This window comes from Synechococcus sp. OH20, assembly GCF_047502685.1.
Classification (GTDB): Bacteria; Cyanobacteriota; Cyanobacteriia; order Thermostichales; family Thermostichaceae; genus Thermostichus.
Genome location: NZ_JANSIQ010000021.1, coordinates 1 through 56,623, shown reverse-complemented (window position 1 = coordinate 56,623; position 56,623 = coordinate 1). Strand labels below are relative to the sequence as shown.

General features: G+C 60.1%; 53 protein-coding genes and 1 tRNA gene (1 of these 54 cut by a window edge). 22 read left to right on the top strand and 32 right to left on the bottom strand.

Going from position 1 to position 56,623, the window contains the following annotated elements; all coding sequences use genetic code 11:
- From NW826_RS04880 to NW826_RS04870, 3 genes are all read right to left on the bottom strand, one after another.
- A protein-coding gene (locus NW826_RS04880) for a hypothetical protein (RefSeq protein ID WP_414509580.1) crosses the window boundary here: on the bottom strand, positions 1 to 174 show its start. Its footprint begins 840 nt before the window's first position; the window shows 174 of its 1,014 coding nt (coding positions 1-174); its start codon is at positions 172 to 174; its stop codon lies beyond the left edge, outside the window.
- Entirely contained in the window at positions 165 to 767 is a 603-nt protein-coding gene (locus NW826_RS04875) for a DnaJ domain-containing protein (RefSeq protein ID WP_414333913.1), read from the bottom strand. The genes NW826_RS04880 and NW826_RS04875 overlap by 10 nt, the downstream gene beginning before the upstream one ends.
- A gap of 315 nt (positions 768 to 1,082) precedes the next feature.
- A complete protein-coding gene (locus NW826_RS04870) occupies positions 1,083 to 1,508 on the bottom strand; it encodes a hypothetical protein (RefSeq protein WP_414366887.1) in 426 nt (141 codons plus the stop codon).
- 98 nt (positions 1,509 to 1,606) lie between these two features.
- On the opposite strand from NW826_RS04870, the gene NW826_RS04865 reads away from it, so the two are divergent.
- Positions 1,607 to 2,242, top strand: a complete 636-nt coding sequence (locus tag NW826_RS04865; RefSeq protein WP_414338292.1) for an exopolysaccharide biosynthesis protein — start codon at positions 1,607 to 1,609, stop codon at positions 2,240 to 2,242.
- A 128-nt stretch (positions 2,243 to 2,370) separates the two neighbouring features.
- On the opposite strand, the gene NW826_RS04860 is transcribed toward NW826_RS04865, so the two are convergent.
- From NW826_RS04860 to sufB, 4 genes are all read right to left on the bottom strand, one after another.
- Positions 2,371 to 3,591 carry an S-layer homology domain-containing protein gene (locus tag NW826_RS04860; protein WP_414509579.1) on the bottom strand — a complete coding sequence of 407 codons (1,221 nt, stop codon included), beginning with the start codon at positions 3,589 to 3,591 and terminating at the stop codon, positions 2,371 to 2,373.
- 383 nt (positions 3,592 to 3,974) lie between these two features.
- Positions 3,975 to 5,282, bottom strand: coding sequence for a Fe-S cluster assembly protein SufD (gene sufD / locus NW826_RS04855; RefSeq protein WP_414509578.1), 1,308 nt, complete (start codon positions 5,280 to 5,282; stop codon positions 3,975 to 3,977).
- Entirely contained in the window at positions 5,279 to 6,052 is a 774-nt protein-coding gene (sufC, locus tag NW826_RS04850; protein ID WP_414333920.1) for a Fe-S cluster assembly ATPase SufC, read from the bottom strand. Before sufC ends, sufD begins: the two co-directional genes overlap by 4 nt.
- Positions 6,053 to 6,175: 123 nt before the next feature.
- Complete coding sequence (gene sufB / locus NW826_RS04845; RefSeq protein ID WP_414372335.1) at positions 6,176 to 7,612, bottom strand: Fe-S cluster assembly protein SufB; 1,437 nt, start codon at positions 7,610 to 7,612, stop codon at positions 6,176 to 6,178.
- A gap of 162 nt (positions 7,613 to 7,774) precedes the next feature.
- Here sufB and sufR point away from each other — a divergent pair, with 162 nt between their 5' ends.
- From sufR to NW826_RS04795, 10 genes are all read left to right on the top strand, one after another.
- A complete protein-coding gene (gene sufR, locus NW826_RS04840) occupies positions 7,775 to 8,503 on the top strand; it encodes an iron-sulfur cluster biosynthesis transcriptional regulator SufR (RefSeq protein ID WP_414509577.1) in 729 nt (242 codons plus the stop codon).
- A 122-nt stretch (positions 8,504 to 8,625) separates the two neighbouring features.
- Positions 8,626 to 11,847: an efflux RND transporter permease subunit gene (locus tag NW826_RS04835; RefSeq protein ID WP_414509576.1), complete on the top strand. Its 3,222-nt coding sequence runs from the start codon at positions 8,626 to 8,628 to the stop codon at positions 11,845 to 11,847.
- A gap of 42 nt (positions 11,848 to 11,889) precedes the next feature.
- On the top strand, positions 11,890 to 12,480 hold the full coding sequence (locus tag NW826_RS04830; protein WP_414509575.1) for a DUF3365 domain-containing protein: 591 nt from the start codon (positions 11,890 to 11,892) through the stop codon (positions 12,478 to 12,480).
- Between the two features lie 111 nt (positions 12,481 to 12,591).
- Complete coding sequence (gene petC, locus NW826_RS04825) at positions 12,592 to 13,128, top strand: cytochrome b6-f complex iron-sulfur subunit (RefSeq protein WP_414377748.1); 537 nt, start codon at positions 12,592 to 12,594, stop codon at positions 13,126 to 13,128.
- A 76-nt stretch (positions 13,129 to 13,204) separates the two neighbouring features.
- A complete protein-coding gene (locus NW826_RS04820) occupies positions 13,205 to 14,497 on the top strand; it encodes an NAD(P)/FAD-dependent oxidoreductase (protein WP_414364003.1) in 1,293 nt (430 codons plus the stop codon).
- Positions 14,498 to 14,547: 50 nt separating this feature from the next.
- Positions 14,548 to 15,909: an efflux RND transporter periplasmic adaptor subunit gene (locus NW826_RS04815; RefSeq protein WP_414368569.1), complete on the top strand. Its 1,362-nt coding sequence runs from the start codon at positions 14,548 to 14,550 to the stop codon at positions 15,907 to 15,909.
- 556 nt (positions 15,910 to 16,465) lie between these two features.
- Entirely contained in the window at positions 16,466 to 17,536 is a 1,071-nt protein-coding gene (locus NW826_RS04810) for a 3-deoxy-7-phosphoheptulonate synthase (RefSeq protein ID WP_414509574.1), read from the top strand.
- A gap of 286 nt (positions 17,537 to 17,822) precedes the next feature.
- Positions 17,823 to 18,428 (top strand): tRNA-(ms[2]io[6]A)-hydroxylase, encoded by a 606-nt coding sequence (locus NW826_RS04805; RefSeq protein WP_414334102.1) that lies wholly within the window; start codon positions 17,823 to 17,825, stop codon positions 18,426 to 18,428.
- Positions 18,429 to 18,452: 24 nt separating this feature from the next.
- Positions 18,453 to 19,787, top strand: coding sequence for a sensor histidine kinase (locus NW826_RS04800; RefSeq protein WP_414509573.1), 1,335 nt, complete (start codon positions 18,453 to 18,455; stop codon positions 19,785 to 19,787).
- Positions 19,788 to 20,116: 329 nt separating this feature from the next.
- Positions 20,117 to 22,414, top strand: coding sequence for a DUF1796 family putative cysteine peptidase (locus NW826_RS04795; protein ID WP_414509572.1), 2,298 nt, complete (start codon positions 20,117 to 20,119; stop codon positions 22,412 to 22,414).
- Between the two features lie 66 nt (positions 22,415 to 22,480).
- Here NW826_RS04795 and NW826_RS04790 read toward each other — a convergent pair.
- Positions 22,481 to 22,553, bottom strand: a tRNA-Thr gene (locus NW826_RS04790).
- An 82-nt stretch (positions 22,554 to 22,635) separates the two neighbouring features.
- On the bottom strand, positions 22,636 to 24,213 hold the full coding sequence (gene lnt / locus NW826_RS04785) for an apolipoprotein N-acyltransferase (RefSeq protein ID WP_414509571.1): 1,578 nt from the start codon (positions 24,211 to 24,213) through the stop codon (positions 22,636 to 22,638).
- Positions 24,214 to 24,316: 103 nt separating this feature from the next.
- Here lnt and NW826_RS04780 point away from each other — a divergent pair, with 103 nt between their 5' ends.
- Positions 24,317 to 24,850 carry an HNH endonuclease gene (locus NW826_RS04780; RefSeq protein WP_414334103.1) on the top strand — a complete coding sequence of 178 codons (534 nt, stop codon included), beginning with the start codon at positions 24,317 to 24,319 and terminating at the stop codon, positions 24,848 to 24,850.
- Here NW826_RS04780 and NW826_RS04775 read toward each other — a convergent pair.
- Positions 24,847 to 25,782, bottom strand: coding sequence for an alpha/beta fold hydrolase (locus NW826_RS04775; protein ID WP_414509570.1), 936 nt, complete (start codon positions 25,780 to 25,782; stop codon positions 24,847 to 24,849). The two genes, NW826_RS04780 and NW826_RS04775, sit on opposite strands and share 4 nt — an antisense overlap.
- A 108-nt stretch (positions 25,783 to 25,890) precedes the next feature.
- Between NW826_RS04775 and ruvA the strand changes: the two genes are divergently transcribed.
- Positions 25,891 to 26,505 (top strand): Holliday junction branch migration protein RuvA, encoded by a 615-nt coding sequence (ruvA, locus tag NW826_RS04770; protein ID WP_414334069.1) that lies wholly within the window; start codon positions 25,891 to 25,893, stop codon positions 26,503 to 26,505.
- Positions 26,502 to 27,164, top strand: coding sequence for a nicotinate-nucleotide adenylyltransferase (nadD, locus tag NW826_RS04765; RefSeq protein ID WP_414334070.1), 663 nt, complete (start codon positions 26,502 to 26,504; stop codon positions 27,162 to 27,164). Before ruvA ends, nadD begins: the two co-directional genes overlap by 4 nt.
- Positions 27,165 to 27,180: 16 nt before the next feature.
- Here nadD and psaC read toward each other — a convergent pair whose 3' ends face one another.
- Entirely contained in the window at positions 27,181 to 27,429 is a 249-nt protein-coding gene (gene psaC, locus NW826_RS04760; RefSeq protein ID WP_244348937.1) for a photosystem I iron-sulfur center protein PsaC, read from the bottom strand.
- Positions 27,430 to 27,673: 244 nt separating this feature from the next.
- Here psaC and NW826_RS04755 point away from each other — a divergent pair, with 244 nt between their 5' ends.
- Positions 27,674 to 28,063: a hypothetical protein gene (locus tag NW826_RS04755; RefSeq protein WP_414334072.1), complete on the top strand. Its 390-nt coding sequence runs from the start codon at positions 27,674 to 27,676 to the stop codon at positions 28,061 to 28,063.
- Between the two features lie 7 nt (positions 28,064 to 28,070).
- On the opposite strand, the gene NW826_RS04750 is transcribed toward NW826_RS04755, so the two are convergent.
- The 7 genes from NW826_RS04750 to NW826_RS04720 form a co-directional block, all read right to left on the bottom strand.
- Complete coding sequence (locus NW826_RS04750; RefSeq protein WP_414334074.1) at positions 28,071 to 28,403, bottom strand: DUF3493 domain-containing protein; 333 nt, start codon at positions 28,401 to 28,403, stop codon at positions 28,071 to 28,073.
- 3 nt (positions 28,404 to 28,406) lie between these two features.
- Entirely contained in the window at positions 28,407 to 29,048 is a 642-nt protein-coding gene (locus NW826_RS04745) for a hypothetical protein (RefSeq protein WP_414334076.1), read from the bottom strand.
- Positions 29,049 to 29,178: 130 nt separating this feature from the next.
- Complete coding sequence (locus NW826_RS04740) at positions 29,179 to 30,480, bottom strand: gamma-glutamyl phosphate reductase (RefSeq protein WP_414509569.1); 1,302 nt, start codon at positions 30,478 to 30,480, stop codon at positions 29,179 to 29,181.
- A gap of 136 nt (positions 30,481 to 30,616) precedes the next feature.
- Positions 30,617 to 31,069, bottom strand: a complete 453-nt coding sequence (locus tag NW826_RS04735; RefSeq protein WP_414509568.1) for a hypothetical protein — start codon at positions 31,067 to 31,069, stop codon at positions 30,617 to 30,619.
- Positions 31,070 to 31,126: 57 nt separating this feature from the next.
- Positions 31,127 to 32,404: a hypothetical protein gene (locus NW826_RS04730; RefSeq protein ID WP_414509567.1), complete on the bottom strand. Its 1,278-nt coding sequence runs from the start codon at positions 32,402 to 32,404 to the stop codon at positions 31,127 to 31,129.
- Between the two features lie 22 nt (positions 32,405 to 32,426).
- Complete coding sequence (locus NW826_RS04725; RefSeq protein WP_414509566.1) at positions 32,427 to 33,707, bottom strand: hypothetical protein; 1,281 nt, start codon at positions 33,705 to 33,707, stop codon at positions 32,427 to 32,429.
- Positions 33,704 to 35,143, bottom strand: coding sequence for an NAD(P)/FAD-dependent oxidoreductase (locus NW826_RS04720; RefSeq protein ID WP_414509565.1), 1,440 nt, complete (start codon positions 35,141 to 35,143; stop codon positions 33,704 to 33,706). The genes NW826_RS04725 and NW826_RS04720 overlap by 4 nt, the downstream gene beginning before the upstream one ends.
- Before the next feature lie 114 nt (positions 35,144 to 35,257).
- On the opposite strand from NW826_RS04720, the gene gshA reads away from it, so the two are divergent.
- Positions 35,258 to 36,394: a glutamate--cysteine ligase gene (gene gshA, locus NW826_RS04715; RefSeq protein WP_414509564.1), complete on the top strand. Its 1,137-nt coding sequence runs from the start codon at positions 35,258 to 35,260 to the stop codon at positions 36,392 to 36,394.
- Positions 36,395 to 36,463: 69 nt separating this feature from the next.
- Here gshA and NW826_RS04710 read toward each other — a convergent pair whose 3' ends face one another.
- Positions 36,464 to 37,129 (bottom strand): TVP38/TMEM64 family protein, encoded by a 666-nt coding sequence (locus NW826_RS04710; RefSeq protein WP_414509563.1) that lies wholly within the window; start codon positions 37,127 to 37,129, stop codon positions 36,464 to 36,466.
- Between the two features lie 158 nt (positions 37,130 to 37,287).
- On the bottom strand, positions 37,288 to 37,638 hold the full coding sequence (locus NW826_RS04705; protein ID WP_414361033.1) for a phenylpyruvate tautomerase MIF-related protein: 351 nt from the start codon (positions 37,636 to 37,638) through the stop codon (positions 37,288 to 37,290).
- Between the two features lie 140 nt (positions 37,639 to 37,778).
- Here NW826_RS04705 and NW826_RS04700 point away from each other — a divergent pair, with 140 nt between their 5' ends.
- Complete coding sequence (locus NW826_RS04700) at positions 37,779 to 38,195, top strand: RidA family protein (RefSeq protein WP_414334105.1); 417 nt, start codon at positions 37,779 to 37,781, stop codon at positions 38,193 to 38,195.
- Between the two features lie 70 nt (positions 38,196 to 38,265).
- Here the strand turns inward: NW826_RS04700 and yidD are convergent, their stop codons facing one another.
- Positions 38,266 to 38,544, bottom strand: a complete 279-nt coding sequence (gene yidD / locus NW826_RS04695) for a membrane protein insertion efficiency factor YidD (RefSeq protein ID WP_414334091.1) — start codon at positions 38,542 to 38,544, stop codon at positions 38,266 to 38,268.
- 193 nt (positions 38,545 to 38,737) lie between these two features.
- Between yidD and NW826_RS04690 the strand changes: the two genes are divergently transcribed.
- Positions 38,738 to 40,027, top strand: a complete 1,290-nt coding sequence (locus tag NW826_RS04690; protein ID WP_414509562.1) for an MFS transporter — start codon at positions 38,738 to 38,740, stop codon at positions 40,025 to 40,027.
- A gap of 50 nt (positions 40,028 to 40,077) precedes the next feature.
- Positions 40,078 to 40,947, top strand: a complete 870-nt coding sequence (locus NW826_RS04685) for a SpoIID/LytB domain-containing protein (protein WP_414334095.1) — start codon at positions 40,078 to 40,080, stop codon at positions 40,945 to 40,947.
- Positions 40,948 to 41,409: 462 nt separating this feature from the next.
- Here NW826_RS04685 and ubiE read toward each other — a convergent pair whose 3' ends face one another.
- The 3 genes from ubiE to NW826_RS04670 all read right to left on the bottom strand — a co-directional run bounded on the left by ubiE (position 41,410) and on the right by NW826_RS04670 (position 43,344).
- Positions 41,410 to 42,153 carry a bifunctional demethylmenaquinone methyltransferase/2-methoxy-6-polyprenyl-1,4-benzoquinol methylase UbiE gene (gene ubiE / locus NW826_RS04680; RefSeq protein WP_414509634.1) on the bottom strand — a complete coding sequence of 248 codons (744 nt, stop codon included), beginning with the start codon at positions 42,151 to 42,153 and terminating at the stop codon, positions 41,410 to 41,412.
- Between the two features lie 89 nt (positions 42,154 to 42,242).
- Positions 42,243 to 42,968 (bottom strand): hypothetical protein, encoded by a 726-nt coding sequence (locus NW826_RS04675; RefSeq protein ID WP_414334099.1) that lies wholly within the window; start codon positions 42,966 to 42,968, stop codon positions 42,243 to 42,245.
- Positions 42,969 to 43,089: 121 nt separating this feature from the next.
- Positions 43,090 to 43,344, bottom strand: coding sequence for a hypothetical protein (locus NW826_RS04670; protein WP_414334100.1), 255 nt, complete (start codon positions 43,342 to 43,344; stop codon positions 43,090 to 43,092).
- 202 nt (positions 43,345 to 43,546) lie between these two features.
- Here NW826_RS04670 and NW826_RS04665 point away from each other — a divergent pair, with 202 nt between their 5' ends.
- Complete coding sequence (locus NW826_RS04665) at positions 43,547 to 45,094, top strand: TolC family protein (RefSeq protein WP_414341788.1); 1,548 nt, start codon at positions 43,547 to 43,549, stop codon at positions 45,092 to 45,094.
- A gap of 77 nt (positions 45,095 to 45,171) precedes the next feature.
- Here NW826_RS04665 and rpsD read toward each other — a convergent pair whose 3' ends face one another.
- The 3 genes from rpsD to NW826_RS04650 form a co-directional block, all read right to left on the bottom strand.
- Positions 45,172 to 45,783: a 30S ribosomal protein S4 gene (gene rpsD / locus NW826_RS04660; RefSeq protein WP_414335255.1), complete on the bottom strand. Its 612-nt coding sequence runs from the start codon at positions 45,781 to 45,783 to the stop codon at positions 45,172 to 45,174.
- Between the two features lie 158 nt (positions 45,784 to 45,941).
- Entirely contained in the window at positions 45,942 to 47,078 is a 1,137-nt protein-coding gene (gene gmd / locus NW826_RS04655) for a GDP-mannose 4,6-dehydratase (RefSeq protein WP_414335254.1), read from the bottom strand.
- Positions 47,079 to 47,203: 125 nt separating this feature from the next.
- A complete protein-coding gene (locus NW826_RS04650) occupies positions 47,204 to 48,571 on the bottom strand; it encodes a nicotinate phosphoribosyltransferase (protein WP_414335252.1) in 1,368 nt (455 codons plus the stop codon).
- A gap of 304 nt (positions 48,572 to 48,875) precedes the next feature.
- Here NW826_RS04650 and NW826_RS04645 point away from each other — a divergent pair, with 304 nt between their 5' ends.
- Both NW826_RS04645 and NW826_RS04640 read left to right on the top strand, forming a co-directional pair.
- Positions 48,876 to 49,946, top strand: coding sequence for an isochorismatase (locus NW826_RS04645; protein WP_414509561.1), 1,071 nt, complete (start codon positions 48,876 to 48,878; stop codon positions 49,944 to 49,946).
- A 15-nt stretch (positions 49,947 to 49,961) separates the two neighbouring features.
- Complete coding sequence (locus NW826_RS04640; RefSeq protein WP_414509560.1) at positions 49,962 to 51,221, top strand: ATP phosphoribosyltransferase regulatory subunit; 1,260 nt, start codon at positions 49,962 to 49,964, stop codon at positions 51,219 to 51,221.
- Here the strand turns inward: NW826_RS04640 and NW826_RS04635 are convergent.
- The 5 genes from NW826_RS04635 to tsaB form a co-directional block, all read right to left on the bottom strand.
- Positions 51,205 to 52,260, bottom strand: a complete 1,056-nt coding sequence (locus NW826_RS04635; protein ID WP_414509559.1) for a DNA polymerase III subunit delta' — start codon at positions 52,258 to 52,260, stop codon at positions 51,205 to 51,207. The genes NW826_RS04640 and NW826_RS04635 overlap by 17 nt on opposite strands.
- 20 nt (positions 52,261 to 52,280) lie before the next feature.
- Positions 52,281 to 54,590, bottom strand: a complete 2,310-nt coding sequence (locus tag NW826_RS04630) for a hypothetical protein (RefSeq protein ID WP_414509558.1) — start codon at positions 54,588 to 54,590, stop codon at positions 52,281 to 52,283.
- A 94-nt stretch (positions 54,591 to 54,684) separates the two neighbouring features.
- Complete coding sequence (accB, locus tag NW826_RS04625) at positions 54,685 to 55,146, bottom strand: acetyl-CoA carboxylase biotin carboxyl carrier protein (RefSeq protein WP_414509557.1); 462 nt, start codon at positions 55,144 to 55,146, stop codon at positions 54,685 to 54,687.
- Positions 55,147 to 55,209: 63 nt separating this feature from the next.
- A complete protein-coding gene (gene efp / locus NW826_RS04620) occupies positions 55,210 to 55,767 on the bottom strand; it encodes an elongation factor P (RefSeq protein WP_414509556.1) in 558 nt (185 codons plus the stop codon).
- Positions 55,768 to 55,812: 45 nt separating this feature from the next.
- Complete coding sequence (gene tsaB / locus NW826_RS04615; RefSeq protein ID WP_414509555.1) at positions 55,813 to 56,487, bottom strand: tRNA (adenosine(37)-N6)-threonylcarbamoyltransferase complex dimerization subunit type 1 TsaB; 675 nt, start codon at positions 56,485 to 56,487, stop codon at positions 55,813 to 55,815.
- Between the last annotated feature and the right edge of the window lie 136 nt (positions 56,488 to 56,623).

The window sequence follows — 56,623 nt, the reverse complement described above, 5'->3', positions numbered from 1 at the left end:
CGTGTATTCCCTTAGCCCAGAACTTTTGTTGATAACACGATAGTCTTTACCTTCCACCAGTTCCCACTCATCATCGGGGATCCTGTCAAAGTGAGCTTCAATCTGCCTGAGTTCCTCAAGGCTGATACCCAAGAAATCGGCGAGCTTGTTTGAGGAAACATAGACTATAGCCATTGCTCGAACTTCTCCGTAAGGCTTTTGTAGAAAAGAGTCAATCGCTGGAAAATTTTGTCATCTCCCGTCGGAGAATCGGGATGGTAAATCTTGCTCAGGCGGTAGAAAGCAGCTTTGATGTCTTCATCGGTAGCTCGGTCAGGGTCAAGCCCAAAAACCCGCCAAGGCAAGTCGTACTTGAAGATGTTGATCCCATTGATGCAGCCATACCCCTCTTCCCCCTCTTCGTTGGGAAGGATCCCGATGTGCTGACGATAAATGCGCTCCAAATCGTCTATTTTGGATAAGTTCAGTTTGCCCATACCACTGGTTGCCAGTCTGAAGCTGGCTGATTTTCTCAGCTCGGCTGCGTTTTTAACGCCAAAGTGGTTGTAAATGGCTTTCTGCAGCTCTTTGACAGACAGCCGGGGCGGTGGCTGTAGCTGCCTGACTACAAACCGGGCAAAATTCTCTAGGAGTTCCTTAGAAATGCCATAAGTATCCGAAAGACGCTGGATTTCTGCGGCAATCGCCACCTGCGGGTCGGGCCCAGCTCCTTCTTTTGAGGTTGTCCTGGTTGCTTTCGGTTTTGTGCTGGTGGCTTTTCTGGGCACGGTTTCTCCTCAAGTCAGCAATGCCAAGTGCAAATCTGCACAAAACTCATAGGCTACCTATGAACTTATCTGCCCGATGAAGCAGAGAATCTCAAATTAGCGTAACAATGTTGTCGGTAGCCGTAAAGCCCTGCACCACATAGGATGCACCATGGCGATGCCTAGTTGGATAGCTTGGTGTGGGGAGCGGATCCGCACGGGCGATCCCCTAGGCAAATCGCGCCCACATTCGGTCGTTAGAGCACCCTCCCCCTAGAGCAAGCGTATTTTTCGGATACTTTTCAACCCAAGGTCTGGGGCCGCCTTTGTTTTCCTTCAGCTTTTGGGGATCAGCCGCTTGGGACAGGCGGCGCGGATGTGGGATTCGCTCAGATCGGGCATGAGGGCCAGGGCCCGTTGGGCATCGATTTGCGCTTCGCACACCGCCTCCAGCACCTGCTCGGCCATCAAGGAAAGGGGCATATCGGCGGTTTGCTCAGGATCGGTATCCTCTCTAATTTGTCGCACTCCCACCGGTGGGGGTGGCAACACCGGCGGAGCCGACTGGGGGGGCAAGGTGGTGGAGGTACCCACCTCCAACTGCGCTTCGGCCAGGGCCACACCGTGCCCTGCCACCAACAGGGATCCCAGCAGCAGGGATCCCCCCAACCTACCCATTTCTTTGCTGAGCGGGGCGCGCTTCTTTAGACCTTCTCCAAGGCCACCGCTGCCCAACCTCTTGCCCAGCGCTTCGCCACTCATCTTACCTCTCCAAAACCACCCCTTCGCTCAAGATATCCAACAAACCTTGGATTTGCAGTAGGCTATCGTTGGCTCCCAAACCGTTTGCAGACCCCCCTATGGCTCGTCTATCCCAAGAGCTAGCCCGATTTGCCTGCCTTCCCGCCAACCCAGAGCAGCCTGAGGGATCCCCACCCGTGGCGATCTGCATTGAAGAGATTCTCAAACTGGCGGGCGAGCGCAGCTTTGGCTTGTTTTTGGCAGTGCTGTCTTTTCCCTCGGCTTTGCCTCTGCCGGCCCCTGGCTATTCCACTCCCTTTGGCGTGGTCATCCTACTGCTGGCCCTGCAAATGCTGGCAGGGCGAACCACTCCCTGGTTGCCGCCATGGGTGCTGCAGACATCCATTGAACGGAAGCAATTGCAAAAGTGGGTGCAGGCCGGGATCCCATGGTTGCAGCGCATTGAAAAAGTTGCCTGCCCCCGTTGGCAACGAGTCTGCACCAGCCGCCTGGGCCAGGTCTGGCTGGGCACTTGGATTGGTTTGATGGGCATTTCCATGATCATTCCCGTGCCCGGCACCAACACCCTGCCGGCGATGGGGATCTTCGTCACCGCCTTCGGTCTCCTGGAAGAAGATGGGCTCCTCTGCAGCCTGGGATCCCTGATCTGTGTGGCAGGGGGGCTACTGACCACTTCCATTTTGGTGGGCCTGTGGCTGGGGGGAACGACTCTGTTGGATTGGCTGAGAAGATAGCGCCCTAGCAGCCCCTCTCCCGGAGGGAGAGGGGAGTTGGGGATCGAGACAACGCCCAGCTTCACCGATGGAAAGACAGTGAGAAGTTGTATCGCCTGCGTCTCGTTGCAACAGACACCCCCGCGCCGCTAGCGGGATTGAGGAACTAGCGCCAGATCCTGGGTGAGGCGCAGCTCGATCACCTGGTTGGGATCCAACACAACCACCTGCGGCGCTGTCACGTTGCCGATCACCGCTCCGGCCACCCCTGCCCCCAGCACTTCTTCTGTGGCAATGGCATTATCGCCGGTTACCAAGCCGAGAACGGCGCCTGCTGCCGCACCGATGGCCGCATCTTGGATGATCTTGCCTGTGGTGGTGTAGCGGGGATCCTTGACATCGCGGATTACATCCGATTGAGCGGCCAAGGGGAACAGTTGGTTGTTGACGATGATGCTTTCCGCCACAAAGCCCGTGCCGCCCGGCACCGGCTCAAAGCGGCCATCCACCCGTGAGCCAAAAGGCACCAGGATGTCCCCCTGGCCGTTGCGAATTGGGTTGCAAACGATCAAGGACATAGGGCGAGTTTCGTTGGGGGCGATGAAGAGGCGCTCGTTGAAGGGGGTGGTGGTCTGTATCAGAGTGCCCGCCGCCAGCGTGGAAAGGCGCAGGTCAAAGCCGGGCTGAGGGGTGGAGAGCCAATTGCCTGGGTTCTGGGCCACCAGGGATCCCCGACTGAGCAGGGCCTGGTGGCTAAAAGCAGCCACCTCAGCACGGGTGGCAGGACGGTTGGGCTCCAAGAGCATGGGATCTGGGTAATTCACGATCAGGCCGGCGCGGTTGGCGGCTGCAATTGGCGCCAGGGCCCAGTTGGGAATGGCTGCCGCGTCACGGTAGCGGCTGAACAGCTCGCTCGGCTGGGCCGCGGGGATGGCACTTGTGTTGCCAAGGGCGTTGGTCAGGATCACCAGCGCCTCGGTGCGGGTAACGGGCTGTTCGGGTCGGAAGGTGCCGTCCGGGAAGCCGGCCACCAAGTTGTTGGCTGCCGCCGTGGAGATGGCGCTGGCCGCCCAGTGGTTGGAGGGCACATCCCGAAAGCCGATGAAGGCACCAGAGGTGTTGCGGAGGCGAAAGGCAGTGGTGACGAGGGTGGCAAACTGAGCACGGGTCACCGGCTCGTTGGGACGGAAGGTGCCATCCGGGAAGCCGTTCAACACCCCTTGAGCGGAGAGAGCCTCAATGTAGGTTTGGGCCCAGTGACCAAAAGTGTCGCGAAAAGGGGCGGCCATAGCCGCCTGGCAATGAATGCCCAATACCGCCCCGGATAGGAGTAGGCCGGCTGTGCGTGGGGTCAACAGAGAGGGAAACATCGTGCATTCACCAAGTTGTCGTAGCGCCCATTGCTGGGTCAATAGCTACTCTTATTCTGGCTATTTCCTCAGTGGTGACAATGGCTGAAACCCTCTCTGTATAGCAGTTTGAGCGTTTCCAACCTAAGATTTGCAAGAAAACGCAACCATAGAAGATCGATAAGGAAACTCCCGAATCTATTTCGCGTCAAGCCATTACGCCTAAGCCCGGTCACTCTTGAGGATAATGGCCATTTCGGGAGCAGCCAACAACTACAGCTTTTTCCGGCGTTATCTACTACAGCCAATGTAGATCGATCTCTTGCGTAGGAAGGATCTCGCTTGGCTACAGAACTCCCATGAAGTCGGAAAAAGCTGTAACCAGAAACCGAATTGATCGCAAATTAATCGGATCCCAACCGGCAGGCCACCTGGGAAGGAAGCTGGGCCAAAGGGATCCCTTCGAGGATCTCGGCTGCAAAAGCATAGGTGAGGAGTTGCCTGGCCTGGGCCTGGGGAATGCCGCGGCTTTGCAAATAGAAGATTTCTTCGGCCTCCAGTTGGCTGACGGTGGCCCCGTGGGCACATTTGACGTTGTCGGCAAAGATCTCCAACTGCGGCTGCGTATCCACCCGCGCCTTGGGGCTCAACAGCAGATTGCGGTTGGTCTGGGCGGCGTCTGTCAGTTGAGCTGCTTGGCTCACCAAAATGCGCCCGCTGAAGACCGCACGGGCCGCCTCGTCCACGATGCACTTGTGCAATTGGCGGCTGCTGCCGTGGGGCGCTTGATGCACCAGGCGGGAGTGGGTGTCGCTGTGCTGGGATCCCTTCAGCAGGGTCAGTCCCTGCAGGTGGGTGTGGGCCTGGGGTTCTACCTGGACAAGCTCCAGGTTGTGGCGGGAAAATTGGGATCCCCACTGGATGGCCTGCAGCCGGTAGTGGCTGTGGCGGCCCTGGCGCACAGCAGTTTGGTTGATGTGAAAAGCCTGGGATCCCTGCCGCTGCAAGATCACATGGTGTAGACGGGATCCTTCGGCCAGGGCAATCTCGGCGACGGCGTTGCCAAAGGGGATCCCGGCCCCCCAGGAGAGGTGATCTTCAATCAGGGTGAGGGAGCTGTGGGCCTGCAAAGCCACCAGACAGCGGGGCTGGGCCAGAACGGCTTCTCTCTCTGGGGCCACCGTCACCCAGAGCAGGTGCAAGGGCGGCAAAACCTCCTGCTGGGGCGGCAGCTCAATCTGGATCCCATCGCCTAGATGGGCGGTGTTGAGGGCGCTGAAGACATCGAGCTTGACGATGGTTTGCAACCATCCAGGAGCCGACTGGCTTAGGGGAGCAATTCGCAGGGCCGAGGGCAGGCCGCTCAAGTCAGAAAGGTGGGGAGCAAAGTAGCCGTTGACGAACACCGCATAGCTGTGACGGCTCTCCGGCCACAGCCAGGGATCCAGCACGGCCTTCTCTAGCGTTGCCTGTCCAGGGCCGGCCAGGCGAAAGGTGTGGGCCACCAGCGGCGAGAGGTCGCTGTATTTCCAGTCTTCTTCGCGGGGGGTGGGGATCCCCAGTTCCGCCAGTTGGGCGCGGGCCTGCTGTCTCAGGGTGGTATGGGGATCTTCCACCTCTGGGATTTGGCGGAGGATGTGCTCCAGAAAGGGACGGCCAAAACCGCTGGCGTCGCTTTCTCGAACCGAGGACTTGGGCACCGCAGCGCTCATCCCACCTCCTCCTTGAGCCAGTCGTAGCCCCGCTCTTCCAGCTCCAGCGCCAAAGTCTTATCGCCGCTGAGGACGATGCGCCCCCCTTCCATCACATGCACATAGTCGGGGGTTACATACTCCAGCAGGCGCTGGTAGTGGGTAATGAGGAGCATGGCCTTCTCAGGGCTGGCCAGTTGGTTAATGCCCTGGGCAACGACGCGCAGCGCGTCGATATCCAGGCCAGAATCCGTCTCGTCTAAGATAGCCAGCGTCGGCTCCAGCACCGCCATCTGCAGGATCTCGTTGCGCTTTTTCTCGCCGCCGGAAAACCCTTCGTTGACGGAGCGCTCCAAAAAAGCGGGATCCATCTTGACAATGCTCAGTTTTTCCCGCACCAAGTCGTCAAAATCGAGGGGATCCATTTCCGGCTGATCCCGATATTTCTGCCGGGCGTTGTAGGCGGCGCGCAAGAAATCCAAGTTGCTCACCCCCGGAATCTCGATGGGGTATTGAAAGGCCAAGAAGATCCCGGCCCAGGCCCGCTCCTCCGGCTCCATTGCCAAGAGATCCTTGCCCAAATAGAGGATCTCACCTCCTGTTACCCGGTAGTCGGGGTGGCCGGCCAAGATCTTGGAGAAGGTGCTTTTCCCGGAGCCATTGGGCCCCATGATGGCGTGGATCTCGCCGGCCCGGATTTCCAGGTTCACCCCTTTGAGGATAGGGGTACCGTCGATCTCAGCCGTGAGATCGCGGACAGATAAAATGACAGGGCTGTTTTCCCGGATCATGTCAGCAGTTCGTCTTGGGTCGAAGTATTGGCGGACAGACCTACCCCTTCAGCGCCGCCCCCAAGGTGGAGCTGCGCCAGGCTGCTCGGCAATTGGCAACGAGCATAGCCGCTCGCCAGGGATCTAGCCAACGGATCCCTCTAGCTTCAGGCTCAGCAGCCGATCCGCCTCGACGGCAAACTCCATCGGCAATTGGTTGAACACCTCTCGGCAGAAGCCGCTGATGATCATGGAGACGGCGTCTTCTACAGAAATGCCGCGCGACTGGAAGTAGAACAGTTGCTCTTCTCCGATTTTGGAAGTGGAAGCTTCGTGCTCTACTTTGGCAGTGTTGTTTTGCACTTCAATGTAGGGGAAGGTGTTGGCGCTGCACTGATCCCCAATCAACATGGAATCACACTGGGAAAAGTTGCGGGCGCCTTCTGCCTTGGGCCCAATTTTCACCAGGCCGCGATAGCTGTTTTTGGAATGCCCCGCCGAGATGCCTTTGGAGATAATTCTGCTGCGGGTGTTGCGGCCTATGTGGATCATCTTGGTGCCGGTATCGGCCTGCTGGTAGTGGTTGGTCAGGGCCACTGAGTAGAACTCGCCCACCGAGTTTTCCCCCACCAGCACGCAGCTCGGATATTTCCAGGTGATGGCCGAGCCGGTCTCCACCTGCGTCCAGGAGATCTTGGAGTTGGCCCCCTGACAGAGGCCGCGTTTGGTCACGAAGTTGTAGATGCCGCCCTTGCCGTTTTCGTCGCCGGCATACCAGTTCTGCACCGTCGAGTACTTGATCTCGGCATTGTCCAGGGCAATCAGCTCCACCACCGCCGCGTGCAGTTGGTTGGTGTCGAACATGGGGGCCGTGCAGCCTTCCAGGTAGCTGACGTAGGATCCCTCGTCAGCAATGATCAGGGTGCGCTCAAACTGGCCCGACTCGCCGTTGTTAATGCGGAAATAGGTGGACAGCTCCATCGGGCAGCGCACCCCTTTGGGCACATAGACAAAGGAGCCATCGCTAAACACTGCCGAGTTCAGCGCCGCGTAGTAGTTGTCGGCAATGGGTACCACCGTGCCCAGGTACTTGCGCACCAAGTCTGGGTACTCCCGCAGCGCCTCCGACATGGAGCAGAAAATGATCCCTTCCTTGGCCAGCTTTTCCCGGAAGGTGGTGGCCACCGAGACGCTGTCGAAAATGGCGTCCACCGCCACATTGGCCAGCCGCTTCTGCTCCGACAGAGGGATCCCCAGCTTCTCAAAGGTTTCCAGCAGCACGGGATCCACTTCGTCGAGGCTCTTTTTCTTCTCCTTTACCTTGGGAGCGGAGTAGTAAACGATGTTCTGGTAGTCGATGGGCGGGTAGGTCACATTCGGCCAGGTGGGCTCGCTCATCTTCAGCCACTGGCGGTAGGCCCGCAGCCGGAACTCCAGCATAAAGTCCGGCTCCCCCTTCTTGGCCCAGATTTGCCGAATGATGTCCTCATTTAAGCCTTTGCCGATGGACTCAGAGGCGATGTCGGTAACAAAGCCGTACTTGTAGGGCTGGCTAATTAGGGTGCGGACGCTCGTAGACATGGATGGCTCTCGGTTAGGGACAGGGGCAAAACAGATGGCCAATTAAAACAACATGGTTGTTGCTTAACTAATCCTCAGGTTACTTTAGCAATGATCCCCTTGTCAAAGTAGCGGTGCTGGCAGCGGCAGCCGAGTAAACCCAGTCTAACCAGGAGGGCGAGGGTGGAGAGCGCGCGCAAGATCACCGATCCGTTCACGCAACCCGTTTCCAGCAAGCAGGCTATCTTGATCTACCTACGCAAGACGGGGCAGGCCACCGCCCAGACTCTGGCAGAGCACTTGGGCATTTCTCCCCAGGCCATTCGCCGCCACCTCAAGGATCTGGAGGCAGAGGGGCTGATCCACCATGTCGCTCAAGCTAGCGGTTTGGGCCGCCCCCAGCACCTCTATCAGCTCAGCCCCCAAGGAGAAGCGCAATTCCCCACCGGCTACGACGAGTTTGCCCTCGGTCTGCTCAATACGCTGGCTGAAACCCTGGGATCCGAACAGATGGGATCCCTGCTCCAGCAGCAGTGGCAGCGCAAAGCCCAGGAGTACCAAGCCCAGATGGGCTCCGGATCCCTGGCCGAGCGGCTGGAGCGCCTGGTGCAGTTGCGCCAGGCAGAGGGCTACATGGCGGAGTACTACCCCTATCCCAACCACCTGGCTGCCCCGATTGCAGCAGAAGGCTCTGAGCAGTATGTCGAGCAATATGTCTTGGTGGAGCACCACTGCGCCATCGCCCAGATTGCCCAGCGTTTTCCCAGCGTCTGCGGCCACGAGCTGGAGATGTTTGCCGCCGCCCTGCCCGATTGTCGGGTGGAGCGCCTCACCTGGCAGGTGAACGGAGAACACCAGTGCGGCTACTGGATTGCCAAGACGGGATCCCCCCCTAGACCCAGCCACGAGTAGCAGTTCGTCCTTTGCTGGGCCTACCTCAGGTGACAGCTTCGGAAGACGGGCAAGAGCAGCTATGGATGCATAAAAGTATAGCTATATGGTAGTATAAGCATGAACCAATCTGGATTTTTCCCATGTCAGAGCTGGAGAAGCCGCGCCAAGGGGTGGGGCAGGTTACCGCTTACTTTATCAACAACGCCCAGCTTACTTCCTTGATTATTGTGGGCCTGGCCATCTTTGGTCTGCTGGCAGCGACCTTGACCCCCAAGGAAGAAAACCCGCAAATTGTCGTCCCGGCAGCGGATGTAGTTTTGCGGTATCCGGGGGCCAGTGCCGAGGTCGTGGAGAAGACGCTGATCACCCCTGTGGAAGCGAAGCTACGGGAGCTGACAGGGATCGACCACATCTACTCGGTGGCCCAGGCCTCTGGCGGCTTGATCACGGTGCAGTATGAGGTGGGGGAAAACTGGGAAGACAGCCTGTTCAAGCTGCAAAACCATCTATTTAGCCACCCGGAGCTATTCCCCCCTGGCGCCAGCTATCAGGTGCAGCCGGTCATCATTGACGATGTTCCCATCGTTACCCTGACCTTGACAGGGGCCGACTACACCGACAATCAGCTACGGCGGGTGGGAGAGCGGCTGCTGGAGGATCTGCGCAGCCTTCCCAACACGGCCCACCTGACGCTGGTGGGGGGGCATCCCCGCACCATCCGGGTGGATTTGGATCCGGAGCGGCTGGCCAGCTATGGTCTTTCCCCGACCCAGGTGGCCCAACAGATTGCCGCCGAAAACTTGCAACTGCCGGCGGGAGAAGTGGAGGTGGGATCCCAGCAGATCCGCCTGGAGGGAGGGCAGCGGCTGGCTTCCGCTGAGGACGTGGCCGCCATTCAGGTCAAGCCAGAGGTCTATCTCAGAGATGTAGCCAGCGTGCGGGATGAGTTTGCCGAGCGCACCTCCCTGACCCGCATCCACTTCCGCAGCGACGAGCCCATCACAGAGCCCTATCCGGATCCGCGCCGCCGCTCGACGGGAGAGTGGATCACCCAGCCGGCGGTCACCATCGGCATTGCTAAGAAGCCGGGAACCAACGCGGTCACCGTAGCCAAGGCCATTTTTCGGCGGCTGGAAGAGTTGCGGCCGCAGTTGCCTCCCGGGATCCAGGTTGCCATCACCCGCAACGACGGGCGGACGGCCTCAAAAGCGGTTGGGAACCTCTACAACAGCCTCTTCCAGGCCATCGGCATTGTGGTGGGCCTGTTGTTGATCTTCCTGGGCTGGCGGGAGGCGGCCATTGTGGCTTTTGTAATCCCGTTAACTTTGGCCGGCACGCTGGGCGTGGGCTGGGTTGCCGGCCAAACGATTAACCGCATCACCCTCTTTGCCCTGATCCTGGCCCTGGGCACCTTGGTGGACGACGCCATCGCCGTTACGGAGAATATCCACCGTCGCTTTGAGCTGCGCCCCGGCATGAACTTTCGCGAGAAGGTGGAGGAGGCGATTGCCGCGGTGGAGGAATTGGGTGTGCCGGTTATTCTCTCCACCATCACGGTCATTTTGGCCTTCCTGCCCATGCGCTTTGTCACGGGGATGATGGGGCCCTACATGGGGCCGATCCCTTTTAATGTGCCGGTGGCGATGATCATCAGCACAACGCTGGCCCTGACGGTTACCCCCTTTCTGGCGGCCCGCTGGATTCGCCTCAAGCCCTCCACCGAGGCCTCTCCACCCCAGCTTGCTCTGGAAGAAACGCGCCTGTATCGGCTCTACCGCCGCCTGATGCAGCCGCTGCTGGAGTCGGCCTTCCGGCGGCGTCTGCTGATTGGGGTGGTCACTGGCCTGTTCTTGGCCAGCTTTCTCCTACCCCTGACCCAGGTGGTAAAGTTTCGCATGCTGCCCAAGGCGGACAAGGACACCTTCCTAGTGCAGTTGGATATGCCGCGGGGGACGGAGCTGGCCGCTACCGACGCTGTAGCCCGCGAGCTGGAGGAGGTGCTCAAGCAGGATGCCGAGGTGTTTAGCTTTGAAACCTACGTCGGTACGGGGGCGCCGGTGGACTTCAACGGCCTGCTGCGGGGATCCTACCGCCGCGAGGGCGAGGATGTGGCCGACATCCGCGTCCACCTCAGCCAGCCGGAAGCCCGTCGGATCGACTCGGAAGGGATCGTGCTGCGCCTACGGCCTGCTATGCAAGAGGTGGCGGAGCGGCACAACGCCATCGTCAAGCTGGTGGAAGATCCACCTGGGCCGCCCGTGCGGTCTACCCTGCTGGCAGAAATCTATGGCCCCGACTACGCCCAACTGCGGCAGTTGGCCAAGCAGGTGCGCCAGGTGTTTGGCGAGACGGAGGGCGTGGTGGACATCGACGACTCGGTGAAAAACCCCATTCCCCAGTTGACCCTGAAGGTGGATCCGGAGCGGGCCAACCGCGTCGGCCTGACCACGGCGGAGGTCTCCCAGACCTTGAGCTTGGCCCTGCGGGGATCCACCGTCAGCATCCTGCAACTGCCCGGGGAGCTGACACCCGTGGGGATCCATGTCCGCCTCGAGCCGTCGGCCCGGCAAAGCCTGGAGGATCTCAACCGCATTCAACTGCCGACGCCGACGGGATCCCTGGTTCCCCTGTCGGAGCTGGTGGAGTGGGTGCCCACGGTGGCCGACGAGCCCATCTTCCATAAAGACCAGCGGCCCGTGGCCTACGTGATGGGCGAGATGGCCCGCCGCTCCTCGGTCTATGCAGTCTTGGATCAAATCGCCTACTTCTGGCGGCATCCCCTGCCCAAGGGCTTTTGGATCCAGTGGGATGGGGAATGGAAGCTGACCCTGGACGTGTTCCGGGATCTGGGCCTCGCGATGTTGGTAGCCATTTTGTTGATTTACCTCATCCTGGTGGGCCAGTTCCGCAGCTTCAAGGTTCCGCTGATCATCTTGGGCAGCATTCCCCTGGCCCTCATCGGCATCCTGGTGGGCTTTAGCCTCAACGGAGTGTACTTCAGCGCCACGGCCATGATTGGGGTGATCGCCTTGGCGGGGATCGTGGTGCGCAACGCCATCGTCTTGCTGGAGTTTATCGCCGATCAGCGGGCCCAGGGGGTCAGCCTGGAAAAAGCCATTGTGGCAGCCGGGGCCGTTCGCTTTCGTCCGATTTTGCTGACCAGCATCACCACCATGTTGGGCACGGTGCCCATCTTGTCCGACCCGGTGTGGTCGGGCTTGGCCTGGACGCTGTTGACGGGGATGTTGACCTCTTCCGCCTTGACCTTGGTGGTCATTCCCATCTGGTTCTACGGGGAGCAAATCCGCCTTGCCAAAAAGCTGGCTCTGGAGCAAGCTGCTGCTCAGCCATCCCACCCGTAGAGAAACTTTTTGACATCCACCCTTCGAGAAGGAGACAAGACGATGTGGACATACCTGAGAAGATGGCTCCTGCTGGCGCTGGCCTTGGGCAGCTTGGGCTGGGGCGCTGCCGCCGCCCTGGCCCAGCCGGATCCCGCCCAACTGGCCAAAGCGGTGGAGTCCGTAGAATACCTGGATCAACTGCGGCGGGGCCTGGCGGCCAGCTTGGCCGGATCCCCGCCTGCGGCGGTGGATGCCGAGACCTTTAAGCAGGTTTGTCGCCCTGTGGCGGTGCAGGCACAGGCCCTCGCCCAAGAAAATGGCTGGCAAGTTAAGCAAATTGCCCAAAAGTACCGTAACCCGGAGCACGCCCCCGACAATCTACACGCCACGATGGCCCTGGCCCGTTTCCAGCGGGATCCGGAGCTCATTGGCTTTTGGGATCGGGAAGTGCTGGACGGCCAGAGAGGTATTCGCTACTACCGCCGCATCAACGTCGAGGCTAGCTGCCTGGCCTGTCACGGGCCTAAGGACTCGCGACCGGCCTTCATTGTCAGCAAGTACCCCCAAGACCGGGCCTACGACTTCAAGGTGGGAGACCTGCGGGGCATGTACGCCGTGTTCATTCCCGAAGAGGAGGAATCTCCTCAATAGCCCCTTGTCCTAGGGAGAGGAAGGGGACTCTGTATTATCTTTTTATCGACATATAGTTATATAGTTTGCCAAAATAATGATGGGAGAAGGTTGCAAAGGAGTTTAATTTCTATGGACGCTGCCCTGGTTCCGTTTGAAGAGCCGCCGCTGTCGCGGCGCCGTTTTCTCAACTTCCTGACCGGCTCGGCGCTGGCGGCGGTGGCGGGTTCGGTGCTCTACCCGCTGGGCCGCTATCTCATCCCGCCGGCGGAGGGATCCGCCGATGGATCGGCCCTGGCCAAAGACAAGCTGGGGAACCCGATCCCGGCGGAGCAGATCTTGGCAGAGCCGCCTGGGACGCGGGCGCTGGTGGCGGGTCTGGCGGGGGAGCCCACCTACCTCACCGTTAGGGAGGGGGGGAAGCTGGACGAGCAAGGGCTGGTGAACAACTGTACCCACCTGGGCTGCACCTTCCCATGGAACCCGCTGGCCGAAGAGTTCCAGTGTCCTTGTCACGGATCCCGCTATGCGGCTGATGGCTCGGTGATTCGAGGGCCGGCAGCGCTGCCTCTGAAACTGGTGCGGGTGGAGGTGCGGGAGGGGTGGATCTGGCTCTCTCCCTGGTTGGATGTCGATCCGCGAACGGGGAGTCTGCCCTGGTGGGTGTGAAGGAGGGCGCTCTTGGGATCGGCTTCTGGCCGCAGGTTTTTTTCATCAAGTTCAGAAAAGAGGGGGAGCAGTTTTGATGGCTCGCGTCGTCGTCATTGGGGCTGGGCTGGGAGGGCTGCCTACTGCCTACGAGCTGCGGCATCTTTTGCCGCAGGGATCCCACCAGGTAACTGTAGTCAGCAATACTCCAAAGTTTACGTTTACCCCTTCTCTGCCGTGGGTGGCGCTGGGCCTGAAGCGGCTGGCGGACATTCAGGTGGAGCTGCCGCAGCGGCTGGAGAGGAAGGGGATTGAATTTATCCAGGGCACGGTAACCGACTTGCAGCCGCCAAAGCGCACCCTGCGGGTTAACGGGGAGCCTCTGGCCTACGACTACTTGGTGGTGGCCACGGGAGCGGAGTTGGCCTTGGACGCCATCCCAGGTCTGGGGCCGGAACAGGGGTTTACCCAGTCGGTGTGCACGCCGCACCATGCTTTGCTCGCTCAGAAGGCGTGGGCAGAGTTTCTCCGCCAGCCGGGGCCGCTGGTGGTGGGAGCGGTGCCGGGGGCCAGTTGTTTTGGGCCGGCCTATGAGTTTGTCTTGCTGGCCGAGGGGCAGTTGCGAAAAAGAGGGCTGCGGGAGCAGGTGCCCATCACCTTCATCACGCCGGAGCCCTATGCTGGCCATTTCGGGATTGGCGGCATGGCGGGGGCCGAGGAGCTGGTGAAACGGCTGCTGGCCCAGCGGCAGATCCGGGTTTTGGCCAATACTGCCATTGCCCGTGTCGAAGAGGGGGAAATCGTGCTGGCAGAAGGGGAGCGGATCCCTTTTGCCTACGCCATGCTGCTGCCGCCCTTCCGGGGAGCCCAGTTCCTGCGGGAAGTCCCCGGCCTGACGGACGCCCGCGGTTTCCTGCCGGTAACTTCCACCTACCAGCATCCCGACTTCGATAGCTTCTATGCGGTGGGCGTGGTGACCCAGCTAGCCCCTTCCGAGACAACCCCTTTGCCGGTGGGAGTGCCCAAAACCGGCCAGATGACCGAGGCGATGGGGATGGCAGTGGCGCACAATATCGCCCTGCGCCTGGGAGCCCTGCGGGGGGAACCCGTGAGCCCGACGCTGGAAGCCATCTGCTTTGCCGACTTCGGCGATACGGGCATTCTCTTTTTGGCGGATCCTGTCTTGCCGGTGCTGGGGCGCCGCCGCCGCGCCCTGGCCGTACAAGGGCCATGGGTCAGTTGGCTCAAGTCCGCCTTTGAGCACTATTTCCTGGCCAAGATGCGCTGGGGGTGGGCGGTGCCTTGGTTTGAGCGCCTCAGTTTGCAGGGGGTGGGGCTCTCTCTGATAGAGCCCATCTCCAAGCCATTGGGAGATTTGGTCTCCCCTTAGAAAAGTTCCGATTTTCTCGTCACGCTCAAGTTACGCCGGACACTTGCGCTATGAAAACTCAAGTCGGCAGGTTGCAACAACAAACGTTTTCCGGCTGGAGCTGGGGCCACCTGGGCTGGGCGCTGCTCTTCCTCTCGCTAGGGGGGCTGGGCGGCTGGCTGCTGGGATCCCAAGGCCGGCCCGGCCAAGGGGGGGCAGCTTTGGAGGTTGCCGGTCGCGTCGGCGGGACAGGGTCCCTGGAAGCCACCGAGGCCGCCCCACTGACCACGCTGGAGGTCAAGCCACGGGAAATCAGCCAAGAGCGGATCCTGGTGGGCAGCCTAGAGGCCGTGGAGCGCACCCCCCTCAGCAGCCGCATCGTGGGCCGAGTCGTGGAGCTGCCGGTTCAGGAGGGGCAGCGGGTGGCGGCTGGATCCCTGATTGCCCGCCTGGATATCAGCGATGTGCAAGCCGCCCAGCAACAGGCCCAAGCCCAGCGGCAACAGGCTGAGGCGCAACTGCAGCAGGCCCAAGCAGGCCTTCTGGCCGCCCAGGCGGGGGTGAGGGGAGCGGAAGAAGCCTTGCGCCAGGTGCAAGCCCAGAAGCAGCAGGCGGAAGCGGAGCTGCAGGAGGCCCGTTTGCACCAAGAGCGGATGCAGAAGCTGCACGCCGAAGGAGCCGTGGCCCAAGCCCAGGTGGATCAGGCCAATACGCGGGTAGCCGTGCTCCTGGGCCGCCTGGCCCAGCTCGAGGCCGGGATCCAGCAGGCCGAACAGGGATTGACCCAAGCACGGGCCCAGCTTGCCCAGGCGGAAAGCCGGATCCCTGAGGTGCAGGCAGCCATGGCCCAGGCCCAGGCAGGGGTGGCGCAAACCCAAGCCAACCTTGCCTACGGAACCCTGGTTGCCCCCTTTGCCGGCGTCGTCACCCGCAAGTATGTGGAGGTAGGGGCTTTGGCGGGGCCGGGCCAGCCGATTGTGGAGCTAGAAAGCAGCGAGCGGCTGCGGTTTTCCGTGGCCTTGCCCGAATCCCTGGCCGGCCAAATCCGGGTGGGACAAGCGGTGCCCATCAGCATCGACAGCCTCAACCAAACCGTGGAGGGAACCATCCGCCAAATCATCCCCAGCGCCGACCCCAGCTCAAGAACGGTGGAGGTGAAGGTGGAGATTCCCCCGCTCCCCGGAGCAATGCCGGGCATGCTGGGCCGTCTGAAGTTGGCAGGAGAAACCCGCCAAGCCCTGCTCCTGCCCCAAGCAAGCCTGGTAGAACAGTTCGGCCTTACGGGCGTGTACCGGCTGGTGGACGGCAAGCCGCTGTTTACGCCCGTGGTGGTGGGATCCCGCTATGGGGATCAGGTGGAGATCCACAGTGGGCTACAGCCTGGAGACGAGGTAATCCAGGAAGCGGCTGCCGTCCGGGCTAGATCCTTCTGAAAACTGTTTCCTAGGACAGAAGCCCAGAGTTCTGCTGACTTTCTTGATTTCCACCGGGCTTGCGGGGCTTTCGCCGCTGCGACCTTGTCGGGCTGAGGCAGCGGAAAGAAGTCCCTCACCGCCCTGAAGCTTTTCTCCTCGCCCCGCTTGCAACAGCGTCGCAGAGTGATGGCTACGGAGCGGGCAAGCTTCTTGATCTGGGTGGGAGAAAACCGTCCTCTGGGCTGCGCCTGGGAACCCTGGGAGCGACCCAGAACCTGAACCCGTCTTGGTAAATCCAGTTTCTTTTTGGGTATACTTCCGCTATACTCATCTCGTACAGATTCCGAGTTCCTTCCCCTGAAGATGACCTGGCGCGCTCCCTTTTTTGGCTACTTTAGCTTTCCCTGGCAACGACCAGGGCGGAAGGGTGGCGCGTAAACTATAGAGCCTAGGTTTACCCGAGTCAGTCCTGAAGCCCTGAGCCCAGTGCCAGGGCTTTTTTGATGGCTCGATGCTCCATTCCCTCACTTCCCATCCCTTGCACACAATCTTGCCCACGATGAAGGACAGTTCTATGCCCCCCCAAACCGACAACTGCAACATCCAAGAGGTGACTCCCTTGATTGCCCCTGCTGCTGTCAAGGCCAAGCTGCCGCTGACGGAAACGGCAGCCCAAGTGGTGCTCTCCACGCGGCAAGCCATCCGCGACATCATCCACGGGCGGGATCTCCATCGCTTGGTGGTGATTGTCGGCCCCTGTTCCATCCACGATCCCGAAGCGGCCTTGGAGTATGCCCACCGCCTCAAGCGGGTGGCCGATCGAACCCGCGAGCACCTGGTGATTGTGATGCGCACCTATTTTGAGAAGCCGCGCACCACAGTGGGCTGGAAGGGCCTCATTAATGATCCCCACCTGGACGGCTCCTGCGATATTGCCACTGGCTTGCAACTGGCCCGTTCCATCCTATTGCAGATCAACGAGCTGGGCTTGCCCTGTGCCACAGAAATGTTGGATCCGGTAACTCCCCAATACACCGCAGACCTGGTGAGCTGGGCGGCCATCGGCGCCCGAACCATCGAAAGCCAGACCCACCGGGAAATGGCCAGTGGCCTCTCTATGCCCGTGGGCTTCAAAAATGGCACCGACGGGCGGCTGGAAATTGCCCTCAACGCCATTCTCTCCGCCAGTCACCCCCACAGTTTTCTAGGCATCGGCCAAGACGGCATGACGGCTCTGGTGAAAACCACCGGCAACCCAGACCGGCACATTGTGTTGCGCGGCGGCGGCGGCAAGACCAACTACGGCCCGGAAGATGTGGCGCGGGCGGCGCTGCTGATGAAGGATCAAGGGATCCCGCGCTCGGTGATGGTGGACTGCTCCCACGACAACTCCCACAAAGACTACCGCCAGCAGGGATCCGTCTGTCGGGCAGTGCTGCGGCAGTACCAAGCAGGGCAGCGGGCCTTGATGGGGCTGATGCTGGAGAGCAACCTCAACCCAGGCAAGCAAACCTGGCAGGAAGGGGCGCCACTCAAGTACGGCGTTTCCATCACCGACGGCTGCATCGGCTGGGAGGAGACTGAAGATCTGTTGCAGGAGATGGCAGCAGTCGTAGCAGGGAAAACCTTGGCTTTGAATCACTGAAAAAGCCCCGCAAGACCCAAGCAAGGCAATAAAGTTGTGCTCGGCAGCAGTGCAACTCCCCTCTCCCTCTGGGAGAGGGGCTGGGGGTGGTCGCGTGAGCGGCGCGGAGCGCTTGGGCTGACTCCCTCTGGGAGAGGGGCTGGGGATAAGGACAACTGCTGCCAGAGCATCAGACGGGATCCAGGAGTTAGCAGAAAGGGGTACGCTGGCAAGGCTAAGATCCGATTGACCCAGTTCCGTTCCCTGCTCCCGCAGCGGGCGGGATGGGTCAACTTGGAAGCTGTTGATCCCTGCAACCTCTTCTGACCCTGTGCCGACGCTACAACTGGCCTCGCCAACTTCCGCGGCCTGGATCGAGCAGGCCATTCGCCACCTCGACCTGATTTTGCTAGATCACGCCAACTGCGAGAAGAAAGCAGCGGGCAATGCCCTCAGTTTGCTGTTTCGCTACCCCGCCAACGGGCGGCTCGTGGAAGCCCTTTCACCACTGGCGCGGGAGGAGCTGCAGCACTTTGAGCGGGTTCACCGGCACCTGCAACGGCTGGGGATCCCGATCAGGCCCCTCTCGGCTGCTCCCTATGCCAGCCGCCTCAACCAGCACCTACGCCGCTCCGAGCCGGAGCATCTCTTGGATGCACTGCTAGTGGCCGCCATCATCGAGGCCCGCAGCCACGAACGCCTAGGCCTGCTGGGGATCCACGTCCCTGACCCGGAGCTGCGGCAGTTTTACCTCTGGCTGGCGGCGGCTGAAGAGCGGCACTGGCAGTTGTATTTGGATCTGGCGCTAGAACAGTTCCCCGCCGAGCCGGTGCAGGAGCGGCTGGACGCTTTGCTGCAGGTGGAAGCCGAGATCCTCTCCACCCTTCACCCCGAGCCTCGTGTCCACAGCTAACCTCTCCCCTTCCCGTGCAACCCCATGTTCCAGGCAACGCGGCGGTGGCTGGCCCTCTGGTACACGGTGGTAACGGGGGTGTTTTTGTTGCTGTTTGCCGGCAGCTTCTACTGGTATGTGCAGTCAACCCTGATTGAGCGGGTGGACGACACGCTGGGCCATGTGGTGGAAATTGTCGAGCGCTCCCTGGTGGTGGACGAGAGCCTCTTGGACCCGCAGCAGGTCCGCCACAGCTTGGAAGCCAGCTTTCGGGATGATCCCAGCACCCTAGCAGACGACCACATCGACCTGGAGTGGTTTGATCCCCAGGGATCCCTCATCTGGTCCACCGTGCCCGGCGGCATCCCTGCCCCCCTGCTGACGGAGGGATCCCTGCACACCGCCCGCATCGCACCTGGGTATTGGCTGCGCCAGTTCACCGAGCCGATCCTGGCCAGTGGGAAGCTGCTGGGGTATTTGCGGGTCAGCCACCCCTGGTTTGAGGTGAGCAAGCCGACACGCCAGCTCATTCGGGATCTCAGCCTCTGGGTAGCGGCCAGTTTGGCCTGTGTAGGAGGAATCGGCTGGCTGCTCTCCGGTTTGGCCATGCAGCCCATCCGCCAGTCTTACCAGCAGCTCAAGCAATTTACCGCCGATGCCTCCCACGAGCTGCGCAGCCCCTTGGCCAGCATCCAGACCACGGTACAGGTGGCTTTGGCAGACTCCCAATTGGATGCCGACACCCGCCAGCGCTGGCAGATGGTGGAGCGGCTGTGCCTGCGGCTGGGCCGGCTGGTGGACGACCTGCTGTTTCTGGCCCGCCACGACAGCGGCATGGTGCCTTTCCAGCCCCGCTGCTGTGCCCTGGATGCTCTGCTGCTGCAGGTGGTGGAAGAGTTGCAGGGCTTGGCCAACCAAAAAGGGATCCGTCTAAAGCTGGATATGGCCGCCCCCCCAGAGAAGACGGGAGGGGATCCCTTTGCCTTTTGGGGAGATGAAGAGCAACTGGCCCGCCTGTTCACCAACCTAATCGAAAACGCCCTTCTCCACACCCCCCCCGGCGGCGAGGTGCAGGTGCGGCTAAAACAGCGGCTGCGCTCCGGATCCCCAGAACTGGTGCTGCAGGTGCAAGATACCGGGCCGGGGATCCCACCCCAGGCACTGCCCCACCTGTTCGACCGTTTCTACCGGGTGGATCCGGCCCGCAGCGGGGATCCCAATCGGCGGTCGGGCTCAGGTTTGGGGCTGGCCATTGTCAAAAGCATCGCCGAGCAGCACCGGGGACAGGTGCGGGTTGAGAGCAAGGTGGGGCAGGGATCCACCTTTGAGGTGATTTTGCCCCAGCGACGATTGGAAACTTGCACTCCAGAAACTGTCTAAAGGTGCTCTAGAAAACAGACAATCCTTGGGCAGTATGTTAAATTCAGGCTAAAGTTCAGTCTACTCTTTACTGAAAACATCCTGGCTTAATAGCCTTACTTTTGAGCCGAGGCTCTTTTTCTGACTTTCCGTCATTTTCTGTTTCCGGATTTCAGAATTTCTCTTTAAAAGCAAAGTCAGGACTAAGACAGATGAGGCGGAACTGGATCCCAGCCTCTGCTTTCTCTTGCAAGTTGCCGGCAGGGTAGTAAGCCGACTGCTTGAGTATGTCTGTTTACCGGCAAGTCCGGAGAAGTTCCTCTCCCCCTCCTCCAAAAACTTCCAAAAAAATGTATCGTTTCCAAGTTCGCGCCACCACTCAGCCCGGTGATCGAATTGCCCTGGTGGGATCCAGCCCTCGGTTGGGCGCCTGGGATCCGAGCCGCTGTGTTTGGCTGCAGACGGATCCCGCTTGTTATCCGCTCTGGTGGGTGGAGTTGCCATTAGGCCTGGCAGATGGCACTTCTGGCCCCCTATCCTCCGGGGAGTGGCCTCAAGAGACCCCTCGAGTGGAGTACCGATATCTGCGCGTTCAGGCCGATGGCGAAGTTATTTGGGAAGCTGCCGATAGGAATCGCTGGGTGCCGCTTGAGCCTCAGCCTTTGCCATCAGTTTTGATCGTGGAAGATGGCGAGTTTGGCCGGATCCCTTCCTGTCCTTACGGCTATTTTGCCACCCCTATTCTTGAGCCTGAGCCTGAAGATTTGCCGGGACTGAAGATAGTTGTTTTGGGTAGCTCCGTTGCCCTGGGGTGCAGCGCCTGGCTATTGCGAGGTTGGGCCTGGCTGTTGCAGAAAGCCTTGCGGGAGCGCTACGGCCATCGGGTGCGTAATCTCTCGGAATTGGGGGCTACGGTCAGCCGAACGCTGGCACGGTTTGATCAAGTTGTCGTTCCCGAACAACCGGACGTGGTAATTGTGGCCTTGTCGTTGGGAAATGAGGGCTTGGCCACGGCTCTGCCGGAGCATCGACGTGCCGTCCAAAGGCGGTTTGAAAACGGCCTGCGACGCCTGATTGAGAAGATTCAAAATATAGGCGCTTTGCCCATCTTGGCAGGGGTCTATCCTCACGGCGACTATGGTCCAGAACAGCATCTGCTTCTGCAGGAAACTCAGCAAAAGATGCTCGGTTGGGGATGCCCTGTGTTCAATTGGCTGCCCATCCTAGACGATGGCCAGGGCCGCTGGAAACCAGACCTTGCTTTTGACCCCGCTCACCCCAATTCCAGGGGACATCAGGTCATGTTTGAGGCCATCGATCTCTCGCTCTTGGATCCCGGCCAAGTTCTGTCGGCTCGTGGAAAGCTGGCTCAATCCACTGCAGAACGAATCATTTTTGAAGACGGCAATGGCTTTTGGGTAGCTGCAGAAATAGGCAGAGATCAATTTCGCATCGTGAATATAACCCCCTACCCTTATACCCTTGCGCCGACTTGGCAATCTTTGCAGACTGCTTTCCAAAAATCACGCCTGCAGCCGGGACTGTATATTGGCAGAAGCGATGCAAGGATAGGAGACAAGACCCTACATTTACTTTCCATACAAGAGGACAGTTCGGTTCAAACCACCCTCTCCATTCCTGCAGATGCCGACCTCATCTTCTCCCCAATAGCTCAGTTCTTTTCCGCAGAAGCAGTAGAAACGATCTTCGAGGATGGATCCCTGATCCTGCTCAAGCTCAGTGGATCTTCAAAAGGCTCTTCTGATCCCAGGCCTCGCCTGTGCGTGATCAATCGGAGCAATCACGAGTACAACATCCACCCCATGTGGAAGGAAGTGCGGGCTGCCCTCAAAGCTTTGCCACCAGGGGTTTATGAGGATCCCCTCTATCGCGATGCTCCTTTCCGCGCGTTGATGATTGGAGAAGGGGGGTTGGAAAGCCGGGTCAAGGCCGCTCCCAACTCGGTCATGCTATTGGAATACACATGCGCCTTATCTGATATTCATCGCGTTGCTGTTGTTCCCCTGGGGGATCGCTGTGCAGTGCGAATGCTGCTCTACAAGTTGGAATATGACGGGCCTGCATTTCCTTTTGATCTGACCCGCACCAGCAACTTGGCCGATGTGGCCGATATGATCCACCACGAGTTTCAGGGCATGTGGGATCCGCAATATTTGCACTACAGCCCTGAAGACAGGCGAATTTATCACAGCAAGTGGACAGGTCTTTCTTTCGGCCATGAGGTGGAAGAAGGGGAAGATCCACTGCAGAATATGAATCCAATCCACGAGCGGATGCGGACTCGTTATACAGCTCGCGCCAAGCGCTTTCTGTATGTCTTGGAAAAGGCCGATAAAGTTTTGTTCGTGCGCACAGGCGGTTGCCGGCGAGAGGCTGTTGTTGACTTGGTAGATAAGCTGGCGGCTAAGCGCAGGGGCAAGCCTTTCTTGTTGCTGGTTATTTCCCTTCAGTCTTCCGATGAGTTTGTAGGGATCCCCAATGTTATCCATTACAACTTGGAGTTTAACCCCGACCGCATGTGTGCAGATCCTGAGCATTGGAAGTACTGCACAGGGATCATGAGGGATATTCTCCATTCCTTGGGGGTCTCTAGCCGCAATCTTTTCTGGTGCCCCCCACAACTGTAGGCGCCGACAATGGGCGGGTGGGGATAGAGCAGAAGTTTGAGGCGCTCCAAGGTGCTCAATCCAGAAAGCTGATGATCGGACTCGAACCGATGACCTGCTCATTACGAGTGAGCTGCTCTACCGACTGAGCTACATCAGCAACGGTTGATTCGATGGGGGAACCCGCCACTCCGGAGCAAGCAATCCCGATCTTGATCCTGGGCAAGCTTACTGATCTTACCTCATCCTTGCCTTACTCGGGATCCCCGGCGCCACAACCCCAGAGATAGCCCCAGCGTCAGCCACACCAACCAATCCCCCGTGCGGCTGTAGAAGGTGGTCTCAGAACGCCGCCTTACCTCTCCCGTGATCACCCCCCGCTGAAAGATGGGGCCGACCTGCTGGAGCCGACCTGAGGGATCCACCACCAGGTTGCCGCCGGTGTTGTTGACAAACACCATGCTACGCCGGTTTTCCACAGCCCGGAAAACCGAGAGCTTGCCGTGCAGCATCGGCCAGTGGCTATTGCCAAACCAGCTATCATCCGAAATCACGATCAAAGACTCGGCGCCGTGACGGGTTAGAGCGCGGCTGGGCGCAGGCAGCACGCTCTCCAGGCAGATCATCACCCCCAAAGGCCCGAAAAGCTCGCCCCCGGCCAAAGGCCGATAGCCATCCGGCGAGGGCACATAGCGCCCCGACTCGAAATAGGGAAAGATCCACTGCTTGCCAAACCCATCCAGCAAGCTGCCCTGGGCGTCGAACAACAGGGCCATGTTCAACAATCGCTGCTGCTCCTCCGGCAGATGGGCTGTGCGGGGATCCGGCTCTGTTGCCCCCGTAATCAAAGCGCCTTCTGGCGGCAGAATCGCTTGCATCGGCTCGATCACATAAGGTTCCAGGGCGGTATTCAGCAGCCGCGCCCGCAGCGCCCCCTCCGGCCAAATCACCAATTGTGCGCCGGCGGCCACCCCCTGGGCAGAAAGTTGATGCAGCTCCCGGTAGCGCTCCCTGCGGTAGTCCCAACTGCGATCGGCTTCCAACCAAGCCACCTGCTGCACCGCCGCCACCCGAAAGCCGGGATCCCTGGCCACAGCATCGAAGTAGGCCAGGCGCACGCTTCCATAAGCCAAGACCAGCCCCGTCAACCCCAGGCCCCAGGCGAGCGTACTCCAGAAATCCCTGTTCCTGAGCAGCTCATCCAAGCAGGTTCTCAGGGATCCTCGGGTCATCTGCCTGGCCATCTGCCAAAGCACCCCATTGACAAACACAGCAAAAAAGGTAACCCCCCAGATGCCTGTGATATCGGCCACCTGGATGGCAAGGGGCCAATCGAACAACAGGGAGCCCCAATGAAAGGGAATAGGCCACCAGAGCAAGCCCAACAGCCCATCCAAACCTGTCCAGACCGTGGCCAAGCCCAGCGGACGCGCCCAAGGCGGCAGGGGATGACTCAGATGCAAACTCAGGAGCGTAGCAGTGGTAAAGAAAAGGGGGATCAGGGGGGCCACCACCACGCCCCCCAAGATCTCCCAGGCGCTCAGCACCTTGACTGAGAAGGGATCCACCCAGAAGGCATACAGGCAAACCCAAAACCAAAGGCCATAGGCCAAACGCCACCGCGCCCACCCTTGCTGTTGTTCGCACAAGTCAAACAGCGGGGCTAGGCCCAGCAGCGCCCCCGGAAACCAATGCAGCCAGCGGTTGGGGGATCCCAGGCAAAGTAGCAGAATGGCCAGCCCCATCAGCCAGCGCCTGCCTGGGTTTCCTTTTTGGAGCAGATCCTGCTGTTGGGTTGAATCTCCCACTTTCAGCTTCATCAACAAGCGCCTAAATCTAAAGCTGTGTTAACATTTTGCATAACTTCAGGGGTCTGGCGCCTTCCGGCTTGGCTTGGGGATCTCGTCAGCGGTGCGTAGCACTATGGGCAAGGTTTTGGTTTTGAATGCCTCCTACGAGCCGCTCAACATCACCAGTTGGCGCAGGGCGGTTGTTCTGCTGCTCAAGGGCAAGGCCGAGCAAATCGAGCACAACGGTCGAGTGGTGTACGGCAACATTCCTTTGCCCACTGTCATTCGTCTGCGCCACTATGTCCACGTTCCCCACAAGGAGATCCCGCTCACGCGCCGCAACGTCCTCTACCGGGATGGGCACCGCTGTCAGTACTGCGGTTGCTACGGCGAAGACCTCACCCTCGATCACGTGATCCCGCGCTCCCGCGGCGGTGGAGATACTTGGGAGAACGTGGTCAGCGCCTGTGTGCGCTGCAACGTAAAAAAGGGCAACCGCACCCCCCGCGAAGCCGGTATGCCCCTGCTGCGCCAACCCCGCCGTCCCCACAGCACCCTCTACTTTGAAATCTCCAAAGCGGTTGACAGTGGTTCCCACCGAGAATGGTCCAAGTACGCCATCGGACTGGAAGGGGATCCCCAAGAGGAACCGTTGGACAACGGCTAAGGATGGAGTTCTGACGTGGGGGCAGCTTTGGAAATGGGGGGAGAGGTGGTGGCCGGGATCCCCGTCTCGATCCACTGGTGGATCAGGGCATTGACCTCTTCGGGGCGCTCATCGTGAGGGCAGTGGCCGGCCTCCAGGAAGTATTCCACCGCCTGAGGGTAGTGAGCCCGGTAGAGCTTAGAGCGCTCGCGGGCCCGCATCCAGGGATCCCGTTCTCCCCAGATCAACAACAGCGGGCGCACCAAGCTGCGCAGCAGCTCATCCACGTAGCGTCCCTTCTGCCCGCCCCGCATCAAGGCTACAAACACATCGGCAGCCCCCGGATCCCGCGTGGGGCGGTGGATGTCTTCCACCAGTTGGTCTGTCACCGCCGCCGGGTCGTAGTAGACCTGCTTCAGCTTGGCCCGGATCACGTGCGGCTGTCGCAAGTACTGAAACAGCAAGTAAGATACCAGGCGCTGCCGCAGGCCCCAGCCCACCAATCCGCCCAGCCATTGCCGCCAGCCGCTCGGGGATCCTTTGAGCGTGGAGAACCCCCCTGCCCCATTCAAGAGCACCACGCCCCGCACCCACTCCGGCCACTCCGCCGCCAGACTGAGCACCACATAGCCGCCCAGGGAGTTGCCGATCCCCACCACGGGCCGACGGATCACCTGTTGGCAAAAGTCCCGCAGTTGATCCCGCCAGATTTCGGTGCGGTAGTCCCAGTTGGGCTTGGCGGAGCGACCGAAACCCAGCAAATCGATGGCATACACCTGATAGTGTTGCGCCAATTCGGGAATGTTTTTGCGCCAGTGGTCGGTGGAGGCCCCAAAGCCGTGCACCAAGAGCAAAGGCTGACCCTGCTCGCCTTGTTTGACATAATGAACCGACTGCCCTCGCCAAGTCCACCGCGCCGAAACGGGAGTGGCCGATGCCGATGTTGAAGCCATAGAAGTCGCTTGTAAGCTTTTCTTATTCTAGATTCTTTTAAATTCTGCTCAGCCGACTCTGGAGCTGTAGCCGCGCAGAGTATCCTAAACACGGATTGGACTTGCAGCATGATCGCCTTTTTGAGCGGCCACCTCGTCGCCATCGAATGGGGAGAGCGCAGCAGCCTCACCGTTGAGGTGCAGGGGATCGGCTATCGGGTCAAGGCCCCGGCGCGTTTTCTCAAGCAACTGCCCCCCATCGGAGAGCCCGTGCGGGTGTTTACCCACTTGGTGGTGCGAGAGACCGAGCTGGTGTTGTACGGGTTTGGCTCGCCAGCCGAGCGCGATTTGTTTGTGGAGCTCATCAAAGTTGCGGGGGTAGGGCCGGCTCTGGGTTTGGCTCTGCTGAATACCTTTGGCCTGCCGGAGCTGGTTCAGGCAGTGGTGACCGAAAACGTGCGCCTACTTTCCCTCGCACCAGGGGTAGGTCACAAAACGGCCCAGCGGCTGGCCTTGGAGCTGAAAACCAAGCTGGCCCACTGGCGACAAGGTTTGGAGAACGCAGATCGCCCCCTGGCCGGCGGGCCGCCCATGCCCATCCGGGAAGAGGTGGAAATGGCCTTGCTGGCCCTGGGCTACAGCGCTCAAGAAATTCAGGCGGCCCTGCAAGCTTTGCCCTCCCAGCCTCGCCCAACGGAAGAGTGGCTGCGGGATGCCATCACCTACCTCAGCCGCCAGCCATGAGCCCCTCTGTCCGCAAGCAGCCCCGCATCGGCATCCTGGGCGGCACCTTTAACCCTGTACATCACGGCCATTTGATCATGGCGGAACAAGCCCTTTGGCAGTTTGACCTGGATCAGGTGCTGTGGATGCCGGCAGGGGATCCCCCCCACAAGCCCCTGGCCGCCGGCGCCAGCAAAGCCGACCGCTTGGCTATGGTCAAACTGGCCATTGCCGACCACCAGCGCTTCGCCTGCTCAGAGCTGGAGATCCGCCGTCCGGGGCGCTCCTACACCATTGAGACGCTGCGCAGCCTTATCCAGGAGCAACCCAATACCCAGTGGTACTGGATCCTCGGCGTGGATGCCCTGCGGGATCTGCCCCAGTGGTATCGAGCCGAAGAATTGGCCCGCCTCTGCCACTGGATTGTCGCCCCACGGGTGGATGCCGGCGATGCCGCCCAGGTGTTGCGGTTGGTGGCCCAACAGTTGCCCATCCAGGCGGAAATCCTGGAAGCCCCTACCTTGACCCTCTCTTCCACCTACTTGCGGCGGCAAATCCAAAAGGGGGGATCCATTCGCTACCTGGTGCCCCCTGCCGTGGAGCACTACATCCGCCAGCACCGCCTCTACCTGCAGCGTGAAGAAGGGGAGGAATCCCTCCCCTCCGAATCAATCCGGTAGAAGTACCCCCAACCCCTTAGTAGGCCAAGCCCATGCTGCGGGTGGTTTCGGGGCCGAGATAGACCCGGATGCTCAAGAAATCCGTGGGGCAGGCAGTTTCGCAGCGTTTGCAGCCAACACAGTCTTCGGTGCGGGGAGAGGCCGCGATCATCCCGGCTTTGTTGTTCCCTTTCCAGGGCACCATCTCCAACACGTCGGTGGGACAAGCTCGCACACACTGAGTGCAGCCGATGCAGGTGTCGTAGATCTTGACCGAGTGAGCCATTAGCGTTCTCCAGTCGAGCAGGTTGAAAAGTTAAAAAAGATTGACCAATCGGCGTGGCAGCAACATCGCTGCGCAAGTGCCCTCAGTGTACTGTAGTCCTGCCAAGACACCCCAAGCTCCGATCCAAATGTTCAAACAAATTTACAGGATTGGGCTAGCGGAACGGCTGTCATAAGGGCCCCGGAGCCGTTGTTCCCGTTGGGCTAGGATCGCCTGAGAAAGACCAGGGCAAGGGATCCTATCAATGGGACGCTCGCTGCGGAATTGGAGAAGGCAAACCCAAGGCCAGATGCGCCGCCTGGGGCCTGTTTTGGCCGATATCCTCCAGGAGATCTACGCAGAGAACGTCCCTCGCCTGCGCCAATGGGATCGGCAGCTCACCGAGTGGGTGTACCGCCGCGGCTGGAGGGTGGATCCCTCCTTGCCCAAGGTGGCCATCTACGTGTTGGGCGCGGTGGTGATCCTGGCGATTCCGCTGCTCACCTTGGCGGTCTTGGTTGCCTTGGTTGCCTTTCTGGCCATCCAAATAGTTCAAAAATGGCCCCAGGAAGCCCCGGCAAGGGAGCGCCGCTATTTGCCCAGCGCCGACGCGGAGGACGACTCCGATCCCGGCCCAGAGAACTGGGATTTTTAGAGCCGGGCTAGCGGTCTTGTCGGATGCCCAAGCGCTGCTTCACCTGTCTGACCAGCTTTTGCTGGGAACGGTTTTCCAGCCTGTTCAGGCCGAGGGCGCCGGCCAGGATCCCCAACTGCAGCGCCAAGCTGGGCAGGGTGGTCTCCAGATCTCGCCCCGCCAAGGCCCGGAAGAAAAATACAAATGCCCCGATGGTGGCCGAGAATCCCACCGCCAGGTAGATGAAGCGCCGCAAACTCCGATAGGGAGCGGCCAGCTCCGTGAGCAGCCTCACCCGATCCGCCATCGGATCCTGGGGCAAGCTGGCTTTGGGCGAAGACTTGGGATCCGATTCTGCCATCGACTACACCTCCTCGGGCAACAGAAGGGGATCCCGACCGGAAACCCCCGCCAAAATGGCTTCGGCAGCGCGGCAGGCGGCCAGAATATCTTGCTCTTCCCCGCCCAGGTACACGCGGCCAAAGCTGCCAAAGGGCATCACCTCGAGGATGTTGATCCGGGCCGATTTTTCTGCCTCGTTGGCGGCCAGGGGGGCATAGCCTGCCGGCTGCACCTCCAGGATGTAGAGGGTTTGGCCGGCCAACAGCATTTGGCCGCGGCGGAAACGATTGATCAACTGGGTTTGGTGGGGATCGATGTTGCGGATGATCTGGCTGGAGATGATGCGCGGCTTGAGGCGCTCCTGTTCGCTCACCCCCAGAGCAGATAGAATGGCGCGGCCAGCCGTGCGGGTATCCCCCTGATTGCTGGAGTGTACCTCCAAAAGGCCGTAGAGGCGCTCCACCACCTGCAGCCCAGGCCTCACCGAAGTGGCTTTGAGGGCGATGTCCATGACGCGGTTGATCTCGATGCCGGGGGAAATCTCGACCCAGAGGGAAGTATCCCCTGGCAGGGGCAAAAAGCCCTGGGCCACCGTGCCCAGGTAGGCCGCGTACTGGGGCTGGAGCCGATCCAAAAACACATAACTGCGCAGGTCAATCCCCAAAGGAGTTCTCCCCCGTCTGTTGGGCTGGGTTGGACGTCGGACGACCGGGCCGGCATCCCTCCCTTTCTAGTCTCACGCCATCTCCTGGCTTTTGGGGAGAACGGCAGTTCGGGATCCCAACTTTTCCCCGCTACAGGCCACCCTGAGCCACCACCTTCACTGTTGTCAAAGCTTCCAGGTCAATGGGCCCGCGCACGTGCAGCCGCTGGGTGGAAATGCCCAAAGACAGGTCGCGAAACGCTCCCAAGGTGGGGATCCCGGCTCCCCGGCCTGCCGAGAGGGGGGACGTGTTGAGGTGGATCAGGGCGGCATCCACCTCCTGGAGAAAGCGCTGGGCTGCCGATTGGCTATCGGTGAGGATCGTCTCCGATTGACGACAGCCATTTTTGTTGATCCAGGCGATCGCCTCCGTCAGGTCGGCAACGGGCTGTAGGCGCAGATGAGGCTGTTCTGTGGAGTCAAAGCCCTCCCCAAGCGGGTGAAGCTGGGGGAATCGCTCCAGAATAGGGGCTGCTGCCTGTATATCGATCCCTTGACCCAGCAAGTCTTCAATCAGGGCGGTCAGATGATTGGCGGACCAATCGGTGTGGATCAGCAGCCAAAGGGTGAGGGGCTGATAAATCGGGATCCCTTCCGCGCCATACTGGGCCAGGGGATCCAACACAACTGACTTGACCAAAGGCCAGGGAGCCGTGCGATCCACGTAGATGTGGCCGTACCCCAGATGGGTGACCAGAGTCGGCACTTTGCTGGCCTGCAACAGGAACTCCACCCAGCCGGGGCGACCACAGGGGATCACCAGATCCACGTAGCGGGTTTGCTGCAACAACAGCAACAGTGGGGAATCGGCCTGAGGATCGGCCGTTTGGTCTTGGACGGGCAGGGTTTGAATGGCCCCTTCCGGGATCCCGTGCTCGTAGGCGGTCTCTGCCAACAGGTTGACCAGGGCCTGATGGGTTTTCTGGATAGGGCCGCTGCCGGCCAGAATCACGCCATTGCCCGTCTTGAGACACATGCCAATGCCATTCAAGGCAAACTCGGGGTAGATCTCGTAGACCAAGGCGATCAGCCCCAAAGGAACGCGGTAGCGGCCAATAAACAGCCCGCTGTCCTGACGGCACCCCCTCTCCAGGCTACCGATGGGATCCGGCTGTTGGGCCAAGAGAGCAAGCAACTGGGCGGATCGCTGCAGGCGCTCAGGAGTGAGCTTGAGGCCGTTGAGGATCCACTCCGGCAGGGTTTGCTCGCGGCAGCTTTCCAGGTCGAGGGTATTGGCCTCCAGCAGCAGATCGGAGCGATCCAGCAAACAACGCGAGAGAGCCAGCAGGGCCTGGCGCTTGGTTTGGCTGCTCAGCCGCTGCATCTGCGGCAGCAAACGGCGTACCTGTCGCAGAGTAGTGCTTAGGTCAAAGGCTGAACCGAAATCTGTCACTCGCTTCTCTCCTGCCTGGCTGACCGACGACAGACCTGCTCCCTTCTCCAGACCACTGCTAACAAGAAATGGCTGGATCCACAAGTGCCGGGGCTGCTGATTCTGCAGGGGATCGCCGGGGAAAGTCCCGCCAATCTTAAGGCCGCCGCAGCAGCAGGATCGCCGTGGCCATCAACAGGGTCAGCAACAAGCCAAGAATCAGGAACCAACTGAGCAACTGGGTTTGGCTGGGAAAGAGCACCGCACCGATAAACCCCACCACCAAAACAACCCCCAGGCTAAAGGTGAGGCCCAAGAGCGTGGATCCCTGGAGGGCATTTTCCCGCCGCAAGACCCACTGATGGCCGTTCCAGAACCACATTTTGCGATAGGGATAAGAAACCGCCAGTTGCTCAATATGCAAACGGTCGGGGGTGATGGCGAAAATATGCTGGCAACGGCTGCAGCCAAAAGCCTCGGTCAGGGTGATCAGGCGCAACTGACCCTGATGGCAACACGGGCAGGGGTAGATCTTGGTGGGCTCAATCAGCTGAGCCACCCGCAGGGACGATTTCTGCCGAGGCAACTTGCGGGGAGAAGAAAACGCCACAGCTCCTAGTTGGGGAGAAGTCGGGATCCCTCACATCCTATCTTCAAGAAAGTGGAGTCAAGCCACCCAGAGATGCTGGGTGTAACGCCAGGTCAAGATTTGGTTGAGGACGAGGAAGATGAGAGCCAGAAGCCCATAGCCCAGCTTGAGAACTCTGCTCAGGTGGGGACGAGCCCAGAGGGGAAGAAAGCCCAAATCCGTGTGCTTGGCCCAGTGCAGGAGAGCCAGCACGTGTACGACGTGAACCGGCAGGCAGTAGCGAATCATGCTTCGCTGGCCCAGGGGACTCATGCCGGCTACAGCGATGTAGAACATGGCCCAGGCAGCCAAATGGAGCCCCAGCCGCTCCCGCCAGCGCTGGCTCTTGCTGGCCAGGACACTCCACCCATCCAGCAAGCTGGTAACAACTAGGGATCCCAACGTAACAGACACAAACAGTTGGCTGAGAGCATCAGACCACAGGCCAGGATCCTTCACGGGTGCAGAAGGAGAGAGCAAGACTTGCCATCGCTCAGGGGAAAGAACATAGGTAGAAGCTTGGAAAAGGGCTTGGTAATTGGCCTGCACGCCAGTGAAGTAGCGCTGCATTTCCAGGTAGAGATCCCAGCGGCCAAAGCGGAGCTGACAGTAGAGGAAAAAACTCAGCCCGCCCGACAAGGCCAAAACAACGGCGCTGGCTGTCCAAAACCAAGGGCGGGATAGCCGCAACAGAGGAACCAGCGCCACCGGCAAACCCACAATGCGGGTGGCACTCATCACCAAACCGTGGATCCCGGCCAGGAGTCCTGACCTCATTGAATTCAAGTGGGCCGACCAGTAGAAAAAACCCAACAAGCTGGCCGTAAAGAGGGATTCGCTGTAGCCTACGACAAGGTAAAAGCTGCTGGGATAGACCAAGATCATCAAACTTGCCAAAACTTGCCAAAGCAAGGGGATCTGCCAGCGGCGGTAAAATAGGAAAAGGTAAACCCACATCAGCCAACAAAAGAGCTGAGCAGTGAGATAAAGCCCCAGCTCAGGCTCAACTCCCAACAGGCGGCTCATGGCGGCCACCGCCAGCGGATAGCCGGGAAAGAAAGCTGCATTGCTCTGCTCGTAGGCAATCTTGTCAAAGCCCGCAAACTGATACCCCCGCTCTACAATGCTCAGGTACCAATAGCTATCGCGCTGGCTCAGGGCTGCAAAAGCAGAAGCATAGCTGCCGCGTTTTGTCCAAAGGTATATCGCCAACACTTGCAGGATAGTCAGCGCTAAGCCCAGCAAAAAAATCCGAGTAGAGAAGCCAACTAAACATTTGCGAATCTGCTGCAACAGAAGGCTAGGACGCAAACTCATCAGCTTCACTACCAAGGTTCGATCAAGCCACCCAAAGATGCTGGACGTAGCGCCACGCGAGGATTTGGTTTAGGGCAAAGAAGACTAAAGCCAAGATCCAGTAGCCTAGCCTTAGGACACTGCCAAGATAGAAACGCACCTGTTGAGGGATGAAGCTGAAATCGGTGGATCTGATCCCATGCAACCAGGCCAGCACCTGCAGGGTGTGAACCGGCAGGCAGTAGCGGATCATACTTCTCTGGGCCACGGCACTCATGCCGGCCACGGAAATGGAGAACATAATCCAGGCAGCCAAATGGAGCCCCAGCCGCTCCTGCCAGCGCCGGCTCTTGCCGGCCAGGACACTCCACCCATCCAGCAAGCCTGTAACAACTAGGGATCCCAGGGTGAGGGGAACAAACAGTTGACTGAGGGAAATGGCCCATATCCCATCCCCCAAAGCCTCGGAAAAGGAAAATAAGGACTGCCAGTACCCAAGAGAAAAGAGGGGGGCATAAGTACGAGGTTGAATAATAGCCAGGTAATCGAAAGAACTGGGGCCAAAGTAGCGCTGCATTTCCATGTAGAGATCCCAGCGGCCAAAGCGGAGCTGACAGTAGAGGAAAAAGCTCAGCCCGCCCGACAAGGCCAAAACAACGGCGCTGGCTGTCCAAAACCAAGGGCGGGATAGCCGCAACAGAGGAACCAGCGCCACCGGCAAACCCACAATGCGGGTGGCACTCATCACCAAACCGTGGATCCCGGCCAGGAGTCCTGACCTCATTGAATTCAAGTGGGCCGACCAGTAGAAAAAACCCAACAAGCTGGCCGTAAAGAGGGATTCGCTGTAGCCTACGACAAGGTAAAAGCTGCTGGGATAGACCAAGATCATCAAACTTGCCAAAACTTGCCAAAGCAAGGGGATCTGCCAGCGGCGGTAAAATAGGAAAAGGTAAACCCACATCAGCCAACAAAAGAGCTGGGCGGTCAGGTAAAGCCCTAACTCAGGCTCAACCCGCAACAAGCGGCTGAGGGCAATAACGGCCAGAGGGTAGCCAGGAAAGAAGGCCACATTGCTCTGCTCGTAGGCAATCTTGTCAAAGCCGACAAACTGATAGCCCTGCCGCACAATCCCCAAATACCAATGGCTATCCCACTGGGTTAAACCCTTGAAGATGGAAGCATAGTCATCCTCCTGGCTCCAAAGGGAGATTAAGAAGATCTGCAACCCTGTCAAGGCTAAGCTTGGCAGCAGAACCTGGATAGAGAAAGGGGCAAGACGCTGCCGGCTTTGCCGCAACAGATGGCTAAGAGAGAAGCTCATCGCCAGACCTTCGCAGGTGGGGGTGGCACTTTGATCTCTTCTTGGTAATCGTCATCGGAGTTCACCTGCCAGAGATCGTGGCTGCCGGGGCGGAGGATGTTTTCCGCCGCCAATAGGCCCATCAGCAAGCTGTGATCCTGGTTGTTGTACTTAAACGAGCCGTAGCGACCCACCAGTTGCAGGTTTTCAAACTGGCCAAGATACTTCTGCAAAGTGGCTAGATCTTCTTTGTAGCTGCCGGCGTAGATGGGATAGGTGCGGGGCAGGCGCACCACAAAGCCGCCGCAGATCTGCTGATCCTGGAGCAGGCCAATCTGACGCAGCTCCCTCTCAGCCAAAGCCAGCAATTCCTCCTCAGGGGCTTGCCACAAGGGATCCCCAAAGTTGCACCAATACTCACAGCACAAGGGGGTTTGTTCCTGGTTGGGGAGCATGGCCGGCGACCAATTGGCAAAGTTGGTTACCCGACCAACTTGCACTGTTGGGTCGTTGATATACAGCCAGTTGTCGGGGAAAAGCTGGGATCCCTCCACAATCAAGTAAACCAAAACCGTGTTGCGAAACTTGAGGTTGCGGGCTGCCTGCAGCACTTCTGGGGGAGGCAGTTCCCGCAGGCTCTGCACCAACACTGTCAGAGGGATCGAAGAGATGACGTGGGAGGGGGAGACCCATGTTTCCCTTCCATCCTGAAGATGGCGCAGTTGCAGCTCGACAATCCGGGATCCCTCCTGCCTAAGAGCGATCACCTCTGTATTGAGCAAGACCTTCTGCTCCTCAGCCAGCAGGTACTCCTGCATTTTTTCATAGAGCTGGCCGGATCCCAGGCGAGGGAACTGAAATTGGTCGATCAGAGATTTGACGGAGCCGCGCTTCCACCCCAGGGCCTTGCGGATGGCTTGCCCAAGGCTAAGACCTTTGATGCGCTGGGCAGCCCAATCGGCACTGATTTCGGTACAAGGGATCCCCCACAGCTTTTCCGTGTAGCCCTTAAAGAACATTTGAAAAAGTTGGGTGCCGAATTTTCCCTTGACCCAGTCAGCAAAGTTCTGGGGAGCCGGCTGCGGCATGAGTTGCGCCCAGAGATAGGAAAGGACAATGCGCAGACTTTCCCACCAGCCAACTTTGCGCAGGACTTCCCAAGCTTGGATGGGGTACTGAAAATATTGCTTGCGGTAGTAGATGCGGGTAAGCCGCCGGACAGTCACCTGTTCGGATCCCAAAACCCGGTTCCACAGCTCCAGCACCGCTGGGATCTTGGTAAAAAACCGGTGCGGGCCATAGTCGAGAATGAACCCCTGGTAGCGAATGCTTTTGGCCAGGCCCCCGACCCTGTCTTCTCGTTCCACCACCACCACGGGGAAGCCTAGCTGGGTCAAGCGATAGGCAGCCGCCATGCCCGCCGGCCCCGCCCCTAGGATATAGATGGGATCCCGCATCTCGCCTTACTTCTGCCTTCAAGTGCTGCCGACATTGTAATGTGGGGCGAGACTGGGAAAATGGGTAGAGGAGGAAAAAGGTAGACTGAGGAGGCTGCGGCTGGAGGCTGGCCTGTGCTGTTGACCAAGGGCTTTGAGGTGGAGATGTACACCGGCACCGCCGCCGGGGAAGTGGTGGGCCTATCGGATCGCATCTGCCAGGCTTTGCCGGAGTTTGTGCGAGAACCCGATCGGCGCAACGTTGAATACATCACCCCGCCCCTTCGCCGCTACGAAGACCTGCTCTGTGCCTTGCTTCGGCCTCGCCTGCAACTGCGGCAGTTTTTGCGCCGTCTTGGCCCCTACACCTTGCTGCCGGGGAGCACGCTGGCTTTGGGCGGCAGTGACCACTTCGAGCGCTCGGATCCGGGCAACCCCTACCACGACTACATCGAGCGCACCTACGGCACGCGGGTGGTGACCGCCAGCATCCACATCAATGTCGGTCTGCCGGATACGGAAGCCATTTTCCTCGCCTGTCGCCTATTGCGGGCGGAAGCCCCTCTTTATTTGGCCCTGAGCGCTTCTTCTCCTTTTCTGGACGGCCAGGTAACGGGCTACCATTCCAGCCGTTGGCAGGTGTTTCCCAAAACGCCAGCCCAGGTGCCCTTCTTCCGGGATCACGCCCACTACATCGCCTGGATGCAGGAGCAACTGGCTCTGGGCACGATGCAGAACGTGCGCCACCTCTGGGCTTCTGTACGGCCCAACGGCCCGGAGCGGCCCTACCAGCTTAACCGGGTGGAGCTGCGCATCTGCGACCTGGTGGCAGATCCGGTGATGATCCTGGCCATCACCGCCCTAGTAGAGGCCCGCCTCTGGCAATTGCTATCTCAGCCGGAGGCGCTGGATCCCTTGGGGGGGCCTTTTACCCCAGCGGAGCTGGAGAGCCTTTGCGAGGCCAACGAGCAGGCCGCTGCTCGAGAATCGCTGCAAGCTCGGCTGATTGACTGGCGCACTGGCCGCGAACGCTTAGCCCAGGAGTGGATTGAAGAGCTGCTGACTGAAGCCTGGCGCATCGGCCAACCCCAGGGCTTGGGCTGCTTCTTGGCTCCCCTGCAAACTCTGCTCCAACAGGGCAACGAGGCCCAGCGCTGGCTGAGACAGGTCAACCAGGGATCCACACCCGCCCAGGTGTACCAACGCGCCATCCAGGAACTGGCCGAACAAGACCGAGAAAGACAAGAGACCCTCTGCCAACTGGTTGGCTAAGCCTCTGCGCAAGGGTGGACGCTGCTAACCCCCCGCGGGCTCCCCAGTTCAAACCTGACTTGGATTGGCCTAGACAGGCTCCACCACTTCCCGTAGGGCTTGCCGAGCCACACGGGTGATGTAGACGGTGGCAGCTACGGTGGCGATGAGGCCCACAAGGCGAACGGCCCACTGAACCATTTGCGCTTGGGGATCCAGGCCTTCCCTGTTGGCCAGGGATCCCGCCAGCGAGCCGATGTACACATACATAAAGGTGCCCGGCACGATCCCGACGGTGCCCAGCAGGTTATTCAGAAAAGAAACTTGGGTCAGTCCCAGAGCGTAGTTGAGCAGATTAAAGGGAAAGGCGGGCGACAGACGAATCAAGCCGACGATCTTCCATCCCTCGCGCCCCACCGCCCGATCGATGGCCGCAAACCGGGGATTGCCCTCGATCCATCTGGCCACCCGTTCCCGCGCCAAGTAGCGCCCAATGAGAAAGGCCAAATTGGCTCCAATGGTTGCCCCAATCAGCACGTACAAAGCCCCAGCCAGCACCCCAAACACAGCCCCTGCGCCCAAGGTCAGCACCGAAGCCGGCAGAAGCAGCACAGTGGCCACAATGTAGATGGCAATGAAAAGCACCGGCCCCACCGGCCCCAAGCCTTCCACCCAGCCCAGAGCCTCGGCGAACCAGTCTTGAATAACTCCAAAAAATCCCAATCGATGGGCTGCCCAAAAAACAAGAACGGCCACGCCCAAAACGCCAGCAAGCTTCAGCAGAAGCTGCTGCTTTGCGGGATTTGTTCTGGGTTGGGTGGGGTCTGCCACGGCGGTCGGGAGCGTCAAAAAGCTTTTGCTAGATAGGCTGGAGCAGCCAGGCGAGGAGATGCTTGACTTGTGTGAAGTAGCTTTCACCCAAAGGTCGTGCCGTTCCATCCCCAAAGATAGCCTTTGGCATCGCCGAACTCAATGTAAATCCTCTTCTTGGGGATCCCCAATTTGTCCTCGATGGTGCTGCAAAAAAACTCGCTCAGGGATCGGGTTTGATCGGCGGAAAACTGCCCAATACTCTTGATCTCTACATAGCAGCAGGGATCGGCGCTGCCGGCAAAGGTCATCGGGATCCCTCCTTCAAAAGCAGTCATCACGTAGGCTTCCGACTTGCCCAACTGCTTAGCCAGAGCAGCAGAGAGGAACTTGAGTAGGTCTGCCACGGCGGCAGGTTCTGGCTGCAGAGAGGTTTGCAACTTGATCAAAGGCATGAGTACTTTTTCTTCCCGACAAGCCTATTTTGGCATTGCGGGTTCGTCTTCTCTGGGATCGGCCTGTGGTAGCGTAGCGAAAGAGCTTCTCTTCACGGGGGCAAACCTCTATGGAGCCGAGCAATCTGGCCAATTCCGCGATGGGCCATCCGCAGGGCCAAACCGGGCCAGGCCCTTGTGCTGTACAAACCGAGGCCGCTCCTGCTCCTGTCGGCCCTTACAGCCAGGGCGTTGTTGCTTCGGGGCCTTTTCTGTTTGCCGCCGGCCAGGTGGGCCTGGATCCCAAAACTGGCAAGCTGGCGGGGGAAGATGTTGCCTCGCAAACTCGGCAGGCGTTGCTGAACCTGAAGGCGGTGCTGGAAGCAGGGGGCACGAGCCTGGCCAATGTGGTGAAGACCACGGTTTTTTTGGCGGATATGAAAGACTTTGCCGCCATGAACGAGGTTTATCGAGAGTTTTTTGCCGCAGACCCGGCGCCGGCCCGCTCTTGCGTGCAGGTGGCTGGCTTGCCCTTGAATGCCTTGGTGGAAATCGAGGCGGTGGCCTGCTATTCCTGACTGACCGGCTCCCAAATACAGCCTTTTCCGGCAACACCGATCTTGGCCTGACAGGGATCCCCCTCGTCAATCAATCTCGGCTGGGGCGATAAGTTTCGTCAGGTGCGGATCCTGGCAAGTCGGGCACTGGGTCGTAGCCCCCCGGATGCCAAGGGTGGCAGCGGCAGAGGCGGCGGATCCCCAGCCAACTGCCTCGGATGGCGCCGTAGCGCCGCACCGCTTCCAGGGTGTACTGGGAGCAGGTGGGGTAGTAGCGGCAGGCAGGAGGCAGCCAAGGGGAGATGCCTATCTGGTAGCCCCGAATCAGGGCAACCAAACCGCGAGTCAAGGGATCTGACCGTTCCACCATAGGCGAGCGTACAAAAAGGCCACTTCCAGGCTAACGGCTGCCCCTGAACAGGGATCCTGCACAGTTCCAGACAAGAGGTTAAGATTGAAAAAGTCAGCACCCAAATAGACATTTCGTAATATTTCTGTTCAGGGATGCTGTGGAGACAGCTTTGCTCCCTGGCAGGGTTGTGAGAGTTTCATCGGGAGTGGGCGTGAGGGTATTCGGGCAGCTACAGCCGGCGCAGCGGCGCAACTTGGGCATTCTCTTCGTGGCCGGGCTGCTCTTTTGGGCCAGTCTGTCTTCGCTGTTGCCCACACTGCCGCTCTACGTCCGGGATGTGGGCGGCACCAGCCAAGAGGTGGGCTTGGTGATGGGGGCCTTCTCGATTGGGCTGCTGGCTTTTCGCCCTTGGTTGGGGCGGCTGGCGGATGGCCATAGTCGCCGGATCGTCTTGCTCATCGGCATGGGCGCGGCGGGGATGGCGCCTTTGGGGTACTGGCTCTGGGATTGGATCCCGTGGATAGCGCTGGTGCGGGCCTTTCACGGGATCAGCATCGCCGCTTTTGCCACCGCCTACGTTACTTTGGTGGCGGATTTTGCCCCGGAAGCAAAACGCGGCGAGATCTTGGGCTACATGAGTTTGGTCAATCCCATTGGTGTAGCCATCGGCCCTGCTTTGGGCGGCTTTTTGCAGGAGCTGGTTGGTTATGGCCCTCTGTTTCTCTTTGCCGCTCTGCTGGGGTTGGTGGGCTTTCTCTGTACCCAATCGGTTCGCGAGCAGCGCCGTGGGGGTTGGGGATCCCTGCCCCCGGATGGAGCGTTTTGGGGCCTTGTGCTCAACCCCAAGGTGTGCTCTCTCGCCGGGGTCATGCTCTTGGTGGGGCTGGCCTTCGGCACCCAGACTACTTTTGTGGCCCTGTTGATCCAAGAGGTCGGAGTTCCGCTCAATCCCGGTCTTTTTTATACGGCGGTGGCCTTTGCCAGCTTCGGCGTGCGCCTGCTGGCTGGTCGCGCTTCCGATCGCTACGGGCGGGGGCCGTTTATCTCTCTGAGCTTGGCCACCTATGCTCTGGCGATGGGGATCCTGTTGGTTGCCGACAGCGTCGGGGCTTTTCTTGTCGCCGGGATCGTGGTGGGGTCGGGTTTTGGCACCTTGATCCCGCTGATCTCCGCCCTGGTAGCCGATCGCTCTGAGCCGGCGGAGCGGGGGCGTTTGTTCAGCTTGGTGATGTGTGGGTTTGACTTGGGCATTGGGCTGGCGGGGCCGATCCTGGGCACCCTGGCGCTGGGATCCGGCTATCGGGCCATGTTCGGCTATGCGGCCCTTCTGGCATTGGCTTCGCTGGGAGCTTTTCTCTGCTTCTCCAATGGACGACCGGGATCCTCCCTGTGCTTTGCCTTGGGCCTGGAACCGGATCGGTTTCGACAACCTGATCCTCTCCCTTTGGAGCAACCCCATCCGCCCACTCCCTTGTCAACGGGATCCCGTCCCGCCCTTTAGGCACCCTGATTTTCGTTCCCAAGTCCGATTTGCTCTATCCTAGGCTGGGGTTGCTGTACAAAAAAGAACTCTGGACAGAGGCTATGGGAGCACGGGGTTGGCTTGCCCTGATGGGATCCCTGCTGGTGGGCACCTTAGGGGGATGGATAGAGAGCGCTTGGGGGGTGACGGTGCGCGTGCAATTGGCCGATGCCACCGCCCCTGTGGTGGTGGGCGTTTCTCGCCCCGCCCAACTGACCAACAGCCGCCAAGAGGTGCTGGCCGAGTTGCCGCCCATGCAAGGGTTTTTGGCCCAGCCCGGCCCTCAAGGGGTGCGCCTGCAGGGGGTGGTCAGCCCGGTGTTGTTCATCGAGCCGCCAGCGGGTGGCCTGGTGGCGGTGGATGGCCGCTGGTATTCCGGCAAGGTGCTCTTGACCGGGTACAACAGGGTAATGGCCATCAACTACGTGGATCTAGAAGACTACGTGGCCGGCGTGGTGGAAGCCGAGATGGGATCCCGCTTCTTGCCCGAGGCCCTCAAGGCCCAGGCGGTGGCAGCCCGCACCTATGTTCTTCACCACCGCAATTCCCGCGGCTGGTTTGATGTGTTTAGCGACACCCGCTCCCAGGTGTATCGGGGCCTCTCGCAGCGCTCAGCCGCCGCCCTAGCAGCAACACACGCCACCCGCGGCATCGTCATGGTGTATGGGGGGCAATTTGTAAACGCCATGTACAGCGCCAGCGCCGGCAGCCAAACCGTTGGGGTGAGCGGGATCCCCTACTTGAGAAGTCTGCCGGATTTTAGCCCCTATCCCAAGTACGGGCATGGCATTGGCATGAGCCAGTGGGGCGCCCAAGAATTGGCCCGTCAGGGCTGGACTTACCACCAAATTTTGGCCTATTACTACCGAGGGGTCAGCTTGGCCCGTCTGCCGGAGTGAGATCCTCGACGTCTCGTCCCGGCCTTCTATCTTGCCCGCATCGAGTGTGCTCTAGGTACCTCTGCAACTGTTCCTCAGCCAGCTTGGCATGCTGCTCAGCCAGTTCTGGAGGAGTTAGGATCTGAACGCTGCCCATAAACCGGTTTACCCAGCGCAAAAATTCCCCGTGAGAACGGGGTGGAAGCTGGACTTGGCTACCCATATCAAAAGCATTCGTACATAGAAGAGAGACTGTAAGAAACTTTGGGAAACTTATCAGAAGGATCGGGATGTTGCCAATCTAATTGACTCGCTGGATGAGTTGTTTATTGATGAGGAATTGTACAAGGATCTCCCCTCTCACCATCAGAATCCACCGTTTTTTAATCAAGAAGATGTCCAGCTTGTTTGCTACCAATGGTTTAGGTCAGAGCCTGAGCCTCAGGTGGATCCCTATCTACTTAGGCGGAGGCCAAAGGATCCCTATGAGGCGCTACACTGACGATCGCAGTGACAGGCCTCAATCACCAGTACCCCCATCATGCCCCACGCTAGGGGGTAAAATTTGGCGCTAGCAAACCCTGCCTGCAGGGCCATCTGCCGCTGCTCTTCTCCAGATGGAAAGCGATCCAGGCTGGGATCGATGTAGGCATATTCGGATCCCAGTCCCAAGGCTTTGGCCTGGGCAACGACCTGGGTGTTCAAGTACCAGCGCTGAAAGTGTTCGAGAAAAGGGATCCCTGTAGGGCGATGAAAATCCAAAATGGCGGCACGGCACCCCGGCTTTAGCACCCGTCGGATCTCGCGCAAGGCTTGGGGAATATCGCTCACGTTGCGCAAGCCGTAGCCCATGGTAACGGCATCGAAGCTATCGTTGGGAAAAGGCAAGGTCAGAGCGTCTCCTAGAACCCACTCGATGGGATGGTTAGGGAATAGCTGCCGGGAGCGGTGCCGGGCAATGTTCAGCATGGCGGGAGAGAAATCTAGGCCCACTACACGACCCCTGCGTCCTACTCGGCGGGCCAACTGCAGGGCCAGATCGCCGGTTCCGCAGCACAGATCCAGCACGTGATCCCCTGAGCTGGCGCCCGACCAACGCACGGCCATGCGCTTCCAAACCTGATGGAGACCCAAGCTCAAGGTTTGGTTAAAGAAGTCGTAGTGGGGAGCAATGCGGTCGAAGAGCTCTCGGATTTGCTCAGGCTGTTCAAAGGTTGGACTGGGCACTGCCACCTCATGTTTCCCTGTAAAGACCTGGGGATCTAGCCCCAAGAGCGCGAACGGATCGCCGGCCTGAAGCCAAAAGAAGAGAGGGGCTAGGGCGGCACCGGGATCCCGCTGGCTCCCACTCGGTGGCGGCGGCTGGGGTAATCGGCCAAACTCAGGGACAGGGAGCGGGATCCAGCCAAGCTGGAAGCTGGGATGCGGATGATGCCCTGGAAAACTTGGCTGTTGGGGGGCAACTCCCCCGGCAAACCTTGGGCAAGAGCGTTGATCGAGCGTCCGTTGTCGTCGGTAACGTTCATGAAGCTGTAGAGAAAGCGCACCGTCTCTGACGAGTTGTTCTGCATAGCCACATTCAAGACTACTTGGCTTCCCTCGCGACGAACCGAGAGCACCTGCATGGCAACCTGGCCACTGGTGGCAACTTGCCGAGGGAGGGGAGGTGGGGTGGGCGCCGGTGACGAGGCGCGGGGAGGCGGCGGAGATGGAGTGACAGGTCGGGGGGTAGGCGTTGGAGAGGGGGCCGCCGCCAACTCAGGCGACAGGCGGGGGGTGGGCGTTGGGGTAGGTGTTGCGACTGGCGTGGGCGTTGCCGTGAAAAGAGGGGTAGGCGTTGGGGGTGGGCGAAGGTTTGCTTCCGCTGCTGCGATCACCTCAGCCTCGTTCAGCAAGGGCACGCTGCGGGGATCCCGAACTGCGCGGGAGCGAGAAGCCTGACCGGAACCGGTGACGGGAGAAGAAACCCCCGATAGGGCTCGTTGGCCGAATAGATAGCCTAGACAAGCGCTCACCACCGCCGTGAAGAGGAATGCGCTCAACCAAAACAGCACCCCCGAGAACCCGGAGGTGAACTCCTGCGGCGGTCTGGCCAGTCTACGCAAAGGCTGTTAACTCCTGCTGCAGATTCGCTTTACCTATGATACGCAAGCAATAGGGAAGCTAAGAATTCTCGACTGGGGCAGAGTTTTTGCGCTGTTGCTCATGGGCCTGCAGCGTGGCCCTGTCCAAGTTGGGCAGCCGTTCCCCCAGCCACCAACCCGGATCTTCCCAGCTCAGGGATCCCAGCCATTTGCCGGCCCGATCCGCCAAGACCAGGCCCAACAGAACCGGAGCGGTGGTGAGCCCCAACGCCAGGCTGAGCCAGAGGGGCGGAGAGTTTTGGGGGGGAGAAGATGCCGGCTTGGGACTGGTCATGGCTGAACTCGTGCTACTCAGATCCTAAATCTACTTGGTGGCATTCCATCGAACCCAGTGCTTGGGCAGAGCGCAAATCCCACCGGACGCAGGTCGGGCAGGTCAGCGGAGCAGCAAGAGATCCTGTGGAAAACCGTTTTATATTTGTCTTTCATTCTGCGATACTGCTAGGGGTGATGTTGAGAATCCCAACGCAATGGCGATGGAAAATGTAGCTGGGGATCCGCTGCGACTTCCTCAAGGGCAGATGGGCTTGGCGGGATCCCAGTTGCACCTTGCCCGTTCCGCCCCCTGTGGCCTACTGTTGAGTCTGCTCTGGGTTGCTCCTGCTCTTGCCCAGCCGGAAGCCCCTGGCTCCGCTACTTTTGCTCTGCCCAACAGCCGCGAAATCCTCACCCCCCCACCCCCCCCCACCCTATCGATTCCCCCCAACCTTGCCGACTCCGCCCCTGCCGCTGACCTGGCGGTGCAGGGAGCCTTGACGGCTGAAGAATTGGTAGTACCCCAATCCCCCTTGCAGGTGCGCATTGAGCGAAGAGAGGGCTTGTCTTTGGAACAAGCCCTGGAGCTCGCCGTGGCCCAAAACCCAACTGTGCAGCAGGCCAGGCTGGCCGTCGAGCGGGCCGAGGCCGGGGTGGCCGTCGCTCAAGCTGCCTTTGCTCCCAGCCTCTCCACTCGAGCCAGTTACCAATACAGCGAACCTCCTTCACCCGGCGGCGGGCCAAGCCGCGAAGTTCACACTTTCTCAGCCAGCGTGGTGCGGGTGGAGTACACCGCTTTTGACACTGGCCTCAGGGAGCAAAACCTGAAGCTGGCCCAAGAAGCTCTGCGCGTCGCCCAACTGCAACTGGAGCAAGCCCTGCAGACGGTCAAACAAGCTGTGGCCAACGCCTACTACGATCTGCAAAGCGCCGATGCCAGGGTTGCCATCAGACAGGCTGCTGTCGAAAGCTCGGAAGCCACCCTGCGGGATGCTCAAGCTCGAGAACGGGCCGGGCTGGGCACGCGCTTCGAGATTCTCCAAGCAGAGACGGAATTGGCCAACAACCGACAAGCCTTGCTGGCGGCCCAAAACATCCAACAACTGAATCGCCGCCGTCTGGCCGAACTGCTGAACTTTCCCAGCCCCACCGATGTGTTGGCCAGCGACCGCATCGAGCCGATGGGAGAATGGGATCTCAGCTTGGAAGAGACCATCATCGCTGCCTTCGCCCAACGACAAGAGCTGGAGCGCCAACGCCGCGAGCTGGAACAAGCCCAAAGCCGTGTGCGCCTGGCCCAAGCCCGCAATGGCCCCCAGGTCGGTTTGTTCGCCACCCTCGATGCCGTTAACGATTTCAACGCCAGCCGCAACAGTTTTGATGTTGGCTATTCGGTCGGAGCCAATTTCAGCTTGACGTGGTTCGATGGGGGAGCAGCATCTGCCCAAGCCCGCCAAGCCCAGATCGATGGACAAGTGGCCGTGAGCAATTTCGTTGGCACCCGCAATGAAATCCAGCGGGGGGTGGAAGAAGCCTTCCTGACCCTCAGCTCCAGCCGCGAGCAGATCGACTCGGCCAAAGTGGCGATTGCCTCGGCAGAAGAAAGCCTGCGCTTGGCCCGGCTGCGCTTGCAAGCGGGGGTGGGCACTCAGACAGAGGTGATCAATGCCGAAGCTGCCCTCACCACCGCCCGTGGCAACCTTTCTGATGCTGTGATCGCCTACAACCGCGCCTTGGTACAACTGCGGCGGGCCATCGGCAGCCTCTAACCCATTTCCTTGGCTTTGCTCCCTCACCCCCAGCCCCTCTCCCAGGGGGAGAGGGGAGTTAGCAGCAAAAGGGATCCTTAGAGCTTACGGGAATAGAACTCAACCACCAAAAGCTCGTTGACCGGAGCGCAAATTTGCTCGCGGGGGGGCAGTTCTTTGATGCGTCCGCGCAGCTTTTCTTTGTCAAACTCCAGGTAGTCAGGTAGAAACAGACCCGGATACTCTGCGTAGGCGGCTACCAGCTTGCGGGAAGATTCCTTGTTTCTGACCGTAATCACGTCCCCCACTTTGCAGCCATAGCTGGGAATGGTGACCTTTTGGCCGTTAACCTCTATGTGACCGTGGCTCACCAACTGTCGAGCTGCCGGGATGGTGGGAGCCATGCCCAGACGAAACACGATGCAATCCAACCGCATTTCCAGCATCTGCAACAGGGCCAAGCCGGTGGATCCCTTGGAGCGCCGTGCCTTGCGCATGTAGCGGATCATCTGCCGTTCGCTTAGCCCATAGTTGAAGCGCACCTTCTGCTTTTCTTCTAGGCGAATGGCATACTCAGACTTTTTCTTGCGCTCGGCGCCATGCATACCGGGCGGATTGTTATTTTTGGGGCGCTTGCGCGTCAAACCGGGCAGATCAAGTCCCCCGAAGCGACGAATAATTTTTAGACGGGGACCTGTGTAGCGGGACATGCGGGCAGTTCTCCGAAATCAGCAAAGGATGTCCAGGGTCGAACGTTCAGGAAGCTAGAAGAATTGGCGATCTCCTATATTAAGCGTTCACTCCCCGATCTGGGCAAGGGGGACGAAGCGGTTTTTGGGATCCCGTCTCGACCGTCTTATCCCTCTTGTCAGTCGTAATGAACCCCCAGTTGGGTGCGGATGAAGGCGCGATCTTCGCTGAGCAGGCCGTTGAGGGTGCGCCGTTCCCCCAGGATGGGATCCGGATCCAGGCCGATGGCTTCCAAGTCGGCCAGCACCATCAGCTCCACCAATTGTGGGAAGCTCACTTTGGGCTCCCACCCCAGGACTCGCTTGGCTTTGGAAGCATCCCCCAGCAGCAGATCCACCTCGGTTGGGCGGTAGTAGCGGGGGTCGATCTCGATCAACACCTGGTCTTTATACAATCCCTGTTCGGCTGGGCCGGAGCCTTTCCAGGTAATGGGCAGACCCACCAGCGCGAAGGCTCGTTCCGCGAACTCGCGCACGGTGTGGGTTTCCCCCGTAGCCAACACATAGTCGTCCGGCTGGGGTTGTTGGAGCATCATCCACATTCCCTCGACATAGTCTTTGGCGTAGCCCCAGTCTCGCTTAGCATCCAGGTTGCCCAGGTACAGTTTGCTTTGTTTACCGGCCACGATGCGGCTGACGGCGCGGGTGATCTTGCGGGTTACAAAGGTTTCCCCCCGCCGTGGGCTCTCGTGGTTGAACAAAATGCCGTTGCAGGCGAACAGATTGTAGGCTTCGCGGTAGTTGACCGTCTGCCAGTAGGCGTACACCTTGGCACAGGCATAGGGGCTGCGGGGGTAGAAGGGGGTGGTCTCCTTCTGCGGGATCTCCTGCACCAGGCCGAACATCTCCGAGGATCCCGCCTGGTAAAACTTCACCCGGATCCCGGTGCGCTGTTGGTAGTCGCGGATGGCCTCTAGAAGACGCAGCGTGCCCATGGCCACCGCGTCGACGGTGTATTCCGGCGCATCAAAACTCACCCGCACGTGGGATTGGGCCCCCAAGTTGTACACTTCCGTCGGCTGCACCTGTTCCAGGATCCGGCGCAGGGTGGTGCCGTCCGTGAGATCCCCGTAGTGGAGAAATAGCCTGGCTTGCGGGTCATGGGCATCCACGTAGATGTGGTCGATGCGGTCGGTGTTGAAAGTGCTAGCGCGGCGGATGATGCCGTGAACTTCGTAGTTTTTCTGCAGCAGCAGCTCGGCCAGATAAGAGCCATCCTGTCCAGTGATGCCGGTAATTAAGGCACGTTGGGTCATAGAGTTGGGGGCAAAGAGCGGGAAAAGTCTAGGCAGCGAAGTGGCTCAAGTCCAATAGCAAAACTCAGATCTCGAAGCAGAGACTTGAAAGCCAAGACATTATAATGCAGCAAAACTCCCTTTCCTCAGGCAGATTCCTGACCGAGGGTGTGGTCTTTTACCCGTTGCAAGGCCGCGGTCAGGGCCATGGGCCAGGGATCCGGCTGGCGCAGTTGCCGCACCCCCTGAGGTAGGCGCAGCACAGAAGCGCGGCTGGTGCGGGCGATGGCTTCTAGATCTGGCAAGGGAGCCAGCAGCACACCCCTGTGCATGATCTGGCGTAACAGCGGTTCGTAGCCGGGGGGCGGGGGCTCATCGAACCGGCCCAACAAGTCTCCCTCAGGGCTGCGAAAGATCTGCTTGCGCCCGGGAAGAGTAGCTTTGGCAAAGGAAGCCTTAGCCACCGGGATCCCGTTGATTTCCACCAATTTGTACACCCCGTTGACCCCTTCCCCGGTCACCAGGCGGGTGCCCACCCCGTAGCCGCTGATGGGAGCTTGGGAGCGATGCAGACGCTCGATCTCGTGTTCGTCGAGGTCGCCGCTGACAAACACCGGCGCTCCCTGGGGCAAAATCTGCTTTACCCGGCGAGAGAGATCTTCCAAATCTCCGGAGTCGATGCGCACCCCGCCGATTTCCCCGCGCGATCCCAGTTGATCCGGATGGGTGGCCGCAAAGAGTTGGGCTGCCGTGCGCGCCCCTTGGATGGGATCGTAGGTATCGATCAAAAGCGCGGCCTGGGGAAAGTAGCGCCGAAAGGATTGAAAGGCGCGGGTCTCGTCGCCCGAGAGAGCAGCGATGGCCATCACCAGGGAATGGGCCATGGTTCCTGCCGGCTTGCGCCCCAATTTCAGAGCCGCCAAGACGTTGGAAGTGGCGTTAAACCCTGCAGCCAGCGCCGCCCGGGCCGCCCACAGCCCCGCCTGGGGCCCAAAAGCTCGCCGCGTGCCGAACTCCAGCAAAATGGCCTCATCCCCCGCCGCATCCCGCATCCGGGCCGCCTTGGTGGCAATCAGGGTCTGGTAGTTCAAGGTGGCCAGCAGGTAGGTCTCCACCAGTTGGGCTTGCCAGAGGGGGGCTTCCACCCGCAATAGAGGCTGGTTGGCGAAAATGGCGGTTCCTTCCGGCACTGCCCACACATCTCCCTCAAACCGGCAGCGGGCCAGCAGATCCCAAAAGCGCTCCGGCGCATCGGCGAAAATGCCCGTTTCCCGCAGCGCCTGCAAAGCCTCGGGGGCAAAGCTGAGCTGCTGCAGATAGTCCACTGCCTGGGCGAGCCCCATGGCGATCAGATAGCCATAGTCGGTGGGCAGCCGCCGCACAAACAGCTCAAAGGCAGCAGGCTGAGCCTCTAACCCTTCCCCCACATAGCAGGCGGCCATGGTGAACTGGTACAGATCCGTCAGCAAACCATAGTCTTGGGGCCGCAACGACGAGAAATCAGGGCTCAACATGAAAAACCTCAGGGCAGGTGGAGGGGGACGGGAGCACGCGGCGGGTTGCCGCCAAGGTTATAGTGAAACCTACCATAAGTAAGCCTGCCTGTCAGGGATCCACAAGCAGCACCACAACCCCCGCAAGACTGGAAAAACCAGTCTTGACAAAACACCCAACCCAAACGTAGCCGAGAACATGAGCGGCCACCTGGGCAAAACTCTAGCCCCGACTTATAGTAAGATTAACCATAAGTATCCACCCGACCCCGTCAACCCTGAGCGCGCTTGTGCGAGGTCGGCCAAGTTGCAGTGGAAGAACGCCATGAATCCCATGCTAGAGGAGCTAGCTGTTGAGGCGCCGGCGAGCCTGCCGCCCCACTTTGCGCCGGAGCGGGTGGGAGAGATCTGGCGGGTGCCCTACCAACAGCGGGCAGCAGAAGCCGAGCGCTGGGCCAAGGAGCACGGGATCCCACCGGCAGAGGCCGATCGGGTGCGGGTGGGCTTGTTGCTGATCGATGTGCAGAATACCTTTTGCATTCCTGGCTTTGAGCTGTTTGTGGCCGGCTCCAGCGGTTTGGGTGCGGTGGAAGACAATCGACGGCTTTGTCAGTTTATCTATCGCAACTTGGCCCACATCACCCAGATCATCGCCACCCTCGACACCCACACAGCCATGCAGATTTTCCACCCCGTCTTTTGGGTGGACGCGCAGGGAGCCCATCCTGAACCGGCCACGGCCATTTCGGCAGCCGATATTCGCTGCGGGCGGTGGCGGGTGAACCCCGCAATGGCTGCCAACCTCACCCAAGGGGATCTGACGCGGCTGCAGGTTTATGCCCTGCACTACGCCGAGCAGTTGGAGCAAGGGGGCAAATATCCCCTCATCGTCTGGCCCTACCACTCCATGTTGGGAGGGATCGGCCATGCTCTGGTGCCGGCGGTGGAAGAGGCGATCTTCTTTCACGGCATGGCCCGCCACAGCCAGCCCAGCCTGCAGCTCAAGGGAGCCAACCCCTTGACAGAAAATTATTCCGTGCTCAGTCCGGAGGTCTTGACCGGGCCGGAAGGGGATCCCATCGACGAGAAAAACGCGTCCCTCATCTGCCACCTGTTGCAGTTTGACGCGCTGATCGTGGCCGGCCAAGCCAAAAGCCACTGTGTGGCCTGGACGGTGAACGACCTGTTGCAGGAGATCCAAGCCACGGATCCCAGCCTGGCTAAGAAAGTTTATCTTCTGGAAGATTGCACCTCAGCGGTGGTGATCCCCGGCGGGGTGGATTTCAGCGAGCAGGCGGAGGCGGCCTTCGCCCGCTTTGCCGCCGCCGGGATGCACCGGGTGCGCTCCACCGACCCCATCTGGGAGTGGCCTGAGTTTCCCAGGGATCCCGGCTGACCCCGCAGATCCAGTATGATGCGGCAGGACACTCTGCCGGAGCAGCCTGTGTACGATCGCGTCAGCGGGACGGAGTCCTTAGCTGCTTCCACCCTTTCCAGCAGCCTGCGCCCCCCCAGCGGCGCCCGCGATTTGCTGCCCCGGGAAGTACAGCGACGGGAGAGGCTGGAGGCTCAGCTCACCCAGGTTTTTCGCCGCTACGGCTACCAGCGCCTCATCACCCCCACCCTGGAGCGGCTGGAAACACTGCTGGCGGGGGGATCCATCCGCGCCGAGGCGGTGCTGCAACTGCGGGATGGCGAAGGGATGATGCTGGGGCTGCGCCCGGAGTTCACCGCTTCCCTTGTGCGGGCGGCGGCCACCCGTCTAGCCGGCGGGCCTTTGCCGCTGCGGCTCTACTACCACGGCAGCGTTTTCCGCAACAGCCGGCGGGAGGAGGGATCCTACAGCAGCCAGGAGTTTTTTCAGTCCGGGGTGGAGCTGATCGGGGCGGGCGGATGGCTGGCCGATGCCGAGATCCTGCTGCTGTTGGCCGATTGCATTCGCTCGGTCGGCATCTCCGCTTGGACGCTGCTGCTGGGCGATGTGGGCCTGACCGAAAGCCTGCTCAGCCCAGTTGCCCCCACGGCTCAAGCGGCGGTGCGCCGTGCCATTGCCCGGCTCGACTACGTTTACCTAGAATCGGCCCCTTTGCCGGAAGCCGCCCGCCAGATTGGCCTGCAAATCCTGGGGCTGCGGGGCCAGCCCGCTCAGGTTCTTTCTAACCTGGCGCGGCTGCCAGTGCCGCCTGAGCGGCTGCGGGATCTGCGGCAGCTCTGCCAGGTGCTCCAGGATCATGGAGTGCAGGTGGTGCTGGATCTGAGCCTGCTGCAAACCCTGGCTTACTACACCGGCATCGTTTTTCAGGCGGTGGCCGCCGGGGAGGTCATCGCCTTGGGAGGACGTTACGACCGGCTGCATGCCCTCTACAGCCCTCAGCAAGTGGAACAGCCGGGGATCGGCTTTACCCTGCTGCCGGATACGCTGCTGCGGCTCTTGCCCCCTGATCCCCAAACCGAGGCGATGGTCTGCAAGCGGTTGGTGGTGCCCCTGGTGCCGGCGGGGATCCCGGCGGCGCTGGCTTTGGCCGCCCGCTGGCGAGCATCAGAAGCAGTAGAGCTGGAATTGCTGGATCGGGACCCCGAAGAGATCGAAGCCTACGCCCGCCGGTGTCGGATCTCGGAGATCGCCTGGGTACAGGCCGACGGCAGCTATCACATCACCCACCCGGCCTAATCCTGGCAAGGTTGACCTCCCAACAGAGGCGCGGCTGCACCAGTTGTAAAAGTTGTTGGCGAATGCGCTCCAACTGCTGGATTGCCTGACGGGATCCCTGCGCCCACTCGCGATAGGGGGCTGTAGGCCTGAAATGCTGTTGCAAATAGTCGATCAGCCACAGTTGCGCCGGCAGCTCCAAACCGGCCACCGCTCTGCCCAGTTCCAACGCCTGCTGAAGAGAAAAGTGCCAGGGCCAACGTTTGAGTTCCTCCAGTAGCGATGGCGGAATCTCCCGCAGGTGCTGCTGGGCCAGCAACGCCAGGCCGGGGCTGCCCTGGGCCAAGGCGATCAGCTCGGATCGGGGGATCCCTGCCAGATCTGGACAACCCAACCCACCCAACACCCGCTCCACCTCTTCTGGGCTGAGGCGGCGAAACGGCACCATCTGGCAGCGGGACAGCAGGGTTGGCAACAGGGAGGCCGCCTGGGAGGCGATGAGAATGATGTGAGCCGGGCCCGGCTCCTCCAGGGTTTTCAACAAGGCATTGGCAGCGCTTTCTGCCAAGGTTTCTGCTCCCTCCAGCACCACCACCGAGCGCCGTTCGCGTAAGCAGGACGGAGTCCTCGCAGGAATCGGCCTACGGGAACAAAAGCGAGCTATTCCCTGCACCTGCTCCAGGCGAATTTGGGGTGGCGAGCGCCGCTGCAAAGTTTGCGCCTCCGGGGATTCTGCCGGGATCAGACGGCCCTGGTGCAGGTAGGTGGGGCTGACCCAATGGAGGTCGGGATGGTTGCCCGCCAGCAGCCAACGGCAGCTTGAGCACTTGCCGCAAGGGATCCCAAAGCTGGCTTCGCACAGGAGTGCCTGGGCAAACCACCGGGCCATCAGCCCCCGACCCACCCCCTGGGGGCCCAAGAAACAGTAGCTGGAAGTCACCCGCCCCTTCTCCAGCGCCGCCACCAGCAGCCGCGCTGCCATCTCCTGGCCAACAATGCGCTGCGGGGGCAAGACCTTCACCGGGTCAGGGGTCTCGGCGGCTGCAACTCCAAACATCATCTCAGCAGGAGAGGATGAGGTTATCGGTTGGCGGGAGCCGACAGGAAGTGCTTGCGGAAATACTGCAGCGTCTCCGGTCGCAACAACCCCCGCTCCACCAAGGAATCCCCCCAGTGTGGGGAAGCTTCATCCATTGGCGGCAAGAACTCCAGCACCTCAGCAGCCAACAAGTCGGCAGCCTTGAGGAACTCTCCCAGCGTGTGGCACCCCGACAGCCGGGCCGAATATCCCCCATCGGCAAAGAATTTGATCGTGGTCGCCTTCAGGCCCGCACACTCGCCGATAACTGTCGTCAGCTTGCCCCCCGCCTGTTGCCAACGGCTGAGGATGTGTTCGATCTGGGGCCGATCCAGCAGGCCCGCCTCCTGCAAGTTTTGGAACAGATGCCTGGCCCACGGGGTAAGCTCCGCCAACAAGGGATCCGTCGGCGGGTCTTCAGGATTGGCGGGAAGCTCCCCGGCGTTGAGCCCGGGCTCCTCCGTCCCCCTGGCAGGCCCAGACGAATGCGCCGGCCCCTCTTTGGCGGTTGGGAGGTTGGCTGCTCTCAACTGGGCTTGGGCGGCCTCGGCGATCAGCTTCTGCTGTTCGTAACTCACCTGCAGCAGACGGTTGCGGTTCTGCTCAACTTTGAGGTTCTCTTGTAAAGTCTCCAAGCTCTGTCGGTAGGCCGCCAGCAGCTCCCGCGCGTCTCGCAGCTCCACCGTCAAGTTGGCCTGCTGCTGTTGGAGGGCGCTGAGGCGGGATCCCATGCTTTTGAGTTGCTGCTGAGCCTGTTCCAGGGCTTCCTGGCGGGCTTGCAGGGATCCCTCCAGTTGGACAATGCGCTGCTCGGCCTCAGCCTGTTCTGCCCTGAGCTGCTGGATCAAAGCTTCGCTCTGCTGCCGTTGCTCCTCCAGTTGGGCAATGTGCGCTTCGTAGTCACGGTTGGCTGCCATCAACCGCGCCACTTCCGCTTGCAGTTGTTGTTGCTGCGCCTGCAAGCTCTCCACCTGCTCTGGGGGAACGTAGCCGGAAAGCCGCGCCATTTGGGTTTCGTGCTCTTGCTGTAGCTGAGCGTAGCGCTCTTGCCACCTCTGCACAGCGGCTCTCAGCTCCGCAATCGGTTGCTCTGGGGTGGCAACCTGCTCGGGCCGGGAAGCGTCCAGATGCGGGGATAGGGCAGCCTCTGACTCTGCAACTTGCCGGGCCAGTTGGGCCTGCAACTGATCCCGCTCCGACCGGAGCTGCTGGATCTGATGAAGTGCGGCCTCCAATTGGGCGCGTAGGTCGGCCACAACACTGCCGGGCACCGAGTCCAACTGGCGTTTCTGCAGAATTTGGATCTGCTCTTGCAACTGCTCCAATTCGGATTGATAGCAGTCTCGCTGGGTTTGCAACTGCCGCTGGGCTTTTTGCTCCGCAGCGCGGACAAGGGCCAACTCCGTTTCCAGCCGTTGCAGTTGTTCCCGCCAAACTCGCAAATCCTGCTGTAACGTGGCCTGATGCTGGAGCTCCACTTGTTGGAGGCGGATGGTGGCTTCCAGTTTTTGAATGCGCTGTTGATACTGGCTTTGAAAATCGGCAATCTGCTGATTCATGTTGGCCAGGATCCGATCCCATTCCTGTTCCTGGAGCTCGATTTGCAGCTGCAAGGCTTCCACTTGCTTGCAGTAGTCGGCCAAGGTGGCCGGTTGAGGCTCATCAGCAAGATCTAGGGCTGCCGTGGCTGTTGTTCTGGAGACGGGAACTTCCCCAACTTCAGAGTCAAGCCCGGGTGGCCGAATCCTGGCCTCTTCCGGTACGGGCAGAGCCGGCTCCACCCCCCAGAGAGGATCCCCGGCTGCAGAGCTTTGGGGGGTTGGCTGGGGATCCCTGGCCAAAAAAGGCTGCAGCGCCTCCCACGCATTGGAGGAAGCCATCTGTTGCAGTTGCACCTGCACATCCAAGGCGCGATCCAAAATGGCCGGCTGTACCCAACCTTTCCAGGTGAGAATCTCCCCCAGTTTCCGCCCGTAACGACGCTGTTGGGCCAGAGCAACCCGCAACTGCTCGAAATCCAAATGGCCCAGCGCCACCAAAATCTCCCCCAGAGAAAGGGACTGGCTGGGCAAAAAGCGGTAGAGATCGGGCAGGGTGAGCCAGCCGTGCTCGAGGCACACTTCTCCCAACTTGAGGTGGTTTTGCTGCTGCTCCCGCAGGGCCTGGGCCAACTGGGATTGGGAAATGAGCCCTGCCCGCAGCAAACGCTGCCCCAGCGGCAAGCTCGACTCAGCCTCACCATCAGCAGCACCCCGCCCCTCCAGAAAGGGGAATGGGGTAGAGCCACTCTGGGAAGAAGAGCGCCGAGGCATCAAGAAGGCTCCCAGTTCAAGACTGTGTCGCTGCTGCACTTCAGCTTATTGCCCCCAGGATAAAGCACCAAGGGAGGGCAGCGCCACTCTGGCTTTACCCTGTGGGATCCAGTCGCATTAAAACTTGGCCAAATTCGACCGGCTGGCCGTTGCTCACCAAAATCTCCCTCACCACGCCTGCTGTTTCGGCCTCTATCTCGTTCATCAGCTTCATGGCTTCGATGATGCAGAGAGTTTGACCCTTGTTCACCCGTTGGCCAACCTGGACGAAATCCGTTTCTCCGGGGGCAGGGGCGCTGTAGAAGGTGCCCACCATCGGCGCCGTCACCTCTACCCAGTGGCTGGGGGCAGGCTTGGGAGCGCTCTCAGGAGGAGGAGCTTCTGCAGGGGGAGCAGGGGAGGGGGCCAGCGGCGGAGCGGCAGGAGGAGGAGCTTTGGCGCTCCCTTTGCGCAAGGTGAGGCGAAAATCTTTGTACTCCAGGGTTAGTTCGGCTACATCGCTCTCTTGCAGAGCGGCCAGGAGAAGACGAATTTCCTGCCAATTGACAACATCCAAGGGAAGGCTCACTCCTGATGCATCACCTGTCCACAACGGAAATCCCTAAGCTGGGGGAAGAAGCTACTCGCGGCCCAGATAGGTGTCGGTGCGGGTATCGACCCGGATCCGTTCCCCTACCTTGATGAACAAAGGCACCTGGATCTCGGCACCGGTCTCCAGCTTGGCCGGCTTGGTTCCCCCGGTTGCGGTATCTCCCTTCACCCCTGGATCGGTTTCCACCACCTCCAGAACCACGGTGTTGGGCAACTCCACATCGATCACCTGCCCATTCCAGCGCAGGATTGACACTTGCATGTTTTCTTTCAGGTATTTCACGGCGGAGCCAATTTGGGTGGCAGTAATGGGGGCCTGCTCATAGGTCTCCATGTCCATGAACACCAGGTTGTCCCCCTCTGCGTAGAGATATTGCATCTCGACTTTTTCGATGGTGGCCGCCGGCAGGGTTTCCCCGGCGCGGAAGGTTTTCTCCACAACGTTGCCGGTCTGCATGTTTTTGAGTTTGGTGCGCACAAAGGCCGCTCCCTTGCCGGGTTTCACATGCAGAAACTCAATCACCTTGTAGGGAGCTCCGTCAATTTCTACAGAGACGCCAGGGCGCAAATCGTTGCTTGAGATCATGTCGGCAGAGGGATCCGTTGCTCAGACTTCCCAATCTTACCGTGATCAGGGGGCACTCGGATTCAGCACCTGGGGATCGATGGGGGGGCGACGACCATAGATGGGCAGCACCTCCTGCCACTGAGGGCGCAGCCCGGCCCGGAAATCGGCGCGGGCCAATTCTGCCAACGCCACCACCGGCACAGGATCCACAAAATCGGCGGCATCCACAGATAAAGCCTGCGGCCACGCTCGGAGAGTCGCCTGCCAAGCCGCTTCCGCCCAGAGCTGAGCGGCCACTGCCACAGCCAGATGTTCGGCCCCCACCCAGTACACGCCGCCATACCACTCTCCCCGTTTGGCGTCCATCTGCACCGCCACCGTCAAGGGCTGTGCCGGGGATCCCTGCTGGATCCACGCATGACGGGCCAGGACGGCCAAAGCCGAGTAGCCAAACACTGGGATGTGCAACTGCTGACCCAGCAGGCGCGCCACGCTCACCCCCAAACGGCTGCCCGTAAAGCTGCCCGGCCCCAAAGCGACCGCGATCCCGGACACCTGCGACCAGTCCTGCCCGGCCAAGAACTCCTTCAGGCAAGGGTGTAACTGCGCTGCCATCTCCCGATCCAGCCACCGGCTCAGAATGCGGGTTTCTCCCAGCTCCGGCTCCAACGGCAGCAGGGCCAAGCCCAAAACCGGCGTGGTGGTGTGGATCCCTAAAATCCAGCGGGGAAGAGACATGGCCTCTCTCAGGATCAATGAGCCAATTGACAGAACTTAACGGATGTTTTAAGGTTGTGTTGTCAATCTTCGCGCTTCCTCAGGGAAGTTTGCCATCATGACTACTGTTATCCAACGTCGCTCAACCAGCAACGTG

Excerpts from the sequence above, each read along its gene's own strand:
- sufC (WP_414333920.1), bottom strand. The coding sequence starts at position 6,052 with ATGATCCGGGAAAACAGCCCTGTCATTTTATCTGTCCGCGATCTCACG.
- NW826_RS04670 (WP_414334100.1), bottom strand. The coding sequence starts at position 43,344 with ATGACCAGTCCCAAGCCGGCATCTTCTCCCCCCCAAAACTCTCCGCCC.
- NW826_RS04870 (WP_414366887.1), bottom strand. The coding sequence starts at position 1,508 with ATGAGTGGCGAAGCGCTGGGCAAGAGGTTGGGCAGCGGTGGCCTTGGA.
- NW826_RS04640 (WP_414509560.1), top strand. The coding sequence starts at position 49,962 with ATGATGCGGCAGGACACTCTGCCGGAGCAGCCTGTGTACGATCGCGTC.
- NW826_RS04750 (WP_414334074.1), bottom strand. The coding sequence starts at position 28,403 with ATGGCAGAATCGGATCCCAAGTCTTCGCCCAAAGCCAGCTTGCCCCAG.
- NW826_RS04705 (WP_414361033.1), bottom strand. The coding sequence starts at position 37,638 with ATGCCTTTGATCAAGTTGCAAACCTCTCTGCAGCCAGAACCTGCCGCC.
- NW826_RS04795 (WP_414509572.1), top strand. The coding sequence starts at position 20,117 with ATGTATCGTTTCCAAGTTCGCGCCACCACTCAGCCCGGTGATCGAATT.
- lnt (WP_414509571.1), bottom strand. The coding sequence starts at position 24,213 with ATGAAGCTGAAAGTGGGAGATTCAACCCAACAGCAGGATCTGCTCCAA.
- NW826_RS04725 (WP_414509566.1), bottom strand. The coding sequence starts at position 33,707 with ATGAGCTTCTCTCTTAGCCATCTGTTGCGGCAAAGCCGGCAGCGTCTT.
- NW826_RS04820 (WP_414364003.1), top strand. The coding sequence starts at position 13,205 with ATGGCTCGCGTCGTCGTCATTGGGGCTGGGCTGGGAGGGCTGCCTACT.
- NW826_RS04645 (WP_414509561.1), top strand. The coding sequence starts at position 48,876 with ATGAATCCCATGCTAGAGGAGCTAGCTGTTGAGGCGCCGGCGAGCCTG.
- NW826_RS04775 (WP_414509570.1), bottom strand. The coding sequence starts at position 25,782 with ATGGCTTCAACATCGGCATCGGCCACTCCCGTTTCGGCGCGGTGGACT.
- NW826_RS04700 (WP_414334105.1), top strand. The coding sequence starts at position 37,779 with ATGGGCCATCCGCAGGGCCAAACCGGGCCAGGCCCTTGTGCTGTACAA.
- NW826_RS04630 (WP_414509558.1), bottom strand. The coding sequence starts at position 54,590 with ATGCCTCGGCGCTCTTCTTCCCAGAGTGGCTCTACCCCATTCCCCTTT.
- sufB (WP_414372335.1), bottom strand. The coding sequence starts at position 7,612 with ATGTCTACGAGCGTCCGCACCCTAATTAGCCAGCCCTACAAGTACGGC.
- NW826_RS04810 (WP_414509574.1), top strand. The coding sequence starts at position 16,466 with ATGCCCCCCCAAACCGACAACTGCAACATCCAAGAGGTGACTCCCTTG.
- tsaB (WP_414509555.1), bottom strand. The coding sequence starts at position 56,487 with ATGTCTCTTCCCCGCTGGATTTTAGGGATCCACACCACCACGCCGGTT.
- nadD (WP_414334070.1), top strand. The coding sequence starts at position 26,502 with ATGAGCCCCTCTGTCCGCAAGCAGCCCCGCATCGGCATCCTGGGCGGC.
- NW826_RS04635 (WP_414509559.1), bottom strand. The coding sequence starts at position 52,260 with ATGATGTTTGGAGTTGCAGCCGCCGAGACCCCTGACCCGGTGAAGGTC.
- NW826_RS04835 (WP_414509576.1), top strand. The coding sequence starts at position 8,626 with ATGTCAGAGCTGGAGAAGCCGCGCCAAGGGGTGGGGCAGGTTACCGCT.
- NW826_RS04830 (WP_414509575.1), top strand. The coding sequence starts at position 11,890 with ATGTGGACATACCTGAGAAGATGGCTCCTGCTGGCGCTGGCCTTGGGC.
- NW826_RS04755 (WP_414334072.1), top strand. The coding sequence starts at position 27,674 with ATGGGACGCTCGCTGCGGAATTGGAGAAGGCAAACCCAAGGCCAGATG.
- efp (WP_414509556.1), bottom strand. The coding sequence starts at position 55,767 with ATGATCTCAAGCAACGATTTGCGCCCTGGCGTCTCTGTAGAAATTGAC.
- NW826_RS04665 (WP_414341788.1), top strand. The coding sequence starts at position 43,547 with ATGGAAAATGTAGCTGGGGATCCGCTGCGACTTCCTCAAGGGCAGATG.
- rpsD (WP_414335255.1), bottom strand. The coding sequence starts at position 45,783 with ATGTCCCGCTACACAGGTCCCCGTCTAAAAATTATTCGTCGCTTCGGG.
- NW826_RS04800 (WP_414509573.1), top strand. The coding sequence starts at position 18,453 with ATGTTCCAGGCAACGCGGCGGTGGCTGGCCCTCTGGTACACGGTGGTA.
- sufD (WP_414509578.1), bottom strand. The coding sequence starts at position 5,282 with ATGAGCGCTGCGGTGCCCAAGTCCTCGGTTCGAGAAAGCGACGCCAGC.
- NW826_RS04650 (WP_414335252.1), bottom strand. The coding sequence starts at position 48,571 with ATGTTGAGCCCTGATTTCTCGTCGTTGCGGCCCCAAGACTATGGTTTG.
- gmd (WP_414335254.1), bottom strand. The coding sequence starts at position 47,078 with ATGACCCAACGTGCCTTAATTACCGGCATCACTGGACAGGATGGCTCT.
- NW826_RS04730 (WP_414509567.1), bottom strand. The coding sequence starts at position 32,404 with ATGAGTTTGCGTCCTAGCCTTCTGTTGCAGCAGATTCGCAAATGTTTA.
- petC (WP_414377748.1), top strand. The coding sequence starts at position 12,592 with ATGGACGCTGCCCTGGTTCCGTTTGAAGAGCCGCCGCTGTCGCGGCGC.
- NW826_RS04720 (WP_414509565.1), bottom strand. The coding sequence starts at position 35,143 with ATGCGGGATCCCATCTATATCCTAGGGGCGGGGCCGGCGGGCATGGCG.
- NW826_RS04865 (WP_414338292.1), top strand. The coding sequence starts at position 1,607 with ATGGCTCGTCTATCCCAAGAGCTAGCCCGATTTGCCTGCCTTCCCGCC.
- NW826_RS04815 (WP_414368569.1), top strand. The coding sequence starts at position 14,548 with ATGAAAACTCAAGTCGGCAGGTTGCAACAACAAACGTTTTCCGGCTGG.
- psaC (WP_244348937.1), bottom strand. The coding sequence starts at position 27,429 with ATGGCTCACTCGGTCAAGATCTACGACACCTGCATCGGCTGCACTCAG.
- yidD (WP_414334091.1), bottom strand. The coding sequence starts at position 38,544 with ATGGTGGAACGGTCAGATCCCTTGACTCGCGGTTTGGTTGCCCTGATT.
- NW826_RS04780 (WP_414334103.1), top strand. The coding sequence starts at position 24,317 with ATGGGCAAGGTTTTGGTTTTGAATGCCTCCTACGAGCCGCTCAACATC.
- NW826_RS04860 (WP_414509579.1), bottom strand. The coding sequence starts at position 3,591 with ATGTTTCCCTCTCTGTTGACCCCACGCACAGCCGGCCTACTCCTATCC.
- ruvA (WP_414334069.1), top strand. The coding sequence starts at position 25,891 with ATGATCGCCTTTTTGAGCGGCCACCTCGTCGCCATCGAATGGGGAGAG.